Source organism: Streptomyces sp. NPDC046261 (assembly GCF_040646235.1).
GTDB lineage: Bacteria > Actinomycetota > Actinomycetes > Streptomycetales > Streptomycetaceae > Streptomyces.
This window is the reverse complement of the sequence record NZ_JBEYZU010000031.1, coordinates 1-55,661: the sequence shown is the minus strand read 5'-3', so window position 1 is coordinate 55,661 and position 55,661 is coordinate 1. Positions and strand designations below refer to the sequence as shown.

Here is a 55,661-nt window from a genome sequence, read left to right as displayed (position 1 = left end):
CCAACGGCATCATGCACGTGACCGCGAAGGACCTGGGCACGGGCAAGGAGCAGAAGATGACCGTCACCGGCGGCTCCTCGCTCGCCAAGGACGAGATCGACCGCATGATGCGCGAGGCCGAGCAGCACGCCGAGGACGACCGCCGCCGGCGGGAGGGCGCCGAGACCCGTAACCAGGGTGAGCAACTGGTCTACCAGACGGAGAGGTTCCTCAAGGACAACGAGGGCAAGGTTCCGGCCGAGGTCAAGAGCGAGGTCGAGACCGCGGTGTCCGAGCTGAAGGAGAAGCTCAAGGGCGAGGACACAGCGGAGATCCGCACCGCGACCGAGAAGGTCGCCGCGGTCAGCCAGAAGCTCGGCCAGGCCATGTACGCCGACGCCCAGGCCGCGCAGGCCGCCGCGGGCACCGAGGGTACGGGCGCGCGTACGCCCGGGCCCGGCGGCACGGGCCCGGAGGACGAGGTCGTGGACGCCGAGATCGTCGACGACGAAAAGGGAGGAACCGCGTAAGCCCCCGGCCGGGGGCCGCACCTCATGTCCGCAGGTATGACGCCCCGTTGAGGTCGAGCACCGCGCCGGAGCTCCACTGGGCCTGCGGCGAGGCGAACCACAGCACCGCCGCCGCTATCTCGTCCGGCGCGGCCACGCGGCCGTACGGGCTCTGCGCGCGGATCGCCTCGCCCCGGGCGCCCGCGAGCCGGTGCGCGACCCGCTCGGTCTCGATGAAGCCGGGCGCGACCGAGGTGACGGCGATGCCGTACGGGGCGAGGGCGACGGCCAGGGACTGGCCGAGGGCGTGCACGGCGGCCTTCGTCGCCCCGTACGCCGGGTGGTCGGGCTCACCGCGGAAGGCCCCGCGCGAGCCGACGTTCACGATGCGGCCGCCCGTGCCCTGGGCGATCATCCGCTGGGCGGCGAGGTGGCTGACGTTCGCCGTGCCCAACAGGTTGACGGCCGTGTGCCGCTGCCATGCGGCGGACCACTCGGCGTAGGCGGTGTCGACGGGTGGGTGTGGGGCGTTGACGGCGGCGTTGTTCACCAGGACGTCGATGCCGCCGAGCGCCTTCTCCGTCGCCGCCACGAGTGAGGCGGTCTCGTCCGGGTCCGCCAGGTCGCCGCCGACCAAGGCGTGCCCGCTGCCCGGGAGGCTCGCGCGCGTGGCCTCCGCCTCCTCGCGGCTCGCGCCGTGGTGCACGGCGACCCGGTCGCCGTTGGCCGCGAAGGCGTGCGCCACCGCCCGCCCGAGCCCACGCGCGGCGCCTGTGACCAGGACGCGCCGGCCACTCGCCGGGAACGTCTCGAGAACGGGCTGCTGCATGTGTGGCTCCTCCGTGCGGTGGCGCGATGACCGGCCACACCCTAGTACTTGCCTGATGCGACATCAGGACTGCCCGGGGCGCCAGGGTCGGAGCCGGTTGCCGTGCCGTCAGGCGCGCTCGGTGGCGAGCGGGCGGCCGGGGGAGAAGGCGAGTTCGGCGAAGCGTTCGCCGATGCGGCGGTGGGTGGCGGCGTCCGGGTGGAGCTGGTCGGGCAGCGGCAGTTCGGCGAAGTCCGCCTCGCCGTAGAGCTCTCGGCCGTCGAGGTAGTGCAGGTGGGGGTCGTCGGCCGCCCTCTGGCGCACGATGCGCGAGAGCTCGTCCCGGATGACGTTGAGCGTCAGCTTTCCGGCGGCGCGTTCCGCGGGGTCACCGGCGGCGCGGAACTGCAGCTTCCCTGCGCTGAGGTCGCTGAAGTCCGGGGCGCTGGGGCCGGGGGTGTCCTCATGGATGGGGCACAGAACGGGCGAGACGACCAGCAGGGGCGTGGTGGGGTGGCCCTCGCGGACGGTGTCGAGGAAGCCGTGCACCGCCGGGGCGAAGGCACGCAGCCGCATCAGGTCGGTGTTGACCAGGTTGATGCCGATCTTGATGCTGATCAGGTCCGCGGGGGTGTCGCGCAGGGCGCGGGCGGTGAACGGATCGAGCAGGGCGCTGCCGCCCAGGCCCAGGTTGATCAGTTCCACGCCGCCGAGGGAGGCGGCCAGCGCGGGCCAGGTCGCGGTGGGGCTCGCGGCGTCGGAGCCGTGGCTGATCGAACTGCCGTGGTGCAGCCACACCTCGCGGCCCCGGTCCGGCACGGGCTCGACGGGGGCGTCGGTGCGCAGCGCGACCAGCTGGGTGATCTCGTTGTACGGCAGCCAGATCTCGATGTCCTTCTCACCGTCGGGCAGACCGGTGAAGCGGACCGTGCCGACCGGGCCGGGCCGGGTTTCCGCGGAGCCGGTGGTCATGTCCACCATCAGGACGTTGCCGCCGGTCGTCCCGGCCTGGCCGGCCAGCCGGCCGTCGACGAGCAGGTCGTACACGCCGTCCGGCCGGGGCGGGGCGCCCTGGTAGGCCATCTTGGTGCGCAGCGTGTCCAGCTCGACGGCCGTGGCCCGGCTGCGGAACACCAGCCGTACGCCGGAGGGCTGGGCCTCGGCCATGGCCAGCTGCCCGTCGGCGCACTGCGCGCGGGCCCGGGCGGGCAGCCGGTGCGGGAGCACGCCGTGCTCGGTGCGCTCCAGGTCGAGGGCGCCGCGCAGGAGGTCCGCGGTGATGGGCGTGGTCACCCACTGTGTCGGGCGGGGCGTGGTGGAGGGGCCGGGGGTGTCGTCGTGCCGGTGGTTCATGACCCCAGCCTGTCAACCGGGTTCCTGATCCGCACATGATTTTCGGAAAAGGGAAAGCCCCCGCCGGTGAATGGCGGGGGCTTTCCTTCTCTGTGCGCCGCCAGGGACTCGAACCCCGGACCCGCTGATTAAGAGTCAGCTGCTCTAACCAACTGAGCTAGCGGCGCGCGGCATGAATATTACATGAGGGATGGGCCCTGGCGGAAATCGCCCGCCAGGACAGCGGCCCGGTGGGGCACCCGGCGGCTGCCGGGTGCCCCGCGCGGCCTTACTTCTCTTCGCTGATGCAGGTCGTGTGGTTCAGAATGCCGACGGTCTCGGTGCCGCAGTTGTTGCTGTTGCCGGAGGCGTTGCGGGAGTCGATGTTCGACAGCAGGCCGCCGCTCGGGCCGGTGACCTGGTGGTCGTCGCCGTGGTGGGAGGCGTGACGGTTGACGCACGTCCGCTCGTTCAGGAGTCCCATCCTGTTGGCGCCGCACAGGTTGGAGTGACCCGAGGAGTTCTTGCCCAGGATGTTGGACAGCATGCCGCCCGCCCCCGCGTCGATGGTGTCGGCGCTCGCGGCCCCGATGCCCGCGGGGGACACCAGGATCGCCGCGGCCATGCTGGACAGAACTGCGAATCGCTTCAGTGCACTCACTGGTACGCCCTTGTCTTTTCAGAAGATGCGGTGGGAACCCGTCGGATTCCACTTCCTCAGTCGGATGGGCTAACGCGATCACACGATCACAGTTACGGGCTGGGGGCGGGTGACAGCCGTGCGTGTTCGCGGCGCCGTGGTGGTATGCGGCGGTGGGCGATAATGAGGCGGTGAATCGCGCCGCCCACGATCCGGTCCCCGTCAGCGATGCGGCACCGCATCCGGTACCCGACGTCGTGGCCTATCTGTCCGGGCGGTGGACGGTCGACCGTACGCTGCTCGACCTGGCCACCGGCGCCCAGGGGACGTTTCACGGCACGGCCGAATTCCGGGCGGCCGGCGACGGCGCCCGCGTTCTGCACGTCGAGCAGGGCGAGCTGACCTGGAACGGTTCCGTCAACCGGGCCGGCCGGACGCTCGGGCTGCTGCCGCGGCCCGACGGTACGGCCGAGGTCACCTTCGCCGACGGCCGGCCGTTCCACGACCTGGACCTTCGTACCGGCCGGTGGACCGCCCGCCACCCCTGCGCCCGTGACCTCTACGACGGGACGTTCACCGTCGTCTCCCCGGACGAGTGGCACCTGCGCTGGTACGCGACCGGCCCGGCGAAGGACCAGCTGCACCGCTCGGTCTACCGGCGCCAGGCCGAGGGCGCGTAACGGGCCCACCGATCGGCGCAATGTACCGGTATACGCGGTATGTCCGGGTAGGGTGCGGGCCTGACAGCGACCGGTGACAGGAGGTCGGCAGGTGGCGGGTCGTCGGCTGGCTCGATTGCGGCGGGCGCTGCGGTCGCTGCTCGTCGTCCACCCCGCCCGCACCCTCGTCCTCGCCTTCGGCCTGGTGATCCTGGCCGGGGCGGTTCTCCTGGCGCTGCCGCCCGCCGCCGAGCGCGGGGGCGGGACGGACTGGGTCACCGCCCTGTTCACCGCGACCTCCGCGGTCTGCGTGACCGGGCTGGTCACCGTGGACACCGGCACCTACTGGAGCGGCTTCGGCGAAGGCGTCATCCTCGCGATGATCCAGGTCGGCGGCTTCGGCATCATGACCATGGCCTCGCTGCTGGCGCTCCTGATCTCCGGCCGGATGCGGCTACGGCTGCAGCTGACCGCGCAGGCGGAGACGAAGAGCCTGGACATCGGCAACGTACGGCGCGTGCTGCTCGGCGTCGCCGGGAGCACGCTGATCGTGGAGGCCGGCGTGGGCGCCGTCCTCGCCCTGCGCTTCCGCTTCGGGTACGGCCACGGCGCGGGCGACGCCGTCTACCTCGGGTTCTTCCACGCCGTCTCGGCCTTCAACAACGCCGGGTTCGGGCTGCGCGTCGACAACCTGGTGCCGTACGCGCAGGACCCGTGGGTGACGCTGCCGGTCGCGCTCGCCGTGATCCTCGGCGGAATCGGCTTCCCCGTCCTGCTGGAGCTGCTGCGCCACCGGCGCCGCAAGCGCACCCAGGGCAAGCGCAACTGGTCGCTGCACACCAAGCTCACCCTGCTCACCAGCGCCCTGCTGCTGATCGCCGGAACCGTGCTGACCTGCCTGCTGGAATGGACCAACCCCGGCACCCTGCGCCCCCTGGACTGGGACCAGAAGGTCCTCAACGGCTTCTTCCACTCGGCGATGAGCCGCACCGCCGGCTTCAACGCGCTCGACATCGGCGCCCTGCGGCCCTCGACGCTCCTGGCGACCTGCATGCTGATGTTCGTCGGCGGCGGCAGCGCGGGCACCGCCGGCGGCATCAAGGTCACCACCTTCGCCGTGCTGGCCGCCGCCATGCTCGCCGAAGTCCGCGGCGAGCCCGCCGCCGAGGTCATGGGGCGACGCCTGGCGCCGTCCGTGCTCCGCCAGGCCCTCACCGTCGCCCTGCTGGGCGTGGGCCTGGTGATGGTCGCCACCCTCGCCCTCCTCACCGTCTCCGGAAAGCCGCTGGCGGCGGTGCTCTTCGAGATCGTCTCGGCCTTCGGCACCGTCGGCCTGACGACCGGCATCACCCCGGACCTCCCCACGTCCGGCCAGTTCATCCTCATCGCCCTGATGTTCGTCGGCCGGCTCGGGCCGGTCACCTTGGTGTCGGCCCTGGCGCTGCGCGAGCACCGCCGCCGCTACCAGCTACCCGAGGAGCGACCCGTCATTGGCTGAGCACCGCAACCCCCTCCGCCGACGCCTGCGCCGTACGGAACCGACCACCCGGCGGGCCCGCCCCACCGGCGAGCAGCGGGTCGTCGTCATCGGCCTCGGCCGGTTCGGCAGCTCACTCGCCCACGAACTGATGCGCCGGGGCTGGGACGTCCTGGGCGTGGACACCGACCCGCGACTGGTCCAGAGGCTCAGCGAGGAGATCACCCACGCGGCGACGGCCGACTGCACCGACGCCATGGCCCTCGAGCAGCTCGGCGTGCACGATTTCAGCAGCGCCGTCGTCAGCATCGGCACCGACGTCGAAGCCAGCGTCATGGTCACCTCCAACCTCCTGGAAGCAGGCGTGCCCAACGTCTGGGCCAAGGCCATCAGCCGGCAGCACGGCCGGATCCTGGAACGGCTCGGCGCCCACCACGTCGTACTCCCCGAGCACGACATGGGCGAGCGCGTCGCCCACCTGGTGACCGGCCGGATGATGGACTTCATCGAATTCGACGACGACTACGCCCTGGCGAAGACCAGCGCCCCGCACGTCGCCACCGGAATGCCCCTCGGCGAGAGCCGGGTCCGCACCAAGTACGGGGTGACCGTCGTCGGCATCAAACGACCCGGCGAGGACTTCACCCACGCCACGGCCGAGACCGTCGTCGAACCCGGCGACATCATCGTCGTCACCGGCAAGACGGCGGCGGTGGAGCGGTTCGCCGAGCTCGGTTAGGCCGCCCGCCCGGGCCACGCGCCCGTCGTGGTGGGGGCAGGGCCGGGGGAGGGGGACGCAGGATATATCTTGATGTCGAGCAATGTTACAGACGTGAAGCGGAGCACCCGGTGACTGACTCGACCATCATCTACACCCACACCGACGAGGCTCCGGCCTTGGCGACGTACTCGTTCCTCCCCGTGGTCGAGGCGTACGCCTCGACGGCCGGGGTCACGGTGGAGAGCCGTGACATCTCCCTGGCCGGGCGGATCATCGCCAGCTTCCCGGAGCGTCTCGAGGAGAGCCAGCGTATCGACGACGCGCTCGCCGAGCTCGGTGAGCTGGCGAAGACTCCCGGGGCGAACATCATCAAGCTGCCGAACATCTCGGCCTCGATCCCGCAGCTGAAGGCCGCGATCGCCGAGCTGCAGCAGCAGGGCTACGCGCTGCCGGACTACCCGGACGACCCGAAGACCGACGAGGAGCGCGACGTCCGCGCCCGTTACGACAAGGTCAAGGGCAGCGCCGTCAACCCGGTCCTGCGCGAGGGCAACTCCGACCGCCGTGCCCCCGCCTCGGTGAAGAACTACGCCAAGGCGCACCCCCACCGCATGGGCGCCTGGACCGCCGAGTCCAAGACCAACGTCGCGACCATGGGTACCGACGACTTCCGCTCCACCGAGAAGTCCGCCGTCATCGCCGAGGCCGGCTCGCTGCGCATCGAGCTCGCGGGTGACGACGGCACCACCACCGTCCTGCGCGAGTCCGTGCCCGTCCTCGCGGGCGAGGTCGTGGACGCGTCCGTCATGCGCGTCGCGGCGCTGCGCGAGTTCCTCACGGCGCAGGTCGCGCGCGCCAAGGCCGAGGGCGTGCTGTTCTCCGTGCACCTGAAGGCCACGATGATGAAGGTCTCCGACCCGATCATCTTCGGCCACGTGGTGCGCGCCTTCTTCCCGAAGACCTTCGCCGAGCACGGCGCGGCGCTCGCCGCGGCCGGCCTGAGCCCGAACGACGGCCTCGGCGGCATCCTCAAGGGCCTGGAGGCCCTGCCCGAGGGCGCGAAGATCAAGGCGTCCTTCGAGGCCGAGCTCGCCGAGGGCCCCGCCCTGGCCATGGTCGACTCCGACAAGGGCATCACCAACCTGCACGTCCCGAGCGACGTCATCGTCGACGCCTCCATGCCGGCGATGATCCGCACCTCCGGTCACATGTGGGGCCCGGACGGCCAGGAGGCCGACACGCTCGCGGTCCTCCCGGACAGCAGCTACTCCGGCGTCTACCAGGTCGTCATCGACGACTGCCGCGCCAACGGCGCCTTCGACCCGGCGACCATGGGCTCGGTCCCGAACGTCGGTCTGATGGCGCAGAAGGCCGAGGAGTACGGCAGCCACGACAAGACCTTCGAGATCCCCGCCACGGGCACCGTGCGCGTCGTGGACGAGGCCGGCAACGTCGTCCTCGAGCAGGTCGTGGGCGCCGGTGACATCTTCCGCATGTGCCAGACCAAGGACGCGCCGATCCAGGACTGGGTCAAGCTCGCCGTCACCCGTGCCCGCGCGACCGGCGTCCCGGCCGTGTTCTGGCTCGACGAGGGCCGCGCGCACGACGCGCAGCTGATCCAGAAGGTCCGCACCTACCTCGCCGAGCACGACACCGAGGGTCTGCAGATCGAGATCATGTCGCCGGTCGAGGCGACCGCGTTCTCCCTGGAGCGCATCCGCCGCGGCGAGAACACCATCTCGGTCACCGGCAACGTGCTGCGCGACTACCTGACCGACCTCTTCCCGATCCTGGAGCTCGGTACGAGCGCCAAGATGCTCTCGGTCGTCCCGCTCATGAACGGCGGCGGTCTGTTCGAGACCGGTGCCGGCGGCTCCGCGCCCAAGCACGTGCAGCAGCTCGTCAAGGAGAACTACCTGCGCTGGGACAGCCTGGGCGAGTTCCTGGCCCTCGCGGTCAGCTTCGAGCACCTCGCGCAGACCACGGGCAACGCGCGCGCCCAGGTGCTCGCCGACACCCTCGACCGCGCGACCGCCACGTTCCTCAACGAGGACAAGTCGCCCAGCCGCCGCCTCGGTGGCATCGACAACCGCGGCAGCCACTTCTACCTGGCGCTCTACTGGGCCCAGGAGCTGGCCAAGCAGACCGACGACGCCCAGCTCGCCGAGGCGTTCTCGGCCCTCGCCGCGACGCTGGTCGAGCAGGAGCGGACGATCGTCGACGAGCTGATCGCCGTGCAGGGCTCGCCGGTCGACATCGGCGGCTACTACCAGCCCGACGCCGCCAAGGCCTCGGCCGTGATGCGTCCGTCGAAGACGTTCAACGAGGCCATCGCGACCCTCGCCTGACCCGTCAGGTCACCCGCGTTCCGCCCCGGCCGGCACCCGCCGGCCGGGGCGGTCCCGTCCCACCGCGCCTGGTGGAGCCGGCCCGATGCGCAGCCCGTCCGCGACGATCGTGTCGCTGGTGACGAGGGCCTGCTCGGCGTCGACGTCCGTCATGAAGACGAACGGCGGTACGACCGGGGGGACGGGCAGGGCGTCGGGGGCGAAGGTGGTGCACACCAGGCCCTGGACACAGCCGCTGAAGCGGGTGAGGTAGAGCGTGACGTCGCCGCTCAGCCGCAGGTCGGCCACGTCGAGGGCGAGTTCGTCCCCGCCGTCGTGGGTGCGCAGCCGGTAGTCGGAGAGCGAGGCCGCCCGCATGCGCAGCACGATGACCCGGCGCGGGCCGTCGACGGTGCGCACGGTCTCGACCCCGGCGAGCATCAGGCCGTGGGGCGCGAACCGCGTCGTGGTCACCGTCGGGGGTGTACGGGGCGCCGTCACGGCTCCTGGCGCCCGGTCCGCCCGTGGGGGGACGGCCAGGCCGGCCAGCAGCACGACGGGCAGCACGGCCGCGAGGCTCCTGGGCGGTCCCGGCGGCGTGGGGGAGCGGTGCTCCGGGGGTTCCGGCGGGGTCACCGGCGTCCAGGCGAAGCCCATCGCACCGCCCGCGATGCCGAGCAGCGCGCCCACGAGGAAACCGCCGAGGTTGGTGGCGGCGAAGGACACCACCGCCAGGATCACCGCGTGGATGCCCACGTAGTGGTGGGTGTGCGGAAGGAACCACAGGAACAGGCCGGCGGCCACCAGCGCGGCCCCGATGCCCAGGGCGGCGATGCCGCCGAGGCCCATGCCGACCAGCACGGTCCACGGCGCGAGCGGGACGACGAGCAGTTCGGCGCCGCCCAGGATCAGCAGGGCCCCCGCCCAGAACGGGCGGCTGCGCCGCCAGCCGCGCAGGGCCCGCGCGCCGCGCGGGACGCGGCCCGGTGCCGTGCTCAGAAGCACGCCCGGCCGTTGAGGCTCACATCGAGGGTGAGCCCTTTGAGATGGAAGTCGCCGCCGGTGGCGGACCAGGCGTGCGACCGCACTCCGGTCACCGTGACATCTCCGGCCTGCAGGCCGAACCGCCCCGGCTCGCCCCGCACGCCGGGCACCCGGTCCAGCGTGGAGGCGTCCCGGCCGATCTCCACGTCGCCGAACTCCGCGTCCCCGGAGAGATCCTGACTGTGCAGCACCAGATTGCGCACGGCGATCTCCCCGGCACGGCCGCCGGCCTTCAGCTTGAACACCACCGTGCCCACCGGCGTCTCGACCCGGGCGGCCTGGCAGAGGTCCGACAGCCGCGCGTCGCCGATGGCCAGGAGGGCGCCGGGGTGCTGATCCCCGCCGGCGGACCGGTCGACGTCGACGAACGAGGCCAGCCCCTTGCTCGACAGCCGGCCCGACGACACCTGAAAAGCCTTGCCCGACACCGCGAAGGACGAGGCCAGCACCCCTTCCGCCATGCCGACGGACATCGCCGCGACGGCCGCCACGGCCGGCAGAGCGACAAGCGCGGCCTTGCGCCAGGCCGTTCGGCCCTCGGGCGGCCTCCGTCCGGTTCGGCTCACGACGCCCCCCTCCTCGGACTTCTCGTTCCACGCCAAAGGCTTGGATGCCCACGTAAGGGACAGCCACCCCTCTATCGGTATCACCCACACGGATGAGTTCCGGGGTGACGGCGCCAACGGTGCCGTATCCGCACTCGCGACGTCCCAAATCCCGTGCCTCACAAAGGGTTTGTCGGCAATTCGCCCACGCTTTCGCGTGGTTCATGCGAAGGGGGTATTGCCCGTTTGTGCCCGTTCCGGAAGGCAACTGATATCAGCGTCGCGTCGCGACCGGTTGCTCTCTGCTGGCGAAAGGGCTGAGAACCATGGGCGTTGACGGATACGGAACAGTGGCCGCCGACGAGCTGATCGCCGTGGTGGGCGCCTCCTGCCGGCTGCCGGGCGGCATCACGGACCTCGACGGGCTGTGGCAGGCGCTGCGCCAAGGTCGCGACCTCATCACCAGCGTCCCCGCCGACCGCTTCGACGCCACGCGGTTCGTGGACCCGTCGATGCCCCGGCCGGGCAAGAGCTACACGGACGCGGGCGGCTTCCTCGACGACATCGGCGGCTTCGACGCCGACTACTTCGGCATCTCGCCGAAGGAAGCCGCCCAGATGGACCCCCAGCAGCGGCTCCTGCTGGAGCTGGCGGCCGAGGCGTGCGACGACGCGGGCCTGGGCCCGCGGAAGCTGGCCGGATCCGACACGGCCGTCTTCGTGGGCATCTCCGACCACTCCTACGGCGCGCTGCAACTGCTCATGACCGAGAGCGTCAACGCGTACACCATGTCCGGTGCCGCCTCGTCGATCGCCGCGAACAGGATCTCCCACTTCCTGGACCTGCGCGGCCCCAGCCTGGCCGTCGACACCGCCTGTTCGTCCGCGCTCGTGGCGCTCGTCCAGGCATGCCGGAGCCTGCGGGCGGCAGACGCGCGCGCCGCGCTGGTCGGCGGCGTCAACCTGCTGCTGAGCCCCTACCACTACGTGGGCTTCTCCCAGGCGTCCATGCTCTCCCCGACCGGCCGGTGCCGGTCGTTCTCCGCCGGCGCCGACGGCTACGTACGCGCCGAGGGCGGCGCGGTGGTCGTCCTGAAGCGGCTGGCCGACGCGGTGGCCGACGGGGACCGCGTCCACGCCGTGATCGTGGACGGCGCCTCCAACAGCGACGGCCGCACGCCGGGGCTGGCCCTGCCCCGGGTGGAGACCCAGGAGAGCCTGCTGCGGCAGCTGTACGACCGGGCGGGCATCGACCCCGACGACCTCGCCTACCTGGAGGCGCACGGCACGGGGACCCCGGTCGGCGACCCCATCGAGTGCGAGGCCATCGGCCGCGCCCTGGGCAGCCGGCGCACCCGCGGCGAGCTCCCGATCGGCTCGGTCAAGTCCAACCTCGGGCACCTGGAGCCCGCCTCCGGCATGGCGGGCCTGCTGAAGGCCCTGCTCGTGCTGCGACATGGCGTCATCCCACCGACCCTGCACGCCGAACCGCCCAACCCCCACGTCGACTTCGCGGCGCTGCGGCTGGCACCGGCGCTGGACTGCCGGGAGGCGGACATCGGCCGGCGGGGCGTGGTCGGCGTCAACTCCTTCGGATTCGGCGGGGCCAACGCGCACGTCATCCTCGCTCCGCCGCCACCCGCCACCACCCCTGCCGTGGCCCCGCCCGACGCGCCCCGCCCGGTGGTCGTCTCCGCCAGGTCCCGGGAGGCGCTCGCCGAAGCGGTCCGCCGCACCGCGGACCGCATGGCGCAGGCCGGACCGCACGAGTTCTACGACCTCGCCTACACCTCCTGCCTGCGCCGCGGCCACCACCCGCACCGCGCCGCCGTCCTGGCCACCGACCCCGAAGACGCCGCCGCCCACCTCACCGCGCTCGCCGGCCGGCTCGCGGGCCCGGAGGAGCCGGCGGCGGCCCAGGACGTCCCGGAAGGCGAGGAGACGGAGGCGGCCGGCGAGGGCACCTCCGACGGTGACACGGCCACCCCCCAGGCCGCCGAGGCCCCCGCCAGCTCCGGGCACGCCGCGGCGGTGGCCGAGGGCGTCGGCCGCGGGCGCGTCGTCTTCGCGTTCTCCGGCAACGGGGCGCAGTGGGCCGGCATGGGCGTGGACCTGCTCGCCCAGGATCCGGTGTTCCGTGAGGCCGTCGAGGGCGTCGACGCGTTGCTGTACCCCCACACCGGATGGTCCGTGGTGCGGGTCCTGACCGACCCCGCCCTCGCCACGCGCATCGGCGCCACGGACGTCTCCCAGCCCCTGCTGTTCGCCGTGCAGGTCGCCCTCGTCGAGGTGCTGCGGCGCCGGGGCGTCGAACCGGCCGCCGTGGTGGGCCACAGCGTCGGCGAGATCGCGGCGGCGTACGTGGCCGGTGCCCTGACCCTGGCCGAGGCCGCCCGTGTGATCGCCGCGCGCGGCAGCGCCCAGGCCGCCACCGCCGGCACGGGACGCATGGCCGCCGTGGCCCTGCCACGGGAGCGGGCCGAGAAGGCGGTCGAGGGCCACCCGGGGCTCACGGTCGCCTGCGTGAACACCGGCCGGGACGTCACCGTCTCGGGCCCCGCGGACCGGCTCGCCGCGCTGGCGGACGAGCTCGCACGCGACGGCGTCGCCTGCACCGTCCTCGACGTCGACTACGCCTTCCACAGCCCCGCCATGGACCCCGTCGAAAAGCCGCTGACGGCCGCCCTCGCGGGGCTGCGGCCCACGCCCGTCCGCATCCCGATGGTCTCGACCGTCACCGGCGCCGCCGTCGACGGCACCGAGCTGGACGCCGCGTACTGGTGGCGCAACGTCCGCGAACCCGTCCTGTTCGCCCCGGCGGTCCAGTACCTCCTGGGCAAGGGCCACGACGTCATCGTCGACATCGGCCCGCACCCGATCCTGCGGCCCTACCTGCGCCGGCTGACGGAGAAGAGCACCACCCCCGTGGCCGTCGTGCCCACCCTCGTCAAGGACGGCGAGGGACCGGCGGCGCTGGACACCGCCGTCGCCGCACTGGCCGCAGCCGGCGCCGACCTGGCCTGGGACGTCCACTTCCCCGTCCCCGGACGCGTCGCCGCCCTGCCCGCCTACCCCTGGCAGCGGCAGCGGCACTGGAACGGCTCCCCCGGCGCCTGGTCCGGCAACTTCCGCGACGGGGGAGTGGACCACCCGCTGCTCGGCGACCGGATGCCACTGTACGAGCCCACCTGGCGCGGCGCCGTCGAGCCCGTGCTCGTCCCCTGGCTGGCCGACCACCGCGTCGGCGGCTCGGTGGTCGTCCCCGCCACCGGCTACGCCGAAATGGCGCTGGCCGCGGGCCGGCGGGTGCTGGGCGCCCGGGCCGAACTGGAGCACCTGGAGATCACCAGGGCGCTCCCCGTCCCCTGGCAGAACCCGGCCAACACCCACCTGTACACGCAGCTGTCCTCGGACGACGGCGCGGTCACCGTCACCAGCGCCACCGGACTCGCGGGAGACCCGGTGCACCACGCCCGCGGCCGCGTACGCCGGCTGCTGCGCGCCCGGCCCGCCCCCCTCGACGTCACGGCGGTCCGCGAGCGGTGCGGGCGGCAGGCGGACCCGCAGGAGCTCTACGCGACCGTCGCCGCCGCCGGGCTCGACTACGGACCGGCCTTCCGGACCCTGCGCGCCCTGCACGTCGGCGACGGCGAAGTCCTCGCCGCCTACCGGCACGAGGCGCCCTGTGACGACTACGAGGCCCACCCCGCCCTGCTGGACGGGGCGCTCCAGGCCGGGCTCCCGCTCATGACCGGCGACCTGCGCCGCCGGAGCGCCTTCCTGCCCGGCGCGATCGATGCCGTCCGCGTCTGGCAGGCACCCCCTGCCGACGGCCTGTTCCACCTGCGCGAGCGCGGCCGCACCTGGACGGAGATCTGCTGGGACGTCACCGTCACGGACCCCGACGGCACCGTCATGGCCGAGCTGGAGGGATGCCGGCTGCGGCGTTTCGACGGCCTGCGCTCGACAACGCTGAGCCGCCATGCGAACGTCATGCGGGCCCAGCCCCACCCGGACGTCCCCGCCGCCCCCTCGCCGCTGCCCCCGCCGACGGACATCCTGACCGCCGCACAGCCGCGCATCGACGAACTGCGCACCGCATGGCGGAGCTTGCGCTACGAGCGGGCGCGACCGTGCCACAAACACGTCGTGGCGCTCGGTGTCGCGGAGTTCATCGCCGAATCCCTGCCCGACGCCACGGCACCCTTCGCGCCGGACGCGGTCGTCGCCCCGGACGTGGCACCGCATCTGCGCCGGCTGTGGGCGTACCTGCTGGACTTCCTCGAACGCCGTGGCCTGGCACAGCGCGAACAGGACGGCCTGTGGCGGCTGACCGCCCGCGACGTGACGGCACGGCAGGCCGTCCAGCGGCTGGTGGGCGACTTCCCGGCCTACGCGGCCGAGATTGCCCTGTCGGCCAGCCACGCCCGGAACCTGGCGGAGGTGCTGCGGGGCACGAGGGACCCGCTCGGGCTCCTCGCCGAAGGCGGCGCCGACCTGATGGAGCACTTCTTCGACATCGCCCCGTGGTACCGCTTCCACAACCGCCTGGCCCAGGCGCTCCTCACGGCGATGACCGATCGCTGGCCCGCCGACCGGCCGCTGCGCGTCCTGGAGATCGGCGCCGGCACGGGCGGCACCACGGCCGCCCTGCTGCCGCTGTTGCCCCCCGAGCGCACGCGCTACGTCTTCACCGACCTCTCCCCGCTCTTCCTCGGCCGGGCCGAGAAACGCTTCGCTGCCTACGACTTCGTCGACTACCGCACCTACGACCTGGACGCCGACCCCGCCGGACAGGGGCTGACCGACGGCGGCTTCGAGCTGATCGTGGCGTCCAATGCCCTGCACACGGCCAAGGACCTCAGGCGCTCCCTCGCCCGGGTGCGCCGCCTCCTGGCCCCCCGGGGGCAGCTCCTGCTGATCGAACAGCACGACACCGAGAGCATCATCCTGTTCTTCGGCGCCCTGGAGAGCTTCTGGAGCCCCACCGACCGCGACCTACGCCCTGACACCCTGCTGCTGTCGGCCTCGCGCTGGCCGGAGCTGCTGCGGGAGTGCGGGTTCACCGACGTGGTCCGCACCGGTGACGGGCGCCGCCTCTCCGACGCCCACGGGTCCGTCCTGCTGGCCGCCGCCCCCGAACGCCCCGTTCCCGTCCCGGCCCTGCCGGCCGCGGAGCGGACGACGACATGGATCGTCGCCGGCGAGGGCACCGACGACGGGGAACTGCTCGACGCGGTGGCCCTGGCCCTCGACGGCGCCGGCGGCCGGGGCCTGCGGGCGCCCGCCGCTCCCGGCTCCCGGCAGGAATGGGAAGAGCTGATCCCCCAGGACGCGGGCGACGTCAGCGTCGTCCTGATCCTGGACAGCGGAGGCCGGCAGACGCCACCGGAGGACCTGCTCGACATCACCACCCGCCGCGCGTCGGTGCTGCGGGCCCTCGCGGCAGCCGTCGAAGGGCTGCCGGAGGGGGCCCGGTGCACCCTGTGGCTGGTGTCCCGCCCCAGTGGCGCCCTGCCGGCCCCCGAACGCCCCGCGGTCCCCCTCGACGCGGCCACCTGGGGCATCACCCGCACGCTGGCCAACGAACACCCCCGGCTGACGGTGCGACGGCTCTCCCTGGAACGCACCGCCGACGACCCCGCCGGTGACGGCCACCGCGTGGTCCGCGAGCTGCTCACCCCGACCGACGAGGACGAGATCGCCCTCACCGCCGCAGGACGCTTCGTCCCCCGGGCGGTCGACGTGACCGAGACCCCGCAGGGCACCGCCGACAGCCGCGACGTGCCCGCCTACGCACTCCAGGTCCGCGACCCGGGGCTCGCCTACCGGCTCGCCTGGACCGAGACCGAGGCCCCCGCCGAACCCGGCCCCGATGAAGTGGTCGTCGCCGTGCGCGCGGCGGCCCTGAACTACCGGGACCTGATGCAGACGGTCGGGGTCCTGCCGCCCGTCGAGGCGGCCCAGCGGCTGGCACGCCAGCCCGGGCCCGGCATGGAATGCGCGGGGGTCGTCGAAGCGACCGGCCCCGGCGTGACCACGGTCGCCCCCGGGGACCGCGTCTTCGGCCTGGCGCCCGGCACCTTCGCCTCCCACGTCGTCACCACCGAGCACGCCCTCGGCCGGATGCCGGACAGGATGACGTTCACCGAGGCCGCCACCCTGCCCGTGGTCTTCCTCACCGTCCACTACGCGCTGGGCCACCTGGCCCGGCTCGCCGCCGGCGAGACGGTCCTGGTGCACGGGGCCACGGGCGGCGTCGGCCTCGCGGCCCTGCAGTTCGCCCGCCGGCGCGGCGCGCACGTCATCGCCACGGCGGGCAGCGGCGTCAAGCGCGACCTGCTGCGCGTGCTGGGAGTCGAGCACGTCCTCGACTCCCGCGCCCTCGACTTCGCCGAGGACATCCGCGAGATCACCGGCGGCCGCGGCGTGGACGTCGTACTGAACTCCCTGGCCGGCGAGGCCATCCCGCGCGGACTCGAGGCGCTGCGCCCGGGCGGCCGCTTCATCGAGCTCGGCAAGCGCGACATCCACGAGGACAAGCCGCTGCGGCTGCGCCCGTTCGACAGGAACATCGCCTTCTTCGGCGTCGACCTCAGCAGGCTCCTCCACGACCCCGAGCTGGCCAGGAAACAGTTCGCCGAGGTCGCCTCGCTGGTGCGGTGCGGCCGCTACCGGCCGCTGCTGCACAGCGTCCACCCCGCCGCGCGCGTCACCGAGGCGTTCCGGCTCATGCAGCACTCGCGACACATCGGCAAGGTCGTGGTCGCCTTCGACGACCTGGACGAGCCGCTCACGGTCGAACGTGCCGTACGGCCCGCGGCCTTCGACCCCCGGGGCACCTATCTGGTGACGGGCGGCCTCGGCGGCTTCGGAGCGGCCAGCGCCCGCTGGCTGGCCGACCGCGGCGCGCGCCACCTCGCCCTCGTCGGCCGCAGGGGCGCCGACTCGCCCGAAGCCCCCGCCCTGTTGGCCGACCTGGCCGCCCGCGGCGTCGAAGCACGGGCCTACGCCCTGGACGTCTGCGACGCCGCCGGGATCCGGCAGGTGGTCGCGGAGGCCGGGGAACGGGGACACCCCCTGCGCGGAGTCGTCCACTCCGCGATGTACCTGGACGACGGCTTCCTGGCCAAGCTCTCCGACGAGCGGTTCCGGGCCGGTCTCGCCGCCAAGATGGGCGGCGGAGCGGTTCTCGACGCCGCGACCCGCGACCTGCCCCTCGAGATGTTCCTGGCCTACTCCTCCATCGTCGCCACCGTCGGTCACCTGGCCCAGTCCAGCTACGTGGCCGGCAACCTCTACCTGGAGGCGCTGACCCGCAAGCGCCGGCACGACGGCCTGCCCGCGACGGCCGTCGCCCTGGGGGCGGTCGGCGAGACGGGCTACGTCGCCCGCAACAACCTCCTCGACACCATGAGCCAGGTGGGGATCGAGCCGGTCCTGCCCCGGGAGGCGTTCGAGGTCGTCGAGGAGTTCCTCACGGGCGAGCGGGACGTGGCGGGGACCGGCCGCTACAACTGGATCTCGCTGCGCGGACTCCTGCGGACCGTGGACGTGCCGCGCTTCGCCGTCCTGGTCCCCGTGCTGGCCACCGACCAGGCCCCGACCCGCGACGAGATCCTCACCAAGCTCGCCAAAATGCCGCCCGAGGAATCCCAGAAGTACATCGCCGACTCGCTCGCCAAGGGGCTCGCCGACGTCGCCCAGCTGCCCGTCGAGCAGATCGACCACCACCGCAGGATCGACACCTACGGCGTCGACTCCCTCATGGCCACCGAAGTCCTCACCTCGCTCCGGCAGCAGTACGACATCGACATCTCCCCCATGGAACTGCTGCGCAGCGACGGCACGATCGCCGACATCGCCCGCATCATCCACCTGCGGCTCGGCCTGGCCGCCGGCGGGGACGGCGACGAGCCTGCCCGCCGGATCCCGCCGCAGCGCGCCGCACCGAAGCAACTGGAGGCACCGCGGGAACCGGAGCCCCAGGGCGTGGCCGTACCGGACGGGGAGCGGGGCGATGCCGGCGCGCAGGAGTAGTGGCCTTCCCGACGACTTCTACGCCCTGTGGCTGGGCAGGACGATGAGCCACACCTGCGCCCTGTGGGCCGACGGCGACACCCTCGAGGACGCCCAGATCCGCAGGATCGACCACCACGCGGCGCAGGCGGCGGCGGGCGGGGCCGCCCGCGTGCTGGACATCGGCTGCGGGTGGGGCGCCACCCTCGAACGCCTGGTGCGCGTCCACGGCGTCGGGCATGCCGTCGGTCTCACCCTCGACCAGCGGCAGGCCGCCCGGGCACAGCAGCGGGCGGCCCGCTGCGAGGTACGGCTGGAGGGCTGGGCGGATCACCGGCCCGACGCACGGTACGACGCGATCCTGTGCACCGGCGCGTTCGAACACATCGCCGGACTGGAGCTGTCCCGCGAGGAGAAAGTCGCCTGCTACCGCGCCTTCTTCACCCGGTGCCGCTCATGGCTGCGCCCCGGCGGGCGGCTCTGTCTCGAGACCGTCGCCCAGGGATACCCACCGGACGGCCCGCAGGCGGCCCGGGACGCCATGCTCATGGCGCTCACGCTCTTCCCCGGCGCCCAGCCGCCGGGCCTCGCCGAAATCCATGAGGCCGGCTCCGGCATCCTGACGTGTGTCCGGGTGCGCAACGACCACGAGGACTACGCCCGGACCTGCCGCTGCTGGCTGGCGCGGCTGCTGGCGGCCAGAGCGCGGGCCGTCGCCCTCGTCGGCGACGAGACGACGGCGGACCACGAGCGGTATCTGCGCGCGTCGGTACGGCTGTTCGAGCAGGGCCATGCGAGCCTGCTGCGCCTCACCTTCCGGCGGTGAGCGCCGGGACGGGTCAGGCGAGGCTCCGCCAGCCCATCCACACCAGCAGCGGCACGAGCAGGGCGACGAGCACGACCGCCGCCGGGCGCCGCATGCGCGGCGAGCGCAGGGCGGAGACCAGAGCGGGGCCGGCCGCGCTCATCACGTAGAAGAGCCAGGACCGGGCGAGCTCTCCCACCTCGGCCCAGAGCATCATGGTGCACAGCGACAGCGCCATGCACGCCGCCACGGCACCCGCCAGGGGCCTGACCCGCAGGACCCACAGCAGGATCAGCAAGCCGGCCAGGGCCACGGCGATCCAGCCGGCGATGCCTATCAGGGGGTAGAGGGTGAGGCAGCCCTCAAGGGGGTCCTTCCGGCAGACGCGGGCCTCGGCCTCGTCGGCCCGGCGCAGGATCTCCAGACCGGCCGCGCCGATGGCGGCGCCGCCCAGGGCCGCGCCCACGACCGTCAGCCGGTCGTCCAGCACGCGTCGTACCACGGAACCCTCCTTGGGGGCTGCACTCATCCTCGTCGTCCCTTCCTACATGTCCTACATGCCGATCTTCCGCAGGGTGCTCTCGAGGGAGTCGGCGTAGAGCCGGGCGCCCTCCGTCTTCGGGTGGAACGACTGCGCCGACGCCGGCTGGTCCGTGGTGCCCGGCTTGTCGCCCGGAGTCTTGTCCGTCACGATGCCGTGCACGGTCTCCGGGTCGCCGCAGATGGCCTTGCCCTTGAAGTGCTCCTTCGGGTTGGAGAAGGCGACGTTCGCCCCGGCGGCGTTGGCGTCCGCCGTCGCGTCGTTCATCACCTGGAGCATGAGATCACCCATCTCGTTGATCCAGGGGGCCTCCGCCGTGCCGATGCCGATGATGCACTGGCCGCCCTTCTCCAGCAGGATCGGGTACCCCATGAGCACGATCCTGGAGTTGGGCGCCTTCTTGTGGATCGCCTTCAGCGTCTCGGCGATGACGGCCCGCACCTTGCCCTTCATGACCTTGGGCTGTGCGTCCTTGAGCGCCTCGCCGTCGCCGTCCAGCTTGCCTTCCTGGCAGACCTCGGGAAGCCCGATGCCGCCGAAGATGCACTTCTGGATGATCTTCGCGAAGCGCGAGTCGTTGCCGCCGATGGAGATCGTGACGAGCGAGGTGTTCTCGTCCAGGTAGCCCTGGTCGAGCTGGGTCAGCTCGCCGTACTGCATCTGGTCCCAGGCGACCCGGCCGTTCTCGCCGCCCGGCAGGATGTTGTCGGTGGTGGCACCGGAACAGGCGATCAGGTGGTAGTCCATGGAGGCGTCCCAGGAGTCCGCCCGGGCCCCGATGGAGCTGCCGGAGTCGGCGAGCTTCGCCTGGCGCGACCACGCGTTGCGGGAGCGGTGACAAGCGTTGCGGAGCTTGTCGTTGTCCCCGGAGATGTCGGTCTCCTTGTAGTAGTCGCCGCCGCCGGACTTCGAGGCGCCCTCACCGGAGGAGTACGAGTCGCCCATGGCGACCACGAAGTCCTTCGGCTTGGCGGACAGCTTCTGGAACGCGACCGCGTCCCAGGCGATGTCCTCGCTGCCGTCCCCGTCCAGCGAGTGGTTGTCGAGCGAGACCTTGGGCGTTCCCGAGAACTGGAAGACGCCCAGGGAGACCCACTTGTTCTCCAGCGTGCGCTGCGGCACGACACGGAACTTGGTCCCCTTGCCGGTGTCGACCACGTACTTCGCCTGACGGGTGTGGGCGCCGTGGTCGGGCGTGTGGACCATCACCCGGGCCCAGCCGTTGATCTGCTGGCCCAGCGTCCAGGTGCCGGTGACCGTGAGGTCGTGGTTGTTGGTCGCGGTGCCGGAGCCGCGGGTGTGGGCGAAGTAGAAGTGCCCGTTGTACCCGCCACCCAGCTGGTGGGTGTCCATCTTGGACGGGTACAGCCCGGCGGCGGCCTCATTGGTGGCGAAGGTGAACTTGAACGAGCCGTCCGAGGTCACGTTGCCGCAGCCGGGCCGGGTCGTCGGCGTGCCCTTCGGCAGGTCGTCGACGACGAGCGTGCCGGCGGGCAGGCCGTTCTTGGAGCAGTTCGGCTTGTAGGCCTCGCCGTCGGCCTCTTCCTTGTACGTGTCGTCGAAGCGCAGGATCTCGTTGCCGCAGGCCGCGGAGTCACAGTTCTTCCAGCTGACCGGCTGGTTCCACCAGCACTTGAGGTCCTTGCGGTTGCAGGCGCCGAGGCCGGGCTGGTTCTGGTCGTTCGGCCCGATCTTGCTCTTGTCGCAGTTGTTGGCCTCGGTGCAGAACAGGCCCTCCGCGGGCTTCACCAGCGTGCGCAGGGAGGGGGTGGTCCACCAGGCGGGGCGGAACCCGGAGACCATCTTGCCCGGGGACTCCAGGGCCTCCAGCGGCCGTGCGGCCCAGCCGAGGACCTTCTCCTGGTAGGGCCAGTCCTGCGGGTGCGAGGCGTCCTTGTAGCGGTCGCGCCCGTACTCGTCCTCCAGGAACGGGGTGCGGTTGGCCTTCCAGAGCGGGTTGGCGGGGTTGTTGGTGAAGCCGACGCCCCACAGGCCGCCGTTCTTGGACGCCTGGGCCTTGGGGTAGTACCCCGCGTTGTAGGCCCACAGCGCGAAGAACCAGTTCTCCATGTACTGCGGCTTGCCGTTGTTGACGATCAGGCCGTCACGACGGGTCTGGTTCCACTTGTCGATCAGGATGTTGATGCCGCCCGCGATGTTGGCGGTGTAGTCCAGCGCCGCGGCTTCCTGCTGCGTCGTGGTGAGCGGCTTCTCGTCCTTCTTCTCCTTGCCGTGCATCCGCATGCCGTCGGTGATCTGCGTGATGCCGTAACCGCAGTCGGCCTCGGCCCAGTTGATCGCCCACGGGTCGCTCTGCTCGCCGTCGGGGTTGTAGTCGATGCCGTAGAAGTTACCGATCAGCGAGTTGGCGGTGACGCCGGGCACGGCCATCCGCGCCGCCTGCCACATGTTCGACTCCTGGGCGGTGATGCCGAGCATCACCTGAGCCGGGACGCGGCCGCCGCCCTCGAGCTCGACGCGCGGGAAGAGGGTCTGCGGCTGGTACGCCGCCATGCCCGTGTTCTTCCAGTTCGCCGGGCGGGAGATGTGCTTGTTGAGGTTGTTGGTGATGGCCTGGTCGACGGCCCACTCGACCTGGCGCGGCTTGGGCTGCATGGCCATCTTGCCCGGGTCGTTGCGGGGCACCGAGCAGTAACGTTCCGCCTCGACCGGGTTGTTGGGCGAGCCCGCCAGGGCGCGCGGCGCGGCCGGCTTCTTCGTGGACGGGCCAGCGGCGAGGCTGGGCGAGATCTCCCGGCCGGTGCTCGCCGTCTTCTCGGCGCTGACCGGCGTGACCTCGAACCCGGCGGCCTTGCCGGTGCCGAGCACCTTCATGCCGATCTTGACGGTACGGGCGGTGAGGGCCTCTTCCGGGCGGACGCGGGAGTCCTTGCTCCCGGCCCAGGCGGTGTCGGTGACGAGGGCCTCGCCACGGGTGGTGGCCTGCGCCTCCTTGGGCGCTCCGGACGGCCGCTTGACCGAGCCGGGCAGCTTGGCCCCGGCGGTGGTCTCACCGGTGATGAACACCGTGCCGCGGGCGCTGCGCGAGAGGTCCATCTTCGTCAGCGCGCCGGTGGCCAGGACCGACGGCTTGGCCTTCTTCGCGTCGCCCTTGGCGATGTCCCCGGCGGTGACCCGCTTGACCTCGCCCTTCGCGGAGGCGGCCGTCGGGGCCGCCAGCGAGGGCACCTTCGTGGCGGGACGGTCGAGGTAGACCACGCCGCCGTCGCTGTCGGGCTTGAGCTGGAAGGGGATCTGGGCGGTCGTGGCGATGGCGGTCCGCTTGCCGGAGTCGTCGATCTTCACGAGACGGGCGTCGTCCGCCGCCACGATGTCCTTGCCGACCGGAACGGCCGAGGTGATCTGGCCCTTGAGCTCGATGGCCTTGCCGAGCGTGGCCGCCGCGGCGTCGACCTTCAGCAGCCGGGTGGCGTTCTTGTCCTCGCCGCCGGCCTGGGTCAGCACCGCCGTCTCGCCCGTACCGCAGCCGGGGCTGAAGTAGGCCAGTGACGCCTGCCGGTTGAGCTTGGTCACCTTGCCGGAGGCCAGGTCGACGACGGCGGTGAAGGCGCCCCGGGCCATCAGCTGGGCCTTGTTGGTGAACGTCCGCGGCGCGTAGGCGACCACCGCGCGCTGACCGGAGCCGGTCACACACGCGTTGCCGATCCACATGTCCGTGTCGAAGCCGGGCTCCGAGAGCGTCGCCGCGGTCCGCCAGGCGTAACCGTTCTTCTTGTCGGCGACGAGCAGGTGGAAGCCGTCGGCGTCGCTGCTGGTCGTCCAGGCCCGGTCCGTGGAGCCCTCCCAGCCCTTGCCGAGGACGGCCTTGCGGTCCGCCGGTGCCACCGCGGCGGGGGAAGGCCCGTCCTGCCGCACGGCCCGGGTGTCCGCGGCCGGTGCGGTGGGGCGGTTCGCCGCCCAGGACGCCGGCGCCTGGAGCGTGGAGGCGCCCACGGCGAGCACCGCGGCCGCGATGGGTATCGAGTGTTTTCTGCGTCTGTGCATGTATCCCCGTCTCGAATCACACGGAATGGCGGACGAGGCCACACGCTACACAGCAAGTCGGGGTGGGATAAAGAATTAACAGAAAGCAGGTGCATGTTACACGGAGGTGAGTGGAATCCGGAATTAATTCCTCCGAATGTGTTTGTCGCGGCAATTGCGGAGGAATTCGGCGGCATGGTCAACGTCACATCGCGAGGCGCGTGAGCGCCGGGTTACCGAACGGTTCAGCGGGCTGTCCGAATGATCACCACAAGGTGGGTGATGGGGGATGTGGAAACGTCACGCAGCGCCGTAGAAATAAAACGTAGCATTCCGGTTCCTGGTCCGGGGTGCGCGTCGGCGGGGTAATTGTTCTACGCTCCGTCCTGATCGCGGGATTCGCCCTTCGGCGGCCCTTCCGCGCATTTCTCAGCTGCCGCAGTAAGTCAGGGGGACGTTCATGTTCACTCTCGCCAGGCCCGTCGTCATGGGTGCGGCCGCCGCCATCGGCGTGCTCGGGTTCGCCGTGCCGCAGGCCCAGGCCGCCGACGTCACCGTGGCACCCGGCGTCAAGGTCACCGCCAAGGCCGACAAGAACACCCGCGCGATCGCCGCGGCCAGCCCGGCGGCCGTCGCGGCGGGCACCAGCCTCTGCGGCGCGGGTTACACGCTGGACTACGCCGAGCGCCTTCCGGACGCGTCCCGCAAGGGCACGCTGTTCACCTACACCAAGCCGATCCCCCCGGGCGGCAGCTACAACGACATTCCGACCTGCGCCATCTTCGACAACAACACCGGCTCGGCGAAGTACATGAAGCTGAAGCTGTGCTCCAACTACACGGCGGTGCCCTGCGCCGTGAACGAGGGCACCTTCTCCCAGTACGCGGGCCCGGTCTTCCAGAAGAAGGGCGGCTGTGGACTGGTCTACGCGATCATGAAGACGTCCAAGAGCGCCTCCAGCGCGATCATCGACGCCAAGCGCGGCGCCACCGCCTGCGACTGATACCTGGTCGCCACCCGCGCGCACGCACAAGGCCGCAGCCTTCCGGCTGCGGCCTTTCGCGCGGGGAAGCGGGTCCTACTCGTGGGGCGGACGGCTGAAGCAGCGCACCGCCACGAAGCCCGCCACCGCCAGGACCACCGCACCCGCCCCGAGCGCGCCGGGGACGGCGAAGCCCAGCTCCCAGCCGAGGGCGAGCCGGCGGGCGCCGCTGACCGCGTGCGTGACCGGGTTGACCTGGGCGACCGCCCGCAGCCAGGTGGGCAGGTTGTCGAGAGGGACGAAGGCGCTGGAGGCGAACATCAGCGGGAACATGAAGAACACCGAGATGCTCGACATCACCTCCACCTTCCGCAGCCAGGCCGCGAGCGCGATGAAGACCCAGATCAACCCCCAGATGACGAAGGTCGACAGCAGCAGCGCCGCCACCGCGCCCGCCGCCCCGCCGTCGGGCCGGAAGCCCAGGACGGCCGTCGCGAAGACCAGCAGCACGACCAGTTCCGTGAAGATCCGCAGCAGGTCGGCCAGCGACCGGGCCGCCAGCACCAGGGGCAGCCGTACCGGCAGGGTGCGGAAGCGGGCCACGATGCCGTTGTGCATGTCCTTCACCAGCCCGATGCCCGCGAGCTGGGCGGAGCTGATGCCGGTCGTCACCAGCAGGGCCGGCATCAGATAGTCGATGTAGGGCACGCCGTGGGGCAGCTGGGAGGGCCTGGTCATGCTGCCGAAGACCTGGCTGAGCAGCAACAGCATGATCAGGGGCTGCAGCAGACCGAACAGCGCGAGGCGCCGGTCCCCGTACATCGCCCGGACCTGCCGTCCGGTGAGCACCCACAGCTGGGTGGCGGGACCGTGGCCGCGCCACGCGGCACGGTCGTGGGGCGCGCGGACGGCGGTGCCCGCGACGCCTTCCTGGATGGCCAAGGGGACTCCTGGGATCAGACCGCGGTGCGGACGGCTCCGGACGCCTGGGTGAGCGCCAGGTACACGTCGTCCAGCGTCGGTTCCTTGTAGGCGAGTTCGTCGATCTCCGCCGCGACGGTGTCGAGCGCCCGGACCACCTCGGCGAGCTGGGCGGAGCCGGCGACCGGCGTGGACAGCGTCCGTCCGGCACCCGGCAGGGGCTCGAAGCCCGCGGTCGCCAGGGCCGCGACGGCGGCCGCCGTGTCGGTGTGCGGCGCGAGCCGGACGTGGACGGAGCGGCTGCCCGTTCCCGCCTTGAGCTCGGCGCTGGTGCCGGACGCGATGACCTCGCCCTTGGACAGCACGGTGATGCGGTCCGCGAGCCGGTCGGCCTCCTCCAGGTACTGGGTCGTCAGCAGCACGGTCGTGCCCTGGGCCACCAGCTGCTCCACCGTCTCCCACAGGGCGATGCGGGTCGTGGGATCGAGCCCGGTGGTGGGCTCGTCGAGGAACAGCACGTCGGGATCGCCCACGAGGCTCGCGGCGAGATCGAGCCGCCTGCGCATGCCACCGGAGTACGTGCGCGAGGGCCGCCGGGCGGCCTCGGTCAGGGCGAACGCCTCGATCAGCTCCTCCGCCCGGGCCGCGGCCGCGCGCCGCCCGGCCCCCAGCAGCCGTGCGATCAGCACGAGGTTGTGGAAGGCGGACAGCTGCTCGTCGACGGACGCGAACTGCCCCGTGACACCGATCCTGCCGCGCACCTCGCGGCCGTGGGTGGCCACGTCGTACCCGGCGACCTCGACGGTTCCGCCGGACGCGGGGGAGACCGTGGAGAGGATGTTCACCAGCGTCGTCTTGCCCGCGCCGTTGTGCCCGAGGAGGCCGAGCACCTCTCCCCGGGCCACCTCGAGGTCCACGCCGCCCAGGGCGTGCACGCCGCCGAAGGACTTGCGGACGCCGACCGCCTTGATCATCGGCCGGGACCCGGCGGTTCTCTCCTGGGACACGCGTTTCCTTGCTGTCGGTACAGCGCACTTGGCAAGAGAACGCCTGTGCGCCCGCCGGACAACGTATCGTCGCCAAAGGATCAAGACAAGCAGTATCGCCGCACGTCGCACGCACTGCATGCGGAAGCAAGCAGTCCGCAAAGTGGGCGACGCTTAGCATGTGTTGACTCGACTCCGACATACGGATGTGCGAACGATGAGGAACGGACTGGGAATGCTGAACCGTCGGCCCACCTGGATAGGCGGCGAAATCGTCAGGTTCGGGGCGGTGGGGAGCCTGGGGTGGGTCGTGGACACCGCGGTGTTCAACGTGTGCCTGCACCTGTTGCAGTTGCAGCCCGTCCGCTCCGGGCTCATCGCCTCGGCGGTCGCTGTCGTCGCCACGTATCTGGGCAACCGTTACTGGACATACCGCAGCCGCGCCGGCGGCAGGCGTTCCCGGGAATTCGCCCTGTTCGTCCTGTTCAGTGGTGTGGGAATGGTCATTCAAAACGGCGTTCTCGCCCTGTCCCACTATGGCTTCGGCTATACCTCGGCCCTGGCCGACAACGCCGCCAAGAACGTCATCGGCCTCGGCCTGGCCACCCTCTTCCGCTTCTGGGCCTACCGCACCTGGGTCTTCCGGACCCCCGCCCCCCTCCCCGCCCCCACCGTCGTCACCGGATCCGAGGCCATGCCCGGGGCCGCGCCCTGGACCGGCGCCGAGCGAGCGGAGCGCGTCCACCGGTGACCCTCCCCCCGCGTGCGGTCAAGACCACCCACCCCGACCGCGACCCCCGGGCGACGGACCCGCCGGGCACGGCCCGCGTCCACGGCGACGAACCGCTGCTCGCCGCCCGCGTGCACCGGCCCTCGGACCTGATGCGCTTCCTCGCCGGCCTGCTCGGCGTCATCGCCGTCCTCGCCCTCGCCGGCATCGCCCACAACACCACCACCGGCATCACCAGCGACATCACCTCCGGCGCCACCAAGGTCCACGGCCTCTCCACCACCCTGGGCGACCTCCTGTCGGGCGCCGCCGTCCTCCTGGTGCCCCTCGCCTTCACCGTCGAACGCCTCGCCAGGCGCGACGGCATGCGCCTGGCCGACGGCGTCCTCGCCGCGGTCCTCGCCCACAGCCTCACCCTCGGCCTGGACTGGTGGGTCGTCGAAGGCGCCGGCGAGGGCATCCGCAACGCCCTCACCCGCGGCCCCCAGCCGGGCGGCGGCCTCACCGACCCCGTCCACGGCTATCTCGTCCCCGTCATCGCCTACATGACGGCCGCCGCCCCGGCCGGGCGGCCCCGCTGGCGCGTCGCCCTGTGGTCGGTCGTCGTCCTCAACGGCGGCACCGAACTCATCAGCGGCTACAGCGCCCCGATGTCCCTGGCCCTGACCGTCCTCCTCGGCTGGACGGTCGCCCACGGCACCCGCTACGCCATCGGCTCGCCCAACGCCCGCACCACCGGCCGCACCCTCCTCGTCGAACTGCGCAAGGCCGGCTTCCGCCCGGCCACCGCCCACCGTGCCCCCGACGGGCCCGGCGGCACCCACCGCTACTACGTCGCCCAGCGGCACGGCCCGCCGCTCGACGTCCACGTCATCGACCGCGAGCTGCAGGCATCCGGATTCTTCTACCGCCTCTGGCGCCGCATACGGCTGCGCTCCGCCGCCGTACGCCGCAGCCCCCGCTCACCGCGCCAGGCCCTGGAACACGAGAGCCTCATCTCCTACGCGGCCGCCTCCGCCGGCGCCCGCGCCCCCCGCCTCGTCGCCACCGCGGAGCTGGGCCCCGACGCGGCGATCCTCGTCTACGAACACGTCACGGGCCGCACCCTCGACGAACTGCCCGACGCCGAGATCACCGACGAGCTGCTGAGCGGCCTGTGGGAATCGGTCCGCGCCCTGCAGGACCGGCAGATCGCCCACCGCCGGCTCACCGGGGAGTCCCTGCTCGCCGTCGCACAGGGCCCCGCCCGCCTGACCAACCTCTCCCACGGCGACATCGCCGCCGGCGACTTCGCCCTGCGCATGGACATCGCCCAACTCCTCACCACCTTCGCCCTGCGCGCCGGCCCCGAGCGGGCCGTCGCCACCGCCGCCGACGTCCTCGGCCCGGCCCGGGTGGCGGCCGCCCTGCCCCTGCTCCAGCCCATCGGCCTGAGCCGCTCCACCCGCGCCGACCTGCGCCGCTACAACAGCGACCACAAGGCCGACCCGCCGGCCGACGACGAGGACAACGCCGAGCGCGACCTGCTCTCCCGCATCCGCCGGCTCATCCTGGACATGGTCCCCGAGACCCCCGCCGCCCCCGTCCGCCTCGAACGCTTCAAACCCAAGACGCTCTTCACCGCCGTCGGCGGCGCCATCGCCGTCTACTCCCTCCTCACCGCCTTCCCCGCCACCCAGATCGACTTCGCCCACATGAACGGCGCCTGGGTCCTCGCCGCGTTCGCCGCGGCGGCCCTCAGCCACCTGGCGGCGGCCATGTGCCTCATCGGATTCGTCCCCCGCAAACTCCCCTTCGGCACAACCCTCCTGGCCCAGATCGCCGGCTCGTTCGTCAAACTCGTCACCCCCGCCGCGATCGGCGGCGTCGCCCTCAACACCCGCTTCCTGCAGAAGTCCGGCGTCCGCCCCGTACAGGCCGTGGCCAGCGTCGGCGTCTCCCAACTGGCCGGACTCGCCTGCCACCTCGTGCTGCTGTTCACCTTCGGCTACATCGGCGGCACCGAACAGGGCAAGGACCTGGCCCCCTCCCGGACCGTGATCGCCGGCCTGCTGACCGCCGCCGTCCTGGTCCTCACCGTCACCGCCGTCCCACCCCTGCGCCGCTTCGTGGCCGCCCGGCTGCGCCCCCTGCTCTCCGGCGTCGTACCGCACCTGCTCGACCTCCTGCAGCGCCCCTACCGGCTGGCCGTCGGCTTCGGCGGATACCTGCTGCTCACCGCGGCGTTCGTGGCCTGCCTGGACGCCTCGCTGCGCGCGTTCGGGGGCTCCGCGAGCATCGCCGTCGTCGCCGTGGTCTTCCTCACGGCGAACGCGGTCGGTTCCGCCGCGCCCACCCCGGGCGGCATCGGGGCGATCGAGGGAGCGCTGATCGGCACCTTCGTCGGGCTCGCCCATGTGCCGATCGAGATCGCGACCCCGGCGGTCCTGCTCTACCGGATCCTCATCTTCTGGCTGCCCGTACTCCCGGGCTGGGCGTGCTTCGGCTACCTCCAGCGAAAGGGCGCCCTGTAAGGCCGTCACCCTGTGATCCCGTGAGATCGACCGCTGTTCCCGGCACACTGATCAACTATGCTGGCCGAGCCGGATGTTGATCAACGGGGACGATCCGGACGGAAAGCCGAACACGACTTGAAAGGGCGGCGGATCATGTCGTTCACCACTGATCCCAAGCCCCCGCACACGGGGGAAATCCGGCTGGAGACGCCGCGACTGGAAGACGGTCACGCGATATGGCGTCTCGCCCGGGAACATGCGAAGACGGTCGATGTCAATTCTCCTTACTTCTATCTCCTTTGGTGCCGTGACTTCGCGAAGACCTCGGTAGTCGCCCGCTCCGCGGACGGCCTCTGCGGATACATCATCGGATTCGCCCGGCCCGACGACCCGGAGACGGTGTTCGCCTGGCAGAGCGGGGTACACGCCACCCTGCGGGGCAAGGGGCTCGCCCGTCGCATGATCGACCACATCGCCCACGCCGACCCCCGCTTCCGCTACCTGGAGGGCACGGTCACGCCCGACAACACGGCCTCGGAGAACCTCCTGCGGTCCTTCGCCCGCGACCACGGGGCGCCGCTGAAGCAGATGCCGTTCATGGGCGCGGAACTCTTCCCCGACGGCCATGAGCCGGAAGCGCTCTTCCGCATCGGCCCCTACGATGCCTGACCCCCATTCCGGTTCCCTCTCCGATCCCTCCACTCCGATCCCCGACAAGGGAGCGACATGACGGCAACGGGCGTATTCGAAGACCGTGAATCGGTGGTGCGCAGCTACTGCCGCGGCTGGCCCGCGGTCTTCGGCAGGGCACTGGGCAGCCATCTGTACGACGAAAGCGGCCGTCCGTACCTCGACTTCTTCGCCGGGGCCGGGACGCTCAATTACGGGCACAACAACCCGCGCATCAAAGCGGAACTCCTCTCCTATCTGGCCGACGACAACATCGTGCACAGCCTCGATATGTACACGGTCGCCAAGCGGGAGTTCCTGACGGCATTCCAGGACGTCGTCCTGGTGCCGCGCGGGCTCGACTACAAGGTCCAGTTCCCCGGGCCGGCGGGCACCAACGCGGTCGAGGCGGCCCTCAAGCTGGCCCGCAAGTACACCGGCCGCCGCACAGTGGTGAGCTTCACCAACGCCTTCCACGGGATGACGCTCGGCGCCCTCGCGGTGACCGGCAACGCCATGAAGCGCGCCGGCGCCGGCGTCCCGCTCGGGCACACCGTGACGATGCCCTACGAGAACTACCTGGGCGAGGGCACCGGGGACGCCGGCGGACCGGCGCTGCTGGAGGCCATGCTGCGCGACAGCGGCAGCGGCCTCGACAAGCCGGCCGCGGTCATCGTCGAGACCGTCCAGGGCGAAGGCGGCCTCAACGCCGCGTCCGCGTCCTGGCTGCGCGACCTCGACGCGCTGTGCAAGCGGCACGAGATCCTGCTGATCGTCGACGACGTGCAGATGGGCGTCGGACGCACCGGGGCGTTCTTCAGCTTCGAAGAGGCCGGGATCACCCCCGACATCGTCTGCCTCTCCAAGTCCCTCAGTGGCCTGGGCCTGCCGCTGGCGGTCACGTTGTTCCGCGGCGGCCTGGACATATGGGAGCCGGGGGAGCACAACGGAACGTTCCGCGGCTTCAACCCGGCGTTCGTCACGGCCACCGCCGCCCTCGACTACTGGCGCGATGACGCCTTCGAGAAGGAGACCCTCGCCAAGGGCGAACAGGTCCAGCGGGCACTCGCCGGCATCGCCGAGTCCCGGCCGGGAAGCGTGCGCGGCCTGCGCGGCCGCGGACTGGCCCGGGGCATCGTCCTGGCCGAACCGGAGAAGGCGGCTCTCGTCTGCGAGGAGGCGTTCCGGCGCGGCCTGCTGATGGAGACCTCCGGGCCGAAGGGCGAAGTGGTCAAGCTCATGCCTCCGCTGACCGTCACCGCCGAGGAGATCACCGAAGCCCTGGAGATCCTCGACGCCTCGCTGGACGCGGTGCTCTAGCACGCGCTCCCGCGGTGCCCACCACGCGACCGGCCGCGGACGCCCCTGACGAAGGGGGCGTCCGCGGCCGGGACTTCGGCGTCAGCTACGGGCCGCGGAGGCCGCGGTGAAGCGGCCGACCTTGCCGATCACGTCCTCGCTGTACAACCGTACCGACTGCTGCAGGGCGAACTCGGCCATGTACCGCCGGAACGCCTCCGGCGGCTCCTCGGCGAGGTTGACCATCCGCCGGTTGGTGACCACCGCGGGGCTGTCGAGGCGCCGCAGGGCCTCCTCCACCGCCGCGTCCAGCTCCCGCGGCTCGACCACCTCGTCGAAGAGGAACCCGGCGTCCGGCTCGGTCGCCCGGATCAGGCGGCCCCACAGCACCACCTGGCGGGAGATCCGCCCGCCGGCCAGCCGGCCCAGCCGCAGATTGCCGGCGCCGGGCACGATGCCCTCCTGCGCCGCCGGCAGGCTGAAGTAGGTGTCGGCGCCGGCCAGGACCCGGTCGAAGACCATGAGCAGCTGGGCGCCGCCGCCGATGGCGAACCCGTCCACCGCCGCCACCCACGGCTTCTCGATCGTGCGGGACTGCCACGCGTGGTCGTGGTCGGTCAGCACCCCACGGATGATCTTGTGGATGTAGCCCAGTTCCCTGCGCAGCAGGAAGTCGACCAGGGAGATCTCCCCGGCGTGCAGGCTCTTGAGGTTGATGCCCGCGCTGAAGACCCGCCTGCCCCGGTACCGCGGATGGGTCATGACGCCGCCGCGCACCAGCGCCACGTGGACCGCCGGGTCGAGCAGCGCCAGGTCGACGGCGGTCTCCATGTCCTCGACCTGCCGGTTGTCCTCGGCGTTGAGACAGTCGTCCCGGCACATCGTCAGATGCGCCGCGCTGCCGCGCCGCTCCAGCAGGACGGAGCCCAGGTCCAGGCTCCCCTCCCGCTCGAACTCCGGCAGCAGCCGCAGGGCCCGCGGCGTGGGCCTGAGCATCGCGTCCATGAGGTGGGGCCCGGACACCGGCGAACCCAGCACCTCGCTCAGGAAGATGCCCTGGTCGATCTCGTGCCCCTCCTTGCCGGCCTGCGGACGGGCCTGCTCGGCCGCCATGTGCGCGGCCGTCGGCACCAGCCCGGGAAAGGCCGTCGCGGCGGCCTCCACCAGCTCCGGAAGGCGCAGGTGGACCGTGCGGCCGGCCGTCAGCTCGGCGTACACCGACTCGCCGTGCGCCCGCATGAAGCGGCTGCGCAGCTCCCGGCCGCGGTTCTTGGCCCCGGCGGCCAGCTCGCGCTGTCGCGGGGAGCGCTCGGCGGGCTCGGGGAGCGACGCCAGCAGCTCGTCGATGCCCGCGGCCGCCTCCGCCAGGGCCTGCCGCGCGGTGTCGAGGCCGGCCGGCCCGGTCACGGCGCGACCTCGGCGGGCACCCGGCGCAGCACGCGGTCGCAGGCCGCGAGGTGGCTGCCCAGGGCGTCCTCGAAGCGGGTCGTCGTCGCGTCGAGCATGAGCTGTCGCCGTACGCCCAGGCCCTGGCCCATCGACGGGCCGAGGAGGGAGACCGCCTTCGCCAGGGCGGTGTCGGTGTCGTCGGCGACCTCGTCGACCAGGCGCAGGCCCAGGGCCTCGCTCGCGGTGAGGGGGAGGCCGAAGAGCACCGCACGGCGGGTCGGACCGACGCCGATCTGGTTGGCCAGGCGGTAGACGGCCATGCCGGGCCAGACTCCGCTCGCGTCGGAGGGCACCGTCAGGCGGACGTCGCCGCCGGCTATGCGGTAGTCGGTGGCGAGCAGCGCCTCGAACGCCACACCGCCGCAGTCGCCCGTCGCCACCGCGATCGTGGCGGCGTCGAGCCGCTCCAGCCGGCGCAGGGCCCGTTCCCACTTGTTGACCAGGGGCAGGCTCACCTCGTGGGTCCAGGACTCCTCGGGGGCGCCGTTCACATGCAGGACGGCGACCTGCGGGGCGCCGGAGTCCTCGACGCGGTCGGCGAGGGCGGTCAGCTCCGCGACCGTAGCGGCCGACAGGGGCCGGGAACCGTCGATCCGGATCGTGAAGTCCTCGGCGGCCCGGGGGGAATTACCGGTGGGGTTCAACTTCTCAATGCCTCTCTGCTCGGTCACATCGTCACCAGCGGACCAGGGCGGTCTCGATCGTCGACCCCGGTCCCATCGTCATCAGCACGCAGTACTCACCCGGCTGGGCGACGCCCTCTTTGAGCAGCCGTTCGTAGGAGAAGAGGAAGGAACCGCTGGAGAGATTCCCGTAGTCGCGCAGCACACCCGTGGTGTGCCGCAGGTCGTAGCGCGTCAGGCCGAGATTGACCATGACGGCGTCGATCACCTTCTTGCCGCCGGAGTGCACCAGCCAGTGGGCGATGTCGCTGCGGCGCAGCCCGGTCCCCTCGAGCAGCCGGTCCACGACGATCTCGGCGTGGGCTCCCACCACATAGGGCACGTGGGGGTCGAGGTAGAAGCTGAACCGGTCCTGCTCCGCGTCCCAGTCGTAGCGCATCGCGTCGATGGCGTCGGTGATGACGCAGCTGGCGAACTTCAGGACGCGCGGCTCGGGCACCCTGGCCGCCTGTGCCGCCGGCAGTGCGGCCGACGGCTCGTCCCGGCCGTCCCGCTCGCCGGCGACCAGGGCCACCGCGGCCGCGCCGTCGCCGAACAGGCTGTTGACGACGGAGGTGCGCATGGTGCCGTCGAAGACGTACGCGGCGGAGCACGACTCGACGCACACCATGACCGCCAGCTTGCCGGGGTGGGCCCGGGCCCAGCCGGACACGGCGTTCAGGGCGTTGAGCCCGGCGTTGCAGCCCATGCCGACGATGTCGATCCGGCTGCAGTGGCGGCTGATGCCGAGCTCGCGGATGAGCAGCGCGCTCAGCCCCGGGGTGAGGAAGCCCGTGGAGGTCACACAGCACAGGTAGCCGATGTCGGACAGTTCGGCGCCGGCGTCCTTCAGGCACTCCTCGACGGCCCGCACGCCCATCTCGATGCCTTGCGCCTTGTGCTTGGCGAGCAGTTCGCCCTGCTTCTCCAGCACCCGGGTGCCGTCGTCGCCCTGCGGCGGCAGGGTGAGGAAGCGCCGGTCGATGGCGCTGTTGAGGAAGATCGAGCGGATCCGCGGATCCTCGATCCGGAAGATGTCGAGCAGGTCCTGCTGGGAGTACGAGGTGGGGGGCACGGCGGTCCCCACCCCGACGACGCGGGCCACGCCGGGCACGTCGAGCGCGGTGTGCGGAGCGGAGGCCAGCGCACCGGGGTGCGGCAGGCCCGCGGTGGCGGACAGGGGGCTGGGCAGGTGGGCGGTCATGGTCATCGGTAGGTCCATCCCCACGACCTGCGCTTGCTCCGGTAGACCGGAATGTAGTGTTCCATGGCTCCTCTTGATCGCGTCGCGCTGATCTCGCGCTCTCGGTGGTGTGCTCTTGGCGGTGTGCTCTTGGTGGTATGTCAGGAACTAACGTGCGGTGGACTGCTCACGGACGAAGTCCGCGAGCCGGTCCAGACCCGCCTCGATCTCCGGCGCCCGCAGATGGCTGAAGGACAGCCGGATCTGATCGCGGGGCCGGGAGTCGGCGTAGAAGTGGTGCATCGGCGTCCACAGCACCCGGTGGCGCCGCGCGCTGAGCTCCAGCAGGTCGTCGCCGGCCGGGAAGGGCACCGTGACGACCAGGAAGAAGCCGCCGGCCGGCACGTTCCAGGAGACCCCGGGAGCCTCCCCGCCGCCGAAGCGCTCGGAGAGCCCCTTGAGCATCCGGCGGAGGTTGTCCTGGTACGTGCGGATCTCCCGCTCGTTCGCCGTGCGCAGGCTGCACCCGTTCTCCAGCAGCTTCCCGCCGATGACCGCCTGCGCGATGGGCGAGGTGTTCACGGTCAGCATGCTCTTGACCTTCGCGAGCTGGTCGGCGAGGCTCTCCGTCCCGCCGCCCGCCACCGCCACCCGCTGACCGGCCACGGCGAAGCCCACCCGCGCACCCGGAATGCCCGTCTTGGCGAACGAGCCCAGATAGACCACGCGTCCGCCGCGGTCCAGCGACTTCAGCGTCGGCAGCGCGGAACCGTCGCCGAAGAGACCGTACGGATTGTCCTCAAGGACGAGGAAGTCGTGCTCCTGCGCGATCCGCAGCAGCTCCAGCCGCGTCCGCCGGCTCAGGCTGGCACCGCTGGGGTTCGCGAAGTCCGGGATCACATACAGCGCACGGGGATTCTGCCCCGCCGCCCTGGCCCGCTCCACCACGGCCACCAGATCGTCCAGGTCGATGCCCTCGCCCGACTCCCGGACGGGCAGCACCGGCATGTCCACGAGCTGCGCCGCCCCGTACGCCCCCACATAGGTGGGCGCCACCGCCAGCAGCACGTCGTTTTCGGTCCTGCGCAGGGCGCGCAGCGTCAGGTACAGGGCCTCCTGACAGCCGACCGTCACCACGATCGACTCCGGATCGGCGGTGATGCCCTCGTCCACCCGCAGATGCTCGGCGATCAGGTGGTGGATGATGCCCTTGGTCCGCCCGTACTGCAGGATCGTGCGGGTCACCGCCGCCTCGTCGCCGCCCAGCTCGGACGTCAGATGCCGGCGGAAGACGTCGAGATAGCGCGGGACGGCGTCGAGGTCGAAGAAACCCTCGTAGGGCCGCCCGGCCGCCAGCGAGATGGCATCGGGATACCGGTGGGCCACCTCGTTGAGGAAATTCATCGATTCGCTCACCGGCGAACCCAGCGAACCGTGCAGATCCAGGGCGTGCAGAAGAGTCTCAGATGAGCTGAACACGTCGGGCCTCCTTCGAGAAGGAACTGAGGATGTCGGACGAGAGGGCTTCCGGCGCACTGTCGGGATGCGCCGTCCGCAGGTCGAGGCGGTGGGAGGCGCCGCCCAGCGCCGCGAAGGAACGGCGCCGCCCGCCGCCCGTCACATTGAGCAGGACCCGGGCGTCGGCCGGCACACGGCCGTCGAGAACGGCGTCCCGCAGACAGGCCACGGCCACCGCCGCGGCCGGCTCGATGTCCACGCCCTCCCACTCCTCGAACAACGCCGACGCGGCCAGTGCCGACGCACGGTCGGCGACGCACATCTCACCCGAACTGTGCGTCAGGATGTCGCGCACACCCCCGGCCACGGCGAAGGGCGGCGTGGCATTGACCAGCTCCGGCGCGAGCACCTGCCGCTGACCCTCCGGGTGTGCGGCCCCGGCCCCCTCCGCACCGGTCCACGCCTCGTGGAGCGGCGCGAACTCCGCGTTCTGGCACAGGAACAGGCGCGGCATCACCTCACCACCGCCGCCGGCGGACGCCGGCGACGCGCCGATGATGCGGTCGGCCGCCTCGTACGTCGCTATCGCACCGGCCCCGCTGCCGACCCCCTGGAAGTAGAAGTCCGGCAGCCGGCCCATCTCCTCGTACGCGGTCAGCGCCACCACGGCCAGACCGTCCCTGCGCCCGACGTTACGGACGCCGCCCTCCGCGAAGAACTCGGGCGAGGACGCGACCAGCCGCCGGCTGTAGGTGATCGCCTGGTTGTACGTGGCACCCTCCAGCGCCACCACCTTGACGTGCTCCCCGACCTCCCCGGCGACGGCCAGGCCCGCGACAGCACGCTCGGGAACCACCAGGAGGCACGGAAAGGCGTAGTCGCGGCAGGCGGCCGCGAAAGCCGCCGCCGTATTGCCCGCGGAGGCGACGACCATCACCCCGGCGTCCTCGGGAACGCGCCCCAGGACCGTGTACGCCTCCAGTTCCTTGAACGTGCCCGAACGCATACCGCAGTGCCGCTCGGGCCAGTAACCGCTGAAGGAGATCCACAGATCCCGCAGGCCGAGCGCGCCGCCCAGGCCCTCGCTCCGGAACACCGCGGGCCTGCCGGAGCCGGCCACCTCGCGCCGCACCGGCAGCCACTGGCGGTACCGGAACACGCCGGACGCGGCGGGATCGACACCGAAGCCACCGGCCTCGTACTCCGTACGCAGCATCGAATCGTCGCCGCACACCGCACAGCCCGACCGCATACCGTCATCGGCCACCCGCGCTCCGCATCGCGTGCAGACAAGCGAGTAGTGATCACCGGAATTAATGACGTACCTCCTGCAGAGATCCCCGCCGAAGCCGGGGAGTTTTCAAGACCGCGCGCAGCCGCGGGGATGCGGATAGACGCGCCGGATGCTCGAGCCGAGCCGGCCCACGTCCGCCCCGTACACATGAAGGGAAATCGCGCGCGTGGCACCCGAATTGCGGACGACATGGATATCACCGGGAGGCGCGAACCCGTCGGCCTCGCCGGCGGAATTGACGACCTCCTCGGTGGCCAGCAGCCGCTCGCCGCCGTCCCCACCGACGACGCGGTAGCGGTGCTCGGTCTCCTCGCCCTCATGCACCCCGGTCACACACCACGAGACGTGATCGTGCACCGGCGTCTCCTGCCCCGGCAGCCAGACCAGGGCCACGACGGAGAAGCTCCCGTCCGGCTCCGTGTGCAGGACGTGCTGACGGTAACCCGCCGGGTCGCCCTCGCACTGCGACTCCGTCAGCAGCCCCGGGCGGGTGAGGAACGGCCGCAGCCGCCCGGCCACCAGATCCGCGGCCGACGCCGGCCCCGACGCGCCGGCCACCGCCTCGCGCACCGCCGCGACGAGCGCGGCGAGGTCGCCGGTGAGCTGGGTGAGAGTGGCGCTGCCACCGTACTGCGGCGTCACTTGGACGACCTCCACATCTTCTGGACCAGGTCCAGGTCCGCTTGCGAGAGCGACACCAGGGGCACGTCCGACGGGGTGTGCCCGCCGGCCTCCGGATCACGGGCGTGCTCGATCAGGACCCGCAGCGCCCGGAACCACGCCTCGGCCAGATCACGCATGTCCGCCTCGGCCAGCAGCTCCCGGGGCCACGACCACGTCACCTTCAGCCGCGGACCGTCCGCGTGGTCCTCGGTGAGGGCGTTGACCGACAGCGCGTGCGGCAGCGGCATGCGCGGGTCGGCACCCGTCAGCCCGGTGTCCTCGGCGACGGGACGCCAGTCCCCGGCATCCGGGGCACCGCTCCCGGCCCGGTCACCCACCGCGAACCGGCCGAGGTAGTTGAAGCCGATCTGAGGCTGCGCCAGACCGGCCAGCACCGGCCCGGTCTCCGGGTTGAGGTAGCGCAGCAGGCCGTAGCCCACCCCGTTGTCGGGCAGCGCCCGCAACTGCTCCTTGACCCGCTTGAGCGCGTCACCCACGGCCGGCCCGGCGGCCCACACCGCGGCCCAGTCACCGACGGCGGGGTCCAGGCGCACCGGGTAGATGCTGGTGAACCAGCCCACGGTCCGGGACAGATCGGCCCCGGCCACCACCGCCTCCTCCCGGCCGTGCCCCTCCAGGTGCAGCAGCACCGAGGAGCCGTCACCCCGCCCCAGGCGCCGGCGCCAGTCGGCCACGGCCAGGGCCAGGCCCGTCAGCAGCACATCGTTGACCCCGGCATGGAAGGCCGCCGGCACCCGGGTCAGCAGGGCCTCGGTCTCCTCCACCGGCAGCGACATGGTCACGGAACGAGCCGCCCCGACCACATCGACCCGCGGGTCCAGCACCCGGCCGCCCAGCAGCGGATCGTCGCCCTCCAGAATGCCCCGCCAGGTGGTCAGCTCCGCCACCCGCGAGGACTCCCGGGCCAGTTCCGTCAGCGCGTCGGCCCAGCGGCGCAGCGACGTACCGACCGGCTCCGGTGCGGGCCTGCGGCCGGCCGCCAGCTCCGCCCACGCGGCTTCCAGATCGGTCAGCAGGATCCGCCACGACACACCGTCGACCACCAGATGGTGCAGCACCAGCAGCAGCCGCCCGGACTCACGCGGACCCGCGTCGAACCACACGACCTGGACCATCGCCCCGTCGTCCGGAGACAGCCGGTCCCGCGCGGCCAGTGCCTCCCGGGCCGTCACCGCCCGCCGAGCCACCGCGTCCGTACCGGTCACGTCGACCCGGCGGACACACGCCTCGGCACGCACCGCGCCCCGCTCGGCGATCTCCAGCTCCCACCGGCCGTCGCCGGCCCGGGACAGCCGCATGCGCAGGGCGTCGTGATGGTCCAGCAACGCCTGCACCGCCGCCGTCAGCCGGCCCTGGCCCAGGCCGGCCGGCGCCCGCAGCATCACGGACTGGTTGAAGCCCTCCATCGGACCGCCACGCTCACGCAACCAGTGCACGATCGGCGTCGGAGCGAGGGGACCGGTGCCCTCCCGCGGATCCTCGGCCACCACCCCGTCCGCCTCGGCGGTCACGGCGACCGCGGACAGCGCCTCGACGGTCTTGCACCGGAACACGTCCGCGGGCGAGACGACCAGACCGGCCTTCCGGGCCCGGCTCACCAGCTGGATCGACAGGATGCTGTCGCCGCCGAGCTCGAAGAAGTTGTCGTCGATGCCGACGGTTTCCAGGCCGAGGACCTCGGCGAAGAGTCCGCAGAGGACCTGTTCCTGGGGGGTGCGGGGTTTGCGGCCGGTGGTGAGGGTTGTGTAGTCGGGTGCGGGGAGGGCCTTGCGGTCGAGTTTTCCGTTGGGGGTGAGGGGGAGGGTGGCGAGGGTGAGGATGGTGGTGGGGACCATGTAGTCGGGGAGACGTCCGGCGAGGGCCGCCCGGAGGGCGTCCGTCGACAGATCCGCGCTCTCGGCGACGACGTAGGCGACCAGTCGCTTGTCGCCGGGGCGGTCCTCGCGGACGACGGCGGCGGCGTGGGCCACGTTCGGCTGTGCGGCCAGTGCGGCTTCGATTTCGCCGAGTTCGATGCGGAAGCCGCGGATTTTGACCTGGTCGTCGGCACGGCCGAGGTATTCGAGGGTCCCGTCGGTGCGGTGGCGTACGACGTCACCCGTGCGGTACATGCGGGCACCGGTGCCGGTGGTGTCGAAGGGGTCGGCCACGAACCGTTCTGCCGTGAGGGCGGGGCGGTTGAGGTATCCGCGGGCCAGGCCCGCGCCGGCGACGTAGAGCTCGCCCGGGACTCCGATGGGGGCCGGCCGCAGGCGGTCGTCCAGGACGTACGTTTTCAGGTCGGGGATGCGCCGGCCGATCAGGCTGCCCGATCCGGCGGTGGCCGACTCGCGCGTGAGGTGCTTCCACGTGACGTGCACGGTGGTTTCGGTGATGCCGTACATGTTCACCAGGGCGGGTGCGTCGTCGGGGTGACGCTCGTACCAGCTCTTGAGGTGGCCGGGTTCGAGTGCTTCGCCGCCGAAGATGACCAGGCGCAGCGTCAGGTCCTGGGCGAGTGCGGGGTTCTCGGTGTCGGCTTGTGCGAGTTGGTGGAAGGCGGTGGGTGTCTGGTTGAGGACGGTGACCTTCTCCCGTGCCAGCAGCTGGAGGAAGTCGGCGGGGGTGCGGGAGGTCTGGTGCGGGACGACCACGAGGCGGCCGCCGTGCAACAGCGGGCCCCACAGTTCCCAGACGGAGAAGTCGAAGGCGAAGGAGTGGAACAGTGTCCAGACGTCGTCGCCGGTGAAGCGGAATGTGTCCTGGGTGGTGGAGAAGAGCCGTATGACGTTCTGGTGCGGGACGACCACGCCCTTGGGCCGGCCGGTGGAGCCGGAGGTGTAGATGACGTACGCGGGATGGCCGGGACGCAGGGCCCCCTCCCGGTCGGGGTCGGTGCGCGGCAGACCGCGCAGGAGGGTCCCGGTCGCGGGATCGTCCAGCACCACCCGGTCGGGGCCGGCCCCCGGCAGGCGGGGCGCGGTCCGCGCGTCCGTCAGGACGCGAACGGGCCGGGCGTCCGCGAGCGTGTACGCGATGCGGTCGGCGGGATAGTCGGGGTCGATCGGCAGGTAGGCCGCGCCGGCCTTGAGCACCGCCAGGGCTGCGACCACCAGCTCGGCGGAGCGGGGCAGGGCGATGGCGACGATCTGCTCGGGGCCGGTGCCCGTGCTGATGAGGTGGTGGGCGAGCCGGTTCGCGCGGGCGTTGAGTTCGGCGTAGGTGAGGCCGGTGCCCTCGAAGACCACGGCGGTGGCGTCGGGCGTACGGGCCGCCTGTTGCTCGAACAGCTCGGGGAGCGTCGACTGCGGTGTGTCGTGGTGGGTGTCGTTCCACTCGGTCAGGAGCTGGTGCCGCTCGTGGTCGGAGAGGACCTCCGCCTGCCCGATGGGCCGGTCGGGGTCGGTGACGACGGCTTCGAGCAGCTGCACCAGGCGCTGCGCCAGCAGCTCGACGGTCGCGGGGTCGAACAGGTCCGTGGCGTAGTCGACCTGCCCCCCGATGCCGGACGGCTCCCCGTCCGCGGTGAAGCGTTCCGCCAGGGTGAATCCCAGGTCGAACTTCGCCGCGCCCGGGCCCAGCGGCTCGACGGCCACGTCGACGCCGGGGAGACCGAGGGTGGCCGCGGTGTTGTTCTGCAACGTCAGGACGACCTGGAACAGCGGATGCCGCGCCATGGACCGGACCGGGCTGATGACCTCCACGAGCCGTTCGAAGGGCAGGTCCTGGTGGGCGTAGGCGGCGAGGTCCGTCTCCCGTACCCGCTCCAGGAGTTCCGTGAAGGTGGGGTCGCCTGAGGTATCGGTGCGCAGGACGAGGGTGTTGACGAAGAAGCCGACGAGATCGTCGAGGGCGTCATCGGTCCGGCCCGCGATGGGCGAGCCGATGGGAATGTCCGTTCCCGCGCCGAGGCGCGTCAGCAGAGCGGCCAGAGCCGCCTGCATCACCATGAACACGCTCGTGCCCCGCTCCCGCGCGAGCCCCGCGATCCGCCCGTGCAGCTCGGCGTCGACGCCGAAGAACACGGAACCGCCCTCGTGCGACGCCACGGCCTGCCGGCCACGGTCGAAGGGCAGGGGCAGCTCCTCGGGGACGCCGGCGAGGGCCTCCTGCCAGTAGGCGAGCTGCCGGGAGACCAGGCTCTCGGGGTTCTCCTCGTCGCCGAGGAGGTCACGCTGCCAGAGCGTGTAGTCCGCGTACTGCACCGGCAGGGCCGCCCAGTCGGGCGCCGCCCCGTCGACCCGGGCCGCGTAGGCGGTGGACAGGTCCTTGGCCAAAGGCGCCATGGACCAGCCGTCCCCGGCGATGTGATGCATGACGAGCAGCAGGACATGCTCGTCCGCGCCGGTGGCGAACAGCGACAACCGCAGCGGCAGATCGACGGCCAGATCGAACGCGAAGCCCGCGTCCCTCCGCAGAAGCGCGCCCAGGTCCCGCTCGCCGGTGGCCTCGGCCTCGGTGAACGACAACAGCCCGGCGGCCTCACCCGGCTCCAGCACCCGCTGCCAGGGCTGAGCGTCCGCGTCCTCGGGGAATACGGTGCGCAGGCTCTCGTGCCGGGCGACGACATCGCCCAGGGCGGCCTTGAGGGCCTCCTTGTCGAGCGGCCCGGAGAGGCGGAGCGCCATGGGCACGTTGTACGTGGCGCCGGGGCCCTCGAGCCGGCCGATGAGCCACAGCCGCCGCTGCGCGAACGACAACGGCAGCCGCCCGGGCCGGACCGCCGGCACCAGCGACGGCCGTACGGAGTCGCCCCCACCCTCGGCCAGGCGGCCGGCCAGGCCCGCGACGGTCGGCGCCTCGAACAGCACCCGGATGCCGAGCTCCACGCCCAGTGCCGAACGGACGCGGCTGATCAGGCGCGTGGCGAGCAGCGAGTGACCGCCGAGCTCGAAGAAGCTGTCGTCGATGCCGACCCGCTCCACACCCAGCACCTCGGCGAACAGCGCGCACAGCACCTCCTCCCGCGGCGTCCGCGCCTCACGGCCCCCGGCCAGCGCGTCGAAGTCCGGCGCGGGCAGGGCCTTGCGGTCGAGCTTGCCGTTCGGGTTCAACGGCAGGGCGTCCAGCACCACCACGGCGGCCGGCACCATGTACGCGGGGAACCGCTCCATCAAGTAGGCCCGCAACTCCCGCGCATCGAGCGGGACCGGGACCGTACCGGAACCCGCCCCCGTCGCCGTTCCGGTCGCCGGCGCGGGCACCGCGTAGGCGATCAGCCGCTGGTCGCCCGGGACGTCCTCGCGCACCCGCGCCACGGCACGGGAGACCCCCGGATGCTGGGCGAGCACCGACTCGATCTCGCCGAGCTCGATCCGGAAGCCACGCACCTTCACCTGGTCGTCCGCGCGGCCCAGGCACTGGATCAGGCCGTCGGCCGTCCACCGGGCCACGTCCCCGGTCCGGTACATCCGCTCGCCCGGACCACCGAACGGATCCGCGACGAACCGCTCCGCGGACAGCCCCGGGCGCCCGATGTACCCGCGCCCCACCTGGACGCCCGCGACGTACAACTCACCCGCCATGCCCGGCGGCACCGGACGCAGCTCCCCGTCGAGGACGTAGACGCGGGTGTTCCACATCGGCCGGCCGATCGGTACCGGACCCTGGACGCCGAGCGACCGCCCGACACCGATCGGATTGTCCAGGCACCCCACGGTCACCTCGGTCGAACCGTAGTGATTGACCACGGCGGCGTCCGGATGGGCCTCGCGCCAGGTCTGGAGCCGCTCGGCGGAGATGCCCTCGCCGCCGATCATGAGCTGCCCCGCCCAGGAGCCCGACAGCTTGCCGGCCAGCAGCGGCAGGTGGCTGGGCGTGACCTTCAGGAAGGTGAAGTCCCCGAAATCCGCCGCCGGGACGTTCTCGATGGCCGACACACGGACACAACCGCCGACGGTGAGGACTGCGTGCAGCGTCGTCACGATCGCCCCGAAGGCGAACGACGCGTGCAGCAGCACGGTGCCCTTCACCCCGGGGTACGCGTCCCAGCACCGCACCGTGTAGTTCGTCAGGCTGCGGTGCTCGACCACGACACCCTTGGGCAGGCCCGTCGAGCCGGACGTGTAGATCACGTACGCCGGGTGGGCCAGGGACAGCGGCGCCGTGCGCTCCGCGTCCGTCACATCCGTACCGGCGAGCCGGGCCAGGCGCGCCACGGTCGCCGGATCGTCCAGCACGACCTGCCGGGGACCGTCGGCGGGCAGCAGACCCGCCGCCGCCCGAACCGTCAGCACACAGGCCGGAGCCGCGTCCTCCAGCATGAACGCCACGCGCTCCGCCGGATACTCCGGGTCGATGGGAAGGTAGGCGGCCCCGGCCTTCAGCACGGCCAGCAGCGCCACGACCATCTTCTCCGAGCGGGGGAAGGCCAGCGCCACCACCCGCTCCGGGCCGATGCCCATGCCGGTCAGCAGCCGCGCCAGCCGGTTCGCCTGCTCGTTCGCCTCGGCGTAGCTCAGCACGGTGTCCTCGAACACCAGCGCCGGCGCATCGGGCGTACGGGCCACCTGCTCCTCGAACAACGCCGGAACCGTCGCCGCCGGTACCTCGTGCCGGGTGTCGTTCCACTCCACCAGCAGCCGGTGGCGCTCGTCCTCGGACAGCACCTCCAGCCGGCTCAGCGGCGCGTGCGGATCGGCGACCACCGCCGCCAGCAGCCGCTCGAACCGCCGCGCCATCGTCTCGACCGTGCCCTGGTCGAACAGGTCCTTCGCGAAGTCGAAGCTGCCCGAGAGCCCGGTCGCCACGCCGTCGGCGCCCCGCTGCTCACTGACGTGCACACCGAGGTCGAACTTGGAGCGGATGGCGGCGATGTGCTCCATGCCGACGCTCAGCCCCGGCAGCTCCAGCACCGCCTCGGCGTTGTTCTCGAACCCGAACATCACTTGGAACAGCGGATGCCGCGCCATCGAGCGCGTGGGGTTCAGCGCCTCCACCACGTGCTCGAACGGCACGTGCTGATGCGCGAAGGCGGTCAGGTCCACCTGACGGACCCGCTCCAGCAGCTCCGCGAAGCTCGGCCTGCCGGACGTGTCGACGCGGAACACCAGCGTGTTCGAGAAGAAGCCGACGAGGTCGTCGAGCCCGTCGTCGGTCCGGCCGGCGACGGGCGAGCCGATGGGGATGTCCTCGCCCGCGCCGAGGCGGGTGAGCAGGGCCGCGAGGGCCGCCTGCATCACCATGAACACCGTGGACCGGTGCTCGGCGGCAAGGTCCAGCAGGCCCCGGTGAACAGCGGCGTCGACCGTGAAGGAGGCGGTACCGCCCTCGTACGACGCCACGGCCGGGCGCGGCCGGTCGGCCGGGAGCTGAAGCTCCTCGGGGGCACCGGCGAGGGTCTCCTGCCAGTGGGCGAGCTGCCGGGAGATCAGACTCTCGGGGTCGTTCTCGTCGCCGAGGAGGTCACGCTGCCAGAGCGTGTAGTCCGCGTACTGCACCGGAAGCGCCGTCCACGCGGGCGCCCGGCCCTCAAGACGCGCGGCGTAGGCGGTGGACAGGTCCTTGGCCAGCGGCGCCATGGACCAGCCGTCGCCGGCGATGTGGTGCATGACGAGGAGGAGTACGTGCTGGTCGGGGCCGGTGGTGAAGAGGCGGGCGCGGAGGGGGAGGTCGGTGGCGAGGTCGAAGGGCCGGGTGGCCTCGGCGGCGAGCAGGCCGGGGAGCCCGGGGAGCCCGGAGGCGTCGGCCTGGACCGTGGCGAGGAGGGGACCGAGTTCGCTCGCGTCGAGGATGCGCTGGTGGGGCTGGCCGTCGGCGTCCTCGGGGAAGACGGTGCGCAGGCTCTCGTGCCGGGTCACGACGTCGTGGAGGGCTGTGTGCAGTGCCTGTACGTCGAGGGTGCCGGTGAGGCGGACGGCGAGGGGCATGTTGTAGGTCGCGTCGGTGCCTTCGAGGCGGCTGATGAACCACAGCCGGCGCTGTGCGAAGGACAGCGGCAGCTTCTCGGGCCGGACTTCGGCCGGCACCAGCGGCGGGTGCGCCTCGTCCGTGCTGTCGGAGAACTGGTCGGCGAGGCCGGCCACGGTGGGGGTTTCGAAGAGGGTGCGGATGGCGAGTTCGGTGCCGAGGGTGGTGCGGATGCGGCTGATGAGGCGGGTGGCGAGGAGGGAGTGGCCGCCGAGGTCGAAGAAGTTGTCGTCGATGCCGACGGTGTCGAGGCCGAGGACTTCGGCGAAGAGCGCGCAGAGGACCTGTTCCTGGGGGGTGCGGGGTTTGCGGTTGGTGGTGAGGGTTGTGTAGTCGGGTGCGGGGAGGGCCTTGCGGTCGAGTTTTCCGTTGGGGGTGAGGGGGAGCGCGTCGAGGGTGAGGACGGTGCTGGGCACCATGTAGTCGGGGAGCCGCTCGGCGACGGCCGCGTTCAGCGTCTGCGGTTCCAGGGTGGTCCCGCTGTCGGGGACGACATAGGCGACCAGGCGCTGGTCACCCGGCATGTCCTCGCGCACCAGCACAGCGGCCTGGGCGACGTGGGGTTGAGCGGTGAGCGCGGCTTCGATTTCGCCGGGTTCGATGCGGAAGCCGCGGAGTTTGACTTGGTGGTCGGTGCGGCCGAGGTATTCGAGGGTCCCGTCGGTGCGGTGGCGTACGACGTCGCCGGTGCGGTACATGCGGGCACCGGTGCCGGTGGTGTCGAAGGGGTTGGCTACGAACCGTTCTGCTGTGAGGGTGGGGCGGTTGAGGTAGCCGTGGGCGAGTCCGGTGCCGGCGAGGTAGAGCTCGCCGGGGGTGCCGGGCGGTACGGGCTGCAGCCGGTCGTCGAGGACGTAGACGCTGGTGTTCCAGATGGGGGTGCCGATGGGGACGGTGGTGACGTTGTCGTCCTCGGTGTGACATTGCCATGCGGTGACGTCTACGGATGCTTCGGTGGGGCCGTAGAGGTTGTGGAGCGGGGTGGTGGCCAGGGCCCGGTGGAACTGGGCTTGGACGGTGTGGGGGAGTGCTTCGCCGCTGGCGAAGACGTGGCGAAGCGTGCAGCAGTGCCCGGCGTCGGGGTGGGTGAGGAAGGTCTGGAGCATGGACGGCACGAAGTGGGTGACCGTGACCTGCTGCTCGCGGATGAGAGCGGTGAGGTAGGCGGGGTCCTTGTGTCCGTCGGGTTTGGCGACGACGAGGCGGGCGCCGGTGATCAGGGGCCAGAAGAACTCCCAGACCGAGACGTCGAAGCTGGAGGGTGTCTTCTGCAGGACGCGGTCGTCGGGGGTGAGTTCGTAGCGTGCCTGCATCCACAGCAGGCGGTTGACGATGCCGCTGTGCGGGACGACCACGCCCTTGGGGCGGCCGGTGGAGCCGGAGGTGTAGATGACGTACGCGGGATGGCCGGGACGCAGGTTCCTGGTGGGGTTCTCGCCGGCGTCGCCCGATTCGTGATGATCGTCGAGGACGATCACGGGAGTGGTGGTGGACGCGACGACGGGGCGCGTGGGCGTGTCGGTGATGACGCAGGTGGGGTTCGCGTCGCCGAGCATGTGGGCGATGCGGTCGGCTGGGTAGTCCGGGTCGACGGGGAGGTAGGCCGCGCCGGCCTTGAGTACCGCCAGGAGCGAGACGACCAGCTCGGGCGAACGGGGCAGGGCGATCGCGACGATCTGCTCGGGGCCCGTGCCCTGGCTGATGAGGCGATGGGACAGCCGGTTGGCCCGGCTGTTGAGCTCGGCGTAGGTGAGGCCGGTGCCCTCGAAGACCACGGCAGTGGCGTCAGGCGTACGGGCCGCCTGCTGCTCGATGAGGTCGGGGAGCGTGGTCTGCGGAACCTCATGGAACGTGTCGTTCCACTCGGTCAGGAGCTGGTGCCGCTCCTCGCCCGAGAGGATCTCCACCTGCCCGATGGGCCGGTCGGGATCCGCTACGACGGCCTCGAGCAACCGCACCAGTCGCTGCGCCAACAGCTCCACGGTCGCGGGGTCGAAGACATCGGAGGCGTATTCCACATGGCCCTCGACACCCGCCGGGCTGCCGCCCGCGGTGAAGGACTCACCGAGGTGGAACCCGAGGTCGAACTTGGCGGCCACGATCGCCTGCGGCTCGATCCCGACGTCGACGCCGGGGAGGTCGAGGCCGGCCGCGGTGTTGTTCTGGAAGGCCAGCATGACCTGGAACAAGGGATGACGGGCCATGGAACGGGCCGGGTTGAGCAGCTCCACGAGCCGCTCGAACGGAAGGTCCTGGTGGGCGTAGGCCGCGAGGTCCGTCTCCCGGACGCGCCCCAGGAGCTGCCGGAACGTGGGGTCGCCTGAGGTGTCCGTACGCAGGACGAGGGTGTTGACGAAGAAGCCGACGAGATCGTCCAGCGCGACGTCGGTCCGCCCGGCGATGGGCGAGCCGATGGGGACGTCCGTCCCCGCGCCGAGACGGGTGAGCAGGGCCGCGAGGGCGGCCTGCATCACCATGAACACACTCGTGCCCTGCGCACGGGCCAGTTCGACGATCCGTGCGTGCAACTGCGCGTCCACCACCAGCGGCACCGAACCGCCCTCGTGGGAGGCCATGGCAGGGCGCGCCCGGTCGAAAGGCAGCCGCAGCTCCTCCGGAAGGCCCTCCAGCGCCTTCCGCCAGTACGTGACCTGGTTGGAGATGACGCTCTCGGGGTCGTTCTCGTCGCCGAGGAGTTCACGCTGCCAGAGCGTGTAGTCCGCGTACTGCACCGGCAGTTCGTCCCATGAGGGCGCCCGGCCCTCCCTCCGCGCCGCGTACGCCGTGGACAGGTCCCGCGCCAGGGGCGCCATGGACCAGCCGTCCGCGGCGATGTGGTGCAGCACCAGCAGCAGGACGTGCTCCTCCGTGCCCTTGCTGAACAGCCAGGCACGCACGGGCAGGTCGCGCGCCAGATCGAACTCGCAGCGCGCCCCACGCTCCAGCGCCGACGCCAGCTCCTGCTCGTCGGCGACCTCCGCCCTGACGAACCCCAGCAGCCCCGCTGCCTCCGCCTGCCCCAGTATCCGCTGATGAGGCTCCCCGTCCGGCCCCTCGGGGAACACGGTCCGCAGGCTCTCGTGCCGGTCGACGACATCACCCAGGGCCGCCTGCAGGGCGTCGTGGTCCAGCACGCCGGACATACGCACCGTGAGCGGCCCGTTGTACGTGGCGCTCGGGCCCTCCAGCCGGCTGATGAACCACAACCGCCGCTGCGCGAACGACAAAGGAATCATGTCATCTCCTTCATTTTGGAACCCCCGCCGAGCGCGGGCCCAAAGGGCAATACAAAACGGCAAACAGCCTCGGTGCCGTTTCGCCGGCACCCGGAACGAACCATCGCTTTGTCGGGCGTCACTCCGTCAGTCGGGCCTGCGCATCCGCCGCAGCGCCGGACGCCGGGCGGCCTGGCCGGACGCCGGGAGCCGCCCGGCGAGACCGGCCACCGTCGGCGCCTCGAAGAGTTCGCGGATCTCCAGCTCGACACCGAGCGTCGCCCGCACCTGGCTGACCAGGCGCGTGGCGAGGAGGGAGTGCCCGCCGAGATCGAAGAAGTTGTCGTCGATGCCGACCCGCTCCAGGCCGAGGACGTCCGCGAACAGCCCGCACAGGATCTCCTCCTGCGGTGTGCGGGGACGGCGTCCGGTGGAGAGCGAGTGGAAATCGGGAGCGGGCAGGGCCTTGCGGTCGAGCTTCCCGCTCGGCGACAACGGCAGGGCGGGCAGCACCATGACCGCGGCCGGAACCATGTAGTCCGGCAGCCGCCCGGCCACCGCCGCGCGCAGCTCGTCCGGCGCCGGACGAGCATCGCCGGCAGGGACGACGTAGGCGACGAGCCGCTTGTCGCCGGGCCGGTCCTCGCGTGCGACGACAGCCGCGTGGGCGACCTGCGGCTGCACGGCGAGAACGGCCTCGATCTCGCCGAGTTCGATGCGGAAGCCGCGGATCTTGACCTGGTCGTCGGCCCGGCCCACGTACTCCAGATTTCCGTCGGCGCGCCGGCGCACCACATCACCGGTCCGGTACATCCGCTCGCCCGGGCCACCGAACGGCTCGGCCACGAACCGGTCCGCGGTCAGGCCGGGGCGCCCGAGGTACCCCCGGGCCAGGCCCACGCCCGCGATGTACAGCTCGCCCGCGACGCCCACGGGCACCGGGCGGAGACCGCCGTCGAGCACGTACACCCGGGTGTTCCGGATCGGCGCGCCGATCGGGACCGAGACGTCGGCCCGGCCCTCGTCCCGGCACTCCCATTCCGTCATGTCGACGGTCGTCTCCGTCGGCCCGTAGACGTTGTGCAGAGGTACGTCGAGCGCCTTGAAGAACTCCGTCTGCAGCGACGAGGGAACCGCCTCCGCGCCCACGAACACATGGCGCAGCGAGGTGCATTCACCCACGCCCCGCGCAGTGAGGAACGCCTGCAGCATCGAGGCCGGGAAACCGGCGATCGTCACCTTGCTGTCACGGATCAGCGCGCATATGTACGCCGGGTCCTTGTGACCGTCCGGCTTGGCGAGAACCGTCACCGCCCCGGTGATCAGCGGCCAGAACAGCTCGCGTACCGAGCCGTCGAAGCTCGACGGCAACTGCTGGAGCACCCGGTCGTCCGGGGTGAGTCCGTACCGCGCCTGCATCGCCAGCAGGCGGTTGACGATGCCGCTGTGCGGGATCACCACGCCCTTGGGGCGGCCGGTGGAGCCGGAGGTGTAGATGACGTAGGCGGGGTGGTCGGGGCGCAGGGTCGTCCGGGCCGGGTTGTCGTCGGCGTCGCCCGTCTCGTCAGTACCGAGGACGATCACGGGAGTGGTGGTGGATCCGACGATGGGGCGCGTGTGTGTGTCGGTGATGACGCAGGTGGGGTTTGCGTCGGCGAGCATGTAGGCGATGCGGTCGGCGGGGTAGTCGGGGTCGACGGGGAGGTAAGCCGCGCCGGCCTTGAGTACCGCCAGGAGCGAGACGACCAGCTCGGGCGAACGGGGCAAGGCCACGGCCACGATGTGCTCGGGGCCGGTGCCCTGGTTGACGAGGTGGTTGGCGAGCCGGTTGGCCCGGGCGTTGAGTTCGGCGTAGGTGAGGCCGGTGCCTTCGAACAGTACGGCGGTGGCGTCCGGGGTGCGGGCTGCCTGCTGCTCGAAGAGCTCGGGGAGTGTGGTCTGCGGTGTGTCGTGGTGGGTGTCGTTCCACTCGGTCAGGAGCTGGTGCCGCTCGTGGTCGGAGAGGATCTCCACCTGGCCGATGGGCAGGGCGGGGTCGGTGACGACGGCTTCGAGCATCCGGACCAGGCGGCGCGACAGCGCCTCCACGGTGGAGCGGTCGAACAGGTCGGTTGCGTAGTCGGTGTAGCCGTCCATGCCTGCGGGGGCGCCATCGGCAGTGAAACGTTCCGTCAGGGTGAAGCCGAGGTCGAACTTCGCGGTGGTCAGGTCGAGGGGCTCGATGCCGAAGTCGACGCCCGGGAGGTCCAGGCCCGCCTCCATGTTGTTCTGCAGAGCCAGCATGACTTGGAAGAGGGGGTGGCGGGCCAGGGAACGGACGGGGTTGAGGAGCTCCACGAGCCGTTCGAAGGGCAGGTCCTGGTGGGCGTAGGCGGCGAGGTCGGTCTCGCGGACGCGCTTCAGGAGTTCCGTGAAGGTGGGGTTGCCGGTGGTGTCGGTGCGCAGGACGAGGGTGTTGACGAAGAAGCCGACGAGGTCGTCGAGGGCGTCGTCGGTCCGCCCGGCGATCGGGGAACCGATGGGGACGTCCTCGCCGGCGCCGAGGCGGGTGAGCAGGGCCGCGAGAGCGGCCTGCATCAGCATGAAGACACTCGTGCCCTGCGCACGGGCCAGTTCGACGATCCGTGCGTGCAACTGCGCGTCCAGCATCAGTGGCACCGAGCCGCCCTGGTGCGAGGCGATGGCGGGACGCGCTCGGTCGAAGGGCAGCGCCAGCTCCTCGGGAACACCGGCGAGCGTCTGCTGCCAGTACGCGGTCTGCTGCGCGATCAGGCTCTCGGGGTCGTTCTCGTCGCCGAGGAGTTCGCGCTGCCAGAGGGTGTAGTCCGCGTACTGCACGGGAAGTGCCGCCCACGCGGGTGCCTCGCCCACGCTCCGCGCGGTGTAGGCGGTGGACAGGTCCTGGGCGAGGGGCGCCAGCGACCAGCCGTCGCCGGCGATGTGGTGCATGACGAGGAGGAGGACGTGCTCGTCCGGAGCGCTGGTGAACAACCATGCCCGCAGCGGCAGATCGAGGGCAGGATCGAACCGGCATCCCGCGTTCTCGTGGAGGGCTGCGGACAGGTCCGGCCCGGCGCTGACCTCGGCCTGGGTGAAGGCGAGGAGCTCGGCGGCCCGGCCAGGCTGCAACACGTGCTGGTGGGGCTGGCCGTCGGTGTCCTCGGGGAAGACCGTGCGCAGACTCTCGTGACGCCCGATGACGTCGGCCAGGGCCGCCTTGAGCGCCTCGGTGTCGAGGGGGCCGGAGAGACGGACCGCCATGGGGATGTTGTAGGTGGCGTTCGCTCCCTCGAGCCGGCTCATGAGCCACAGGCGGCGCTGTGCGAAGGACAGCGGCAGCTTCTCGGGCCGTATGGCAGGGGCCAGCTCGGGGCGTACGGGTGCGCTGTCGGAGAGCTGGTCGGCGAGGGCGGCGACGGTGGGGGTTTCGAAGAGGGTGCGGATGGCGAGTTCGGTGCCGAGGGTGGTGCGGATGCGGCTGATGAGGCGGGTGGCGAGGAGGGAGTGGCCGCCGAGGTCGAAGAAGTTGTCGTCGATGCCGACGGTGTCGAGGCCGAGGACTTCGGCGAAGAGGTTGCAGAGGGTTTCTTCGTGGGGGGTGCGGGGTTTGCGGCCGGTGGTGAGGGTTGTGTAGTCGGGTGCGGGGAGGGCCTTGCGGTCGAGTTTTCCGTTGGGGGTGAGGGGGAGCGCGTCGAGGGTGAGGACGGTGCTGGGCACCATGTAGTCGGGCAGGTGCCTGGCTATGGCTGTGCGGAGGGTGTCGGGGGAGAGGTCAGTGGTGCTCTTGGGGACGATGTAGGCGACGAGTCGTTTGTCGCCGGGGCGGTCCTCGCGGACGACGGCGGCGGCGTGGGCCACGTTCGGCTGTGCGGCCAGTGCGGCCTCGATTTCGCCGAGTTCGATGCGGAAGCCGCGGATCTTGACCTGGTCGTCGGCACGGCCGAGGTATTCGAGGGTCCCGTCGGTGCGGTGGCGTACGACGTCGCCGGTGCGGTACATGCGGGCACCGGTGCCGGTGAAGGGGTCGGCTACGAACCGTTCCGCCGTCAGGGCTTGCCGGTTGAGGTAGCCGTGGGCGAGTCCGGTGCCGGCGAGGTAGAGCTCGCCGGGGGTGCCGGGCGGGACGGGCTGCAGCCGGTCGTCGAGGACGTAGACGCGGGTGTTCCAGATGGGGGTGCCGATGGGGACGGTGGTGACGTCGTCGTCCTCGGTGTGGCATTGCCATGCGGTGACGTCGACGGATGCTTCTGTGGGGCCGTAGAGGTTGTGGAGCGGGGTGGTGGCCAGGGCCCGGTGGAACTGGGCTTGGACGGTGTGGGGGAGTGCTTCGCCGCTGGCGAAGACGTGGCGGAGTGTGGAGCAGTGCCCGGCGTTGGGGTGGGTGAGGAAGGTCTGGAGCATGGATGGCACGAAGTGGGTGACCGTGACCTGCTGCTCGCGGATGAGAGCGGTGAGGTAGGCGGGGTCCTTGTGCCCGTCGGGCTTGGCGACGACGAGGCGGGCGCCGGTGATCAGGGGCCAGAAGAACTCCCAGACCGAGACGTCGAAGCTGGAGGGTGTTTTCTGCAGGACGCGGTCGTCGGGGGTGAGTTCGTAGCGTGCCTGCATCCACAGCAGGCGGTTGACGATGCCGCTGTGCGGGATGACCACGCCCTTGGGGCGGCCGGTGGAGCCGGAGGTGTAGATGACGTACGCGGGATGGCCGGGACGCAGGGTCCTGGTGAGGTTCTCGTCGGCGTCGCCCGATTCGTGATGATCGTCGAGGACGATCACGGGAGTGGTGGTGGATGCGACGACGGGGCGCGTGTGCGTGTCGGTGATGACGCAGGTGGGGTTCGCGTCGGCGAGCATGTAGGCGATGCGGTCGGCCGGGTAATCCGGGTCGACGGGCAGGTACGCCGCGCCGGCCTTGAGGACCGCCAGGAGCGCGACGATCAGCTCGGTGGAGCGGGGAAGGGCGATGGCGACGATTTGCTCGGGGCCGGTGCCCTGGCTGATGAGGCGATGGGCGAGCCGGTTGGCGCGGGCGTTGAGTTCGGCGTAGGTGAGACCGGTGCCCTCGAAGACCACGGCAGTGGCGTCAGGAGTACGGGCTGCCTGCTGCTCGATGAGGTCGGGGAGCGTTGTCTGCGGAACCTCATGGAACGTGTCGTTCCACTCGGTCAGGAGCTGGTGCCGCTCCTCGCCCGAGAGGATCTCCACCTGCCCGATGGGCAGACCGGGGTCGGCGACGACGGCTTCGAGCAGCCGCACCAGTCGCTGCGCCAGCAGCTCCACGGTCGGGCGGTCGAAAAGGTCCGTGGCGAACTCGACCTGGCCCTCGATGCCGGACGGGCTTCCGCCGCCTGAGAAACGTTCCGCCAGGGTGAACCCCAGGTCGAACTTCGCGGTGACCTGGTCGAGCGGCTCGATGTCGATATCGACACCGAGGAGGTCGAGGCCGGCCGTGACGTTGTTCTGGAAGGCCAGCATGACCTGGAACAAGGGATGACGGGCCATGGAACGGACGGGATTGACGAGTTCCACGAGCCGTTCGAAGGGCAGGTCCTGGTGGGCGTAGGCGGCGAGGTCCGTCTCCCGTACCCGCTCCAGGAGTTCCGTGAAGGTGGGGTCGCCTGAGGTGTCGGTGCGCAGGACGAGGGTGTTGACGAAGAAGCCGACGAGATCGTCGAGGGCGTCGTCGGTCCGGCCCGCGATCGGGGAACCGATCGGGATGTCCGTTCCCGCGCCGAGGCGCGTCAGCAGAGCGGCCAGAGCCGCCTGCATCACCATGAACACGCTCGCGCCCCGCTCCCGCGCGACCTCGGCGATCTGCTTGTGCAGCCCCGCATCGAGGCTCAGCGGCACCGAACCGCCCTGGTACGAGGCCACCGCCGGGCGGGACCGGTCGGCCGGGAGCGGCAGCTCTTCCGGAATGCCGGTGAGCTTCTCCTTCCAGTACGCGGCCTGCTGGGCGACCAGGCTACGGGCGTCGTCCTCGTCGCCGAGCAGTTCACGCTGCCACAAGGCATAGTCCGCGTACTGCACCGGCAACGCGTCCCACTGGGGAGCCCGGCCCCGGCAGCGTTCCGCGTAAGCCTGCGACACGTCCCGCATCAGGGGCGCCGTCGACCAGCCGTCGCCGGCGATGTGGTGCATGACGAGGAGGAGTACGTGCTGGTCGGGGCCGGTGGTGAAGAGGCGGGCGCGGAGGGGGAGGTCGGTGGCGAGGTCGAAGGGCCGGGTGGCCTCGACGGCGAGCAGGCCGGGGAGCCCGGGGAGCTCGGAGGCGTCGGCCTGGACCGTGGCGAGGAGGGGACCGAGTTCGCTCGCGTCGAGGATGCGCTGGTGGGGCTGGCCGTCGGCGTCCTCGGGGAAG

The 55,661-nt window shown here is 71.6% G+C and carries 29 protein-coding genes and 1 tRNA gene; 12 read left to right on the top strand and 18 right to left on the bottom strand.

What is annotated here, in order from left to right; genetic code table 11:
* On the top strand, window positions 1-509 hold a 509-nt coding region (locus ABZ956_RS29670), incomplete at its 5' end, for an Hsp70 family protein (RefSeq protein WP_361900284.1).
* 22 nt (window positions 510-531) lie between these two features.
* On the opposite strand, the gene ABZ956_RS29665 is transcribed toward ABZ956_RS29670, so the two are convergent.
* The 4 genes from ABZ956_RS29665 to ABZ956_RS29650 all read right to left on the bottom strand — a co-directional run bounded on the left by ABZ956_RS29665 (window position 532) and on the right by ABZ956_RS29650 (window position 3,289).
* Entirely contained in the window at window positions 532-1,317 is a 786-nt protein-coding gene (locus ABZ956_RS29665; protein WP_361900281.1) for an SDR family oxidoreductase, read from the bottom strand.
* 108 nt (window positions 1,318-1,425) lie between these two features.
* Entirely contained in the window at window positions 1,426-2,649 is a 1,224-nt protein-coding gene (locus tag ABZ956_RS29660) for a GDSL-type esterase/lipase family protein (protein WP_361900278.1), read from the bottom strand.
* 93 nt (window positions 2,650-2,742) lie between these two features.
* Window positions 2,743-2,816: transfer RNA gene (locus ABZ956_RS29655), tRNA-Lys, on the bottom strand.
* Window positions 2,817-2,917: 101 nt separating this feature from the next.
* Window positions 2,918-3,289 (bottom strand): hypothetical protein, encoded by a 372-nt coding sequence (locus tag ABZ956_RS29650; RefSeq protein WP_361900275.1) that lies wholly within the window; start codon window positions 3,287-3,289, stop codon window positions 2,918-2,920.
* A 170-nt stretch (window positions 3,290-3,459) separates the two neighbouring features.
* Between ABZ956_RS29650 and ABZ956_RS29645 the strand changes: the two genes are divergently transcribed.
* The 4 genes from ABZ956_RS29645 (at window position 3,460) to ABZ956_RS29630 (ending at window position 8,473) form a co-directional block, all read left to right on the top strand.
* Window positions 3,460-3,948, top strand: coding sequence for a DUF6314 family protein (locus ABZ956_RS29645; protein WP_361900272.1), 489 nt, complete (start codon window positions 3,460-3,462; stop codon window positions 3,946-3,948).
* 91 nt (window positions 3,949-4,039) lie between these two features.
* Entirely contained in the window at window positions 4,040-5,425 is a 1,386-nt protein-coding gene (locus ABZ956_RS29640) for a potassium transporter TrkG (RefSeq protein WP_361900269.1), read from the top strand.
* Complete coding sequence (locus ABZ956_RS29635) at window positions 5,418-6,143, top strand: TrkA family potassium uptake protein (RefSeq protein ID WP_361900266.1); 726 nt, start codon at window positions 5,418-5,420, stop codon at window positions 6,141-6,143. Before ABZ956_RS29640 ends, ABZ956_RS29635 begins: the two co-directional genes overlap by 8 nt.
* 110 nt (window positions 6,144-6,253) lie before the next feature.
* Window positions 6,254-8,473: an NADP-dependent isocitrate dehydrogenase gene (locus ABZ956_RS29630; protein ID WP_361900264.1), complete on the top strand. Its 2,220-nt coding sequence runs from the start codon at window positions 6,254-6,256 to the stop codon at window positions 8,471-8,473.
* Between the two features lie 9 nt (window positions 8,474-8,482).
* Here ABZ956_RS29630 and ABZ956_RS29625 read toward each other — a convergent pair whose 3' ends face one another.
* Entirely contained in the window at window positions 8,483-9,457 is a 975-nt protein-coding gene (locus ABZ956_RS29625; protein ID WP_361900261.1) for a DUF6114 domain-containing protein, read from the bottom strand.
* Window positions 9,448-10,062: a DUF6230 family protein gene (locus ABZ956_RS29620; protein WP_361900258.1), complete on the bottom strand. Its 615-nt coding sequence runs from the start codon at window positions 10,060-10,062 to the stop codon at window positions 9,448-9,450. Before ABZ956_RS29620 ends, ABZ956_RS29625 begins: the two co-directional genes overlap by 10 nt.
* 305 nt (window positions 10,063-10,367) lie before the next feature.
* On the opposite strand from ABZ956_RS29620, the gene ABZ956_RS29615 reads away from it, so the two are divergent.
* Together ABZ956_RS29615 and ABZ956_RS29610 are read left to right on the top strand one after the other, a co-directional pair.
* Entirely contained in the window at window positions 10,368-18,080 is a 7,713-nt protein-coding gene (locus tag ABZ956_RS29615; RefSeq protein ID WP_361900255.1) for an SDR family NAD(P)-dependent oxidoreductase, read from the top strand.
* Complete coding sequence (locus tag ABZ956_RS29610; protein WP_361900252.1) at window positions 18,061-18,885, top strand: class I SAM-dependent methyltransferase; 825 nt, start codon at window positions 18,061-18,063, stop codon at window positions 18,883-18,885. The genes ABZ956_RS29615 and ABZ956_RS29610 overlap by 20 nt, the downstream gene beginning before the upstream one ends.
* A gap of 13 nt (window positions 18,886-18,898) precedes the next feature.
* Here the strand turns inward: ABZ956_RS29610 and ABZ956_RS29605 are convergent, their stop codons facing one another.
* Both ABZ956_RS29605 and ABZ956_RS29600 read right to left on the bottom strand, forming a co-directional pair.
* The gene (locus tag ABZ956_RS29605) at window positions 18,899-19,366 is read right to left on the bottom strand and encodes a hypothetical protein (RefSeq protein ID WP_361900249.1); all 468 of its coding nucleotides are present in this window, start codon (window positions 19,364-19,366) and stop codon (window positions 18,899-18,901) included.
* A gap of 51 nt (window positions 19,367-19,417) precedes the next feature.
* A complete protein-coding gene (locus ABZ956_RS29600; RefSeq protein ID WP_361900246.1) occupies window positions 19,418-23,410 on the bottom strand; it encodes an SGNH/GDSL hydrolase family protein in 3,993 nt (1,330 codons plus the stop codon).
* Window positions 23,411-23,849: 439 nt separating this feature from the next.
* Here ABZ956_RS29600 and ABZ956_RS29595 point away from each other — a divergent pair, with 439 nt between their 5' ends.
* Entirely contained in the window at window positions 23,850-24,392 is a 543-nt protein-coding gene (locus ABZ956_RS29595) for a hypothetical protein (RefSeq protein WP_361900243.1), read from the top strand.
* A 75-nt stretch (window positions 24,393-24,467) separates the two neighbouring features.
* Here ABZ956_RS29595 and ABZ956_RS29590 read toward each other — a convergent pair whose 3' ends face one another.
* Both ABZ956_RS29590 and ABZ956_RS29585 read right to left on the bottom strand, forming a co-directional pair.
* Window positions 24,468-25,313, bottom strand: a complete 846-nt coding sequence (locus ABZ956_RS29590) for an ABC transporter permease (RefSeq protein ID WP_361900240.1) — start codon at window positions 25,311-25,313, stop codon at window positions 24,468-24,470.
* Between the two features lie 14 nt (window positions 25,314-25,327).
* A complete protein-coding gene (locus tag ABZ956_RS29585) occupies window positions 25,328-26,266 on the bottom strand; it encodes an ATP-binding cassette domain-containing protein (RefSeq protein ID WP_361900299.1) in 939 nt (312 codons plus the stop codon).
* Between the two features lie 247 nt (window positions 26,267-26,513).
* Between ABZ956_RS29585 and ABZ956_RS29580 the strand changes: the two genes are divergently transcribed.
* The 4 genes from ABZ956_RS29580 (at window position 26,514) to ectB (ending at window position 31,492) form a co-directional block, all read left to right on the top strand.
* Window positions 26,514-27,029, top strand: coding sequence for a GtrA family protein (locus tag ABZ956_RS29580; protein ID WP_361900237.1), 516 nt, complete (start codon window positions 26,514-26,516; stop codon window positions 27,027-27,029).
* Entirely contained in the window at window positions 27,026-29,521 is a 2,496-nt protein-coding gene (locus tag ABZ956_RS29575; protein WP_361900234.1) for a lysylphosphatidylglycerol synthase transmembrane domain-containing protein, read from the top strand. The genes ABZ956_RS29580 and ABZ956_RS29575 overlap by 4 nt, the downstream gene beginning before the upstream one ends.
* 135 nt (window positions 29,522-29,656) lie before the next feature.
* Window positions 29,657-30,172: a diaminobutyrate acetyltransferase gene (ectA, locus tag ABZ956_RS29570; protein WP_361900231.1), complete on the top strand. Its 516-nt coding sequence runs from the start codon at window positions 29,657-29,659 to the stop codon at window positions 30,170-30,172.
* Window positions 30,173-30,229: 57 nt separating this feature from the next.
* Window positions 30,230-31,492, top strand: a complete 1,263-nt coding sequence (gene ectB / locus ABZ956_RS29565) for a diaminobutyrate--2-oxoglutarate transaminase (RefSeq protein WP_361900228.1) — start codon at window positions 30,230-30,232, stop codon at window positions 31,490-31,492.
* An 81-nt stretch (window positions 31,493-31,573) separates the two neighbouring features.
* Here the strand turns inward: ectB and dpgC are convergent, their stop codons facing one another.
* The 8 genes from dpgC to ABZ956_RS29525 form a co-directional block, all read right to left on the bottom strand.
* Window positions 31,574-32,839: a (3,5-dihydroxyphenyl)acetyl-CoA 1,2-dioxygenase DpgC gene (gene dpgC, locus ABZ956_RS29560; RefSeq protein WP_361900296.1), complete on the bottom strand. Its 1,266-nt coding sequence runs from the start codon at window positions 32,837-32,839 to the stop codon at window positions 31,574-31,576.
* A 35-nt stretch (window positions 32,840-32,874) separates the two neighbouring features.
* The gene (gene dpgB, locus ABZ956_RS29555; protein WP_361900225.1) at window positions 32,875-33,591 is read right to left on the bottom strand and encodes an enoyl-CoA-hydratase DpgB; all 717 of its coding nucleotides are present in this window, start codon (window positions 33,589-33,591) and stop codon (window positions 32,875-32,877) included.
* Window positions 33,592-33,595: 4 nt separating this feature from the next.
* A complete protein-coding gene (gene dpgA, locus ABZ956_RS29550; RefSeq protein ID WP_361900293.1) occupies window positions 33,596-34,786 on the bottom strand; it encodes a 3,5-dihydroxyphenylacetyl-CoA synthase DpgA in 1,191 nt (396 codons plus the stop codon).
* Window positions 34,787-34,933: 147 nt separating this feature from the next.
* Entirely contained in the window at window positions 34,934-36,169 is a 1,236-nt protein-coding gene (locus ABZ956_RS29545; protein ID WP_361900290.1) for a PLP-dependent aminotransferase family protein, read from the bottom strand.
* Between the two features lie 58 nt (window positions 36,170-36,227).
* Complete coding sequence (locus tag ABZ956_RS29540) at window positions 36,228-37,541, bottom strand: cysteate synthase (protein WP_361900287.1); 1,314 nt, start codon at window positions 37,539-37,541, stop codon at window positions 36,228-36,230.
* 42 nt (window positions 37,542-37,583) lie between these two features.
* Window positions 37,584-38,159, bottom strand: coding sequence for a cysteine dioxygenase family protein (locus tag ABZ956_RS29535; protein WP_361900221.1), 576 nt, complete (start codon window positions 38,157-38,159; stop codon window positions 37,584-37,586).
* The gene (locus ABZ956_RS29530; RefSeq protein WP_361900218.1) at window positions 38,156-49,324 is read right to left on the bottom strand and encodes an amino acid adenylation domain-containing protein; all 11,169 of its coding nucleotides are present in this window, start codon (window positions 49,322-49,324) and stop codon (window positions 38,156-38,158) included. The genes ABZ956_RS29535 and ABZ956_RS29530 overlap by 4 nt, the downstream gene beginning before the upstream one ends.
* A 126-nt stretch (window positions 49,325-49,450) precedes the next feature.
* Window positions 49,451-55,661: amino acid adenylation domain-containing protein (locus ABZ956_RS29525; RefSeq protein WP_361900215.1), on the bottom strand; the 6,211-nt coding region annotated here is incomplete at its 5' end.

Bases quoted from the DNA above. Each gene is read 5' to 3' on its own strand.
- ABZ956_RS29580 (WP_361900237.1), top strand. From the start codon at position 26,514: ATGCTGAACCGTCGGCCCACCTGGATAGGCGGCGAAATCGTCAGGTTC.
- ABZ956_RS29665 (WP_361900281.1), bottom strand. From the start codon at position 1,317: ATGCAGCAGCCCGTTCTCGAGACGTTCCCGGCGAGTGGCCGGCGCGTC.
- ABZ956_RS29600 (WP_361900246.1), bottom strand. From the start codon at position 23,410: ATGCACAGACGCAGAAAACACTCGATACCCATCGCGGCCGCGGTGCTC.
- ectA (WP_361900231.1), top strand. From the start codon at position 29,657: ATGTCGTTCACCACTGATCCCAAGCCCCCGCACACGGGGGAAATCCGG.
- ABZ956_RS29530 (WP_361900218.1), bottom strand. From the start codon at position 49,324: ATGATTCCTTTGTCGTTCGCGCAGCGGCGGTTGTGGTTCATCAGCCGG.
- ectB (WP_361900228.1), top strand. From the start codon at position 30,230: ATGACGGCAACGGGCGTATTCGAAGACCGTGAATCGGTGGTGCGCAGC.
- dpgA (WP_361900293.1), bottom strand. From the start codon at position 34,786: ATGACCGCCCACCTGCCCAGCCCCCTGTCCGCCACCGCGGGCCTGCCG.
- ABZ956_RS29610 (WP_361900252.1), top strand. From the start codon at position 18,061: ATGCCGGCGCGCAGGAGTAGTGGCCTTCCCGACGACTTCTACGCCCTG.
- ABZ956_RS29585 (WP_361900299.1), bottom strand. From the start codon at position 26,266: ATGATCAAGGCGGTCGGCGTCCGCAAGTCCTTCGGCGGCGTGCACGCC.
- ABZ956_RS29595 (WP_361900243.1), top strand. From the start codon at position 23,850: ATGTTCACTCTCGCCAGGCCCGTCGTCATGGGTGCGGCCGCCGCCATC.
- ABZ956_RS29615 (WP_361900255.1), top strand. From the start codon at position 10,368: ATGGGCGTTGACGGATACGGAACAGTGGCCGCCGACGAGCTGATCGCC.
- ABZ956_RS29545 (WP_361900290.1), bottom strand. From the start codon at position 36,169: ATGAATTTCCTCAACGAGGTGGCCCACCGGTATCCCGATGCCATCTCG.
- ABZ956_RS29660 (WP_361900278.1), bottom strand. From the start codon at position 2,649: ATGAACCACCGGCACGACGACACCCCCGGCCCCTCCACCACGCCCCGC.